Source organism: Methylobacterium sp. Leaf106 (genome assembly GCF_001422895.1).
GTDB classification, from domain to species: domain Bacteria; phylum Pseudomonadota; class Alphaproteobacteria; order Rhizobiales; family Beijerinckiaceae; genus Methylobacterium; species Methylobacterium bullatum.
Map to the genome: position 1 here is coordinate 55,942 of NZ_LMNB01000035.1, position 55,579 is coordinate 111,520.

Below are 55,579 nucleotides of genomic sequence, written 5' to 3' on the forward strand. Positions count from 1 at the left end.
TCGCCCAGCGTATGCAGGCTGGGCTCATGCTCCAGGAAGGCCCGCAGGACAGGCCCGAGCCCCGCTGGCTCGTCGACGATCAAAACCCCCACGGCCTGGTTCATGCCGCTTCCCCCTCTGTCCCATCGCGACACATCGCGATCGGGCTGGTGGAGAGCAGTTCAAATCCCGTTCCATCGGATTCTTCATCGAATCCGGGCCATGGCCCATGAATACACGGGGGTATTTTCCGAAAACAGGTCCGAAAACCGCGTCATCTCGGTTAACGCGGACGGATGCGCGCCCATGGCGCCAGGGTGCCTGTCCCTATCAGGAACAGCCCGGTTCGAAATGGGATTGGCTCATCCCGCCCGGGCGAGGACGAGGTCGGCGGCGGCCGAGATCACCCGGTTGCGGCCCGTGGTCTTGGCCTCGTAGAGGGCGATATCGGCCCGCTTGATCATGGCCTCGATCGTATCGCCCTCGCTCCACTGGCTCACGCCGAAGCTGCAGGTGAGGCGGATCGGGGTGCGGGCGCCGCGGATGCGCAGGGCCTCCACGAGGCGGCGCAGCCGCGACGCGAGCGCCTCCGCATCGGTCACCGGCCGGTGCGGAAGAACGATGCCGAACTCCTCGCCTCCGAGCCGCCCGACGATGCCCTCCTCCGCGATGGTCTTGCAGACGCTCTGGATCGCCGCATCGCCGACATCGTGGCCGTATTCGTCGTTGATGCGCTTGAAATGGTCGATATCCACCAGGATCGCCGACATGTCTCCGTGGTTGCCCACACGATCGGCGGCGTCCCGCACCCGCTGCAGGAAGGCGCGCCGGTTGAGGAGGCCGGTGAGCGGGTCGGTCTCGGCGAGGCGAATCAACTCGCTCTGCATGGTCGTCAGGCGGTCCGCCGCCCGCATGCGGGCATGCAGTTCCTCGGCGCCGGGGGGCTTCTCGATGAAATCGTCCGCCCCGCTGTCGAGCGCCTCGGCGAGATTGCGGGAATTGCGGGCCGAGGACATGGTGATGACGTAGAGCGGCCGGTTGGTTTCGGCGATGAGACGCGCCGACCAGCACAGTTCGAGGCCGCTCAAGGGGCGGACTTCGAGGCTCGTGATCAGGACTCGCACGGTCGGCGTGTAGGTGACGAAGTCGAGGGCGGCCTGCGAGTCGGTGAAGACATCGACGTTATGCCCCTGCGGCTCGAGCAGGCCGGCAACGACCTTCAGGACAACGCGGCTGGTATCGACGATGACGATATGCATGTCCTTGGTCGCCCGCCCCGAAATGTCATGTTGTTCGTCAGCATGGCGGTGACAGATTAACATGTTGCCAAGACGACCCGCCCACATGAGTCGATCCGGGGCCGGGCCGGAGGAGAGGAACGCCGGGCGGCCGGCCTCGTCGGACGACAGGGCGCCGACACCCCGTTCATCGACGGTTGAACGGCGCGCCCGCGGCTGGTAGCTAGCGCATCGGGCCGGATTAGCTCAGCGGTAGAGCAGCGGTTTTGTAAACCGAAGGTCGGGGGTTCAATCCCCTCATCCGGCACCATCCCCCCAATGGCGGAAGCCGGTCGGATCGGGGCCCGCGCCAACGGGCGGATTTCGTTAACGATAACGCGCCATGAAGAGGCCGTCGGGAGATTTCGGTCGTCCGGCCTTGTCGGCACGTCGGGAACGAGGGCGGAAAACCCATGCGGTTAGGTGTTGCGGCGGGTGTGCTCGCGGCGTTGAGCGTCGGGATGGCGGCTCATGCACAAGGTTACGCCCGCGGCACCGAGGACGGTGCCGAGCGCGGCGGCAACATTGCCGGCCCCCTCGGCGCGGCCGTCGGCAGCGTGATCGGAGGCGCGGTCGGGACCGCCAACGAGATCCTCGGCATCGATCGCCGGGAACGGTTCAGGATCTACACGCGGGGCGAGCGTCGCCCGTCCTTCGCCTATCGGGGCAAGGTGCATGTCGGCGCCGTGCTGCCCGAGGGCGGTGTCGTCTATTACGACGTGCCTCCCGAATTCGCCCTGAAAGGCTACAACTACACCGTCGTGAACGATATCCCGGTGCTGGTCGAGCCGGGCACCCGCCGGATCGTCGAGGTGATCGACTGAGGACGGAGCGCGTCCGCCACGGCCCTGCGCCTGCATCCCCATGACGACCCGCTTCACCATCGCCGCCGATGGCGACGGCCGTTCCGGCACAGGGCCTCCGCTGACCGGCTCCGAGGCCCCGCGCGACGGCGCTTGGGCGCCAGAACTTATCAATTGACAGTCACCCCGCATTGAAGCGGGAATGGAAATCCAGTCATCCTGTTGTGACAGGCGTGAGACTGTCTCCGACGTCCGGTCGAGGTATGGTCATGGAGCGTTGGGGCACCAGTCATCGGGTGGGTCAGCGAAGCGTCCGAAAGGCGACGCAGCCGACATCGTGTTGGGTATCGAGTAGGGTGGACCCATGGCTGACGATGTCTCCAATCGAGAACCCACCATCGGTCACGCCATGACGGCGGCGGATGCGGTCGAAGCCCTGGTCGTCGACGACGAGCGGTACCGCCTGCTGGTGGAGAGCATCGTCGATTACGCCATCTACATGCTCGATCCGCAGGGTCGGGTGGCGAGCTGGAACCGCGGCGCCCAGCGCTTCAAGGGCTATACCGACGCGGAGATCATCGGCGAGCACTTCTCGCGCTTCTACACCGACGACGACCGGGCCATCGGTCTGCCCGGCCGGGCCTTGAGGATCGCCGAGACCGAAGGGCGGTTCGAGCAGGAGGGATGGCGCGTCCGCAAGGACGGCAGCCTGATGTGGGCGCACGTGCTCATCGATCCGATCCGTGGCGAGGACGGCACCCTCGTCGGCTACGCCAAGGTCACCCGCGACCTCACCGAGCGACGGGCCGCCCTGGCCGCCCTCGAACGGAGCGAGCAGCAGTTCCGCCTGCTCGTCCAGGGCGTGCGGGACTACGCCATCTACATGCTCGACCCTCAGGGAAAGGTCACGAGCTGGAATCGCGGCGCCCAGCGCTTCAAGGGATACACGGACGACGAGATCATCGGCGAGCATTTCTCGCGCTTCTACACCGACGCGGACCGCGCCTCGGGCCTGCCCGCCCAGGCGCTCCGGACGGCGGCCACCGAAGGCCGTTTCGAAGCCGAAGGCCGGCGCGTCCGCAAGGACGGGACGTGTTTCTGGGCGCATGTGGTCATCGATCCGATCCGGGGCGAGCATGGCGAGCTGATCGGATTCGCCAAGATCACGCGGGACGTCACGGAGCGGCGGAACACCGAGCGGGCTCTGGAGGACGCGCGCGCACGCTTCGTCCAGTCGCAGAAGATGGAGGCGATCGGTCAGCTCACCGGGGGTGTCGCCCACGATTTCAACAACCTCCTCGCCGTCGTGCTCGGCAATCTGCATCTCGCCCGCAAGCGCCTCCCGCCGGATCGCAAGCTGCTGCAGCTGGTGGAGAACTCGATTCAGGCGGCCGAGCGGGGCGCCACGCTGACCAAGCGCATGCTCGCCTTCGCCCGCCAGCAGAAGCTGGAAACCGGCCCCGTGGACGTGCCGGAGCTCGTGCGGGGCATGACCGAGCTGCTGCAGGGCTCCATCGGTGCGGGCATCCCGGTCGCCACACGGTTCCCCCCGGAGCTGCCGCTCGCCAACGTCGATGCCAACCAGCTCGAACTGGCCCTGCTCAATCTCGCCGTCAACGCCCGCGATGCCATGCCGGAGGGCGGCAGGATCACCATCGCGGCGCGCGACGCGGTGGTCGCCCCCGACGAAATTCCCGGCCTCGCTCCGGGTCGCTACGTCTGCCTGTCGGTCACCGATACGGGGGACGGCATGGACGAGCAGACGCTGGCCCGCGCCACCGAGCCGTTCTTCACGACCAAGGGTGTCGGCAAGGGCACCGGGCTGGGGCTCTCCATGATCCACGGTTTCGCCGAGCAGTCGGGCGGCCGGCTGCGTCTCAGGAGCGTTCCGGGCCAGGGCACGACGGCCGAGCTGTGGCTGCCCGAGGCCGAGGCCGGCGACCCGGGAAAGGCGGTGCCGGAAACGGCCCTCTGCCCGTCGGCGACGAGGCCGTTGAGGGTGCTGGTGGTCGATGACGACCCGCTGGTCCTGATGAACACGGCGGCCATGCTGGAGGATCTCGGTCACGTGGTGAAGGAGGCGGCGTCGGGCGCGCAGGCCCTGCACGTCCTGCGCTGCGCCGAACCGTTCGATCTCGTGATCACGGACCAGTTGATGCCGGGCATGAACGGCACGCAGCTCATCGCGGCGATCGGCCGGGACCATCCCGGATTGCCGGCCATCCTCGCGACCGGCTACGCCGACCCGGCGGAGGGCGAGCACGCCGATGACGTGCGCCTGACCAAGCCGTTCGGTCAGGAGGAGCTGTCCCGCGCCATCCAGACGAGATTTCAGGTCGAACGCCGGATCCTGGCGTTCCGGCCGGCGGCGGACGAGACCGGCGGCTCCCCCGGCGCGATGACGGAAGTGGCCGGCTCCTGGCTCGGCTGATCGGACGGGCGCACCGGTTCGCCATCGACCGATCCGGGATCTGCAAAGCCGCAATCGCCGTGACGGCGCGCGAAAAGGCCCCGATGAGGCGAACTCATCGAGGCCTGGCACGACGTCTCGTATCGAAGGGGTCTCAGAACCCCATGGCGACCTTCAGCGAGCCGACGATCGTCGCGATGAGGCCGACGGCGAACACGCCGATCATCGCGTAGTTGAACGGTTTCAGCTTCATCGGCGAACCCTCGTCGACCGATCAGCAGCGGTTCCCGCCCGAGGTCTGGCCGTATTGCTGGACCGGGAAGTTCTGCTGGTTGGCGTTGCCTTCGGCGGCCGAACTCATCGGGCAGGTGGACGGGTTGCGCGAGACATCATCACCACGGGACTGGAGCGAACCCGTCGTCTCGACATCGTAAGGCGAGGACCCCGTGTAACGGGCGGGACGATCGTAAGCCATCGCCGAAGAAATCGAAGACACACCAAGAACGAGGGCAGTGGCGATGGCGGCAATACGGGTCTTCATGGGGGTGACGTGGCTCCTATAAGCTGCAGATCTGGAATGAGGTCTGCTTGTTGCTGTTGGAAATGAATATGGGGCGCCATCTCCATTCTTGGCGTGCTCGCGCGCACGCGGTGTCACGGATTACATCGCGCGCCGCGCTCAGACGACGAGGCGCGCCTCCACCAGATCGATCTCCCGGACGAGCCGCCGCAGCACCACGTCGTCGATCGCCTCCGAGCGGCGCAGGCGATAGAGGGCCTGGCGCTCGGCGTCGATGCCCGCGAGGCGCAGGCGCTTCTCGGTGAGGGCGAGCTGCTTGATGCGGCTGACATCCTTCCGCGGCTCCGCCGTCGCCGCTTCCAGGCCCTCGTAGCGGTCCATGGCGCGGGCGCTGGCTTCCACCGCGATGGAGGCGTCCTCCTGCTTCTCCACGAGCCGATGCTGCAGGGCCTCGATGGCCTTCACGGCGTCGTCGCGCGCGGCGGCGCGGGCCGCGTCCTCCTCGGCATCGTGGCTGGGCTCGGGGGGAAGGCGCAGGCCCCGCAGCAGCGGGGGCAGGACCGTGCTCGCCAGGAGGAGTGAGGTCAGGATCACCCCCATGGCCAGGAGGATGGAGAGGTCGCGCGCAGGGAACGGCGTGCCGTCCGCCAGGGTGAGCGGCAGGGTCAGGATACCCGCGAGGGTGATCGCGCCCTTGACGCCCGCCAGGGTCGTCGCGGCCACGAGGCGCAGGGTCGGCGTCTCCCGGCGGTCGCCGTTCCGGCGTGCCTTCATCAGCACGAACTGGAGCGAGATCCAGACCCAGACGAAGCGGATCGCCATCAAGCCGGCGGTGATGGCCAGGATCCAGGCGACGAGCCAGCCGGCCCCCTGGACGTCGGCCTGTTTGACGGCCTGCCGCAGCACCTCCGGCAGCTGCTCGCCGAGCAGGACGAAGATCGAGCCGTTGGCCGCGAGGGCCACCGTGTCCCAGACGGCGGTGCGCCGGACGCGGGTGGCCCCCAGGCTGCGGCCCTGGATCTCCACATAGGTCATGGCGATGCCGGCCGCGACGGCGGCGAGGATGCCGGAAGCGTGGACATGCTCGGCGGCGAGATAGGCGCCGAAGGGCGTGAGCAGGCTGAACAGGATCTGTAGGCCGGGATCCTCCCCCGTGCGCCGGCGCAGGAGGTCCTGCGCGCCCATGAGGAGGAAGGTGGTCGCGGCGCCGATGCCGATGCCGCCCAGCGCGAGCCAGACGAAGGTGGTCGCGGCCTGGGGCAGCGAGAAGGTGCCCGTGAGGGCGGCGGCGATGGCGAAGCGCAGGCAGACGAGGCCGGTGGCGTCGTTGAGGAGGGCCTCGCCTTCGAGGATGTGCATGAGGCGCCGCGGGACCGGAGCCTGCGCCGCCACGGACGAGACCGCGATGGGATCGGTCGGCGAGAGGACGGCCGCGAGGGCGAAGGCCACGGCGAGCGGCATCCCCGGGATCATGCCGTGGATCAGCGTTCCGATGCCGAGCACGGTCAGGACCACGAGGCCCAGCGCCAGGGCCAGCACGGTCTTGCCGTCACGGAACAGGTCGCGCTTCGGAATACGCCAGCCGTCCAGGAACAGGAGCGGCGGCAGGAAGACGAGGAAGAAGATTTCGGGGTCGAGGGACGTGCTCGGCAATGGTCCCAGGGCCAGGGCCACGCCGATGGCGATCTGGATCAGCGGCAACGGCAACGGAAGCAGGCGGCCGAGGGCGCCACTGACGAGGACGGACAGCAGCAGGGCCAGGACGACGGTAACGCTTTCCATGCGCCTCTTTCATGGTGGAGCCGGTGGCGGTGTCGATGCCTCGGCGGTGTGGCGTCATAGGGGCGCGATGGCCACAACCGCCATCGCCGTCCGAGCGAGCCGCAGGTCCGGAGAGGACCGCAGCGTGAGCGCCCTCGGATGAACCGCATCATCGATCACAGGACAGTGATCGGCAGGCAGGGCTTCACACCCGCATACTCGGCGGCGGCCAAAATTGTGAGCGATCGGAACGCGAAAGCGTCGTGCGACCATATCGGACGCCCGGATTGCCTCACCAAAAGGCAAAATGCCTATCGAGATTGCAAATCTCGATGCGGCCTGTAAAACTCCACCTGGTATACCAGAGCCGTGCGCCTGCGATGGCGGCGGTGATCGGCGGGGCGGGTGGTCGCACGGGGGAGAACGAGAGGATGTCCAACATCGCCGGTCCTGGACGTCGTCTCGGCGACCTGCTCGGATCTCGCCTGTTTCGGCCGATCCTGGCGGGTGCGACGCTGCGCGAGCGTCTCATCGCCTGCCTCGGTGCTCTCCTGGGCATCGCGCTGACCGGCCTCGTCAGCGGCTGGATCGTCGGAGAGGGGCCGCACATTCCCCTGATCGTCGCCCCGATGGGAGCGACCGCGGTGCTCCTCTTCGCCGTGCCGGCGAGCCCGCTCGCCCAGCCCTGGCCGATCATCGGCGGCAACACGATCTCGGCCCTGATCGGCGTCACGGCGGCCTATTTCATCCCCAATCCCGTGCTGGCCATCGGTGTCGGCGTCTCGCTCGCCATCGCGGCGATGTCGTTCACGCGCTGCCTGCATCCGCCGGGCGGTGCCGCCGCCCTGACGGCGCTCATCGGCGGGCCGGCCATCGCGTCCTCCGGCTTCCTGTTTCCCTTCGTCCCCGTCTGCCTGAACTCCCTCATCCTGGTCGGCCTCGGCATCGCCTTCCATCGGCTGTCGGGGCGTCACTATCCGCATGTTCCGCAGGCGGCGCCCGTCAACGTCCATGGGACGGCCGACCTGCCCGCTCCGCTCCGCGTCGGCTTCAATGCCCGCGACGTCGACGCGGCGCTCCAGTCCTTGAACGAAACCCTCGACATCGACCGGACCGACCTGGATCGGTTGCTCCGCGAAGTCGAGAGCCAGGCTATGTCCCGCGCCCATGGGGAGCTCGACTGCGGCACGGTCATGTCGCGGGACGTGGTCACGATCGGCGTGAACGACTCCGTCGCGAAGGCGCGCGACCTGCTGCTCAAGCACAACATCCGGACCCTGCCCGTGATCGACGGCGCGGGGCGGCTCGCCGGCACGCTGGGCCTGCGCGAACTGGCCTTGCGGGGCGACGGGGCCATCGCGCAGGTGATGTCGACGGCCAGGACCGCCATGGCGGGCGAGCCCGTGCTTTCCCTGGTCGAGACGCTGAGCGACGGATACACGCATGCGGTGGTGGTCACGGCCGAGGATCGCAGCGTCCTCGGGATCGTCACCCAGACCGACCTGCTGGCGGTCCTGATGCGCATGGTCTCCGCCAAGGCCCTCGAACCCGCCGGCCCGCAGACGTCGTGAACGGCCCGTCGGCGGGGAGGGCATGGCCCGGTTGTTGCCTGGGAGGTGCTTTCCTCCCACCGTACCAGCACGGGTTCGGGCCGATGCACGACACGCCGCTTCTTCTCAACCTTCTCTACGCGATCCTGATGGCGTCGAGCATGATGATCACGTGGCAGGTCCACCGACTTCTCGGCCGCGCCTGAAGGAGACGCGGCCAGCGTTGCGATCAGAGGTTCTTTTCCAGAACCTTCACCACGGCATCGACCCGGTCCTTGAAGTCGGCGACGTTGGAGAAGGGCCGCCAGTTCACGTCGAGGGTGCCGCCCTCGAAGGTCAGCCCGTTGGGGTAGTTCGAGGCCGGCGCGGTCTTCTCGTCGAACCGGATGCGGATCGCCTTGAGCTTCTGGGCAAGGGCGTCCCGGCCCATCTTGTCCTTGCCGACCTCCTTCAGCCCGGCGGCGATGGGCTCGAAGATCGTCTTCCCGAAATAGCCTTCGTCCGCATAGTACTTGGCATCGCCGGGGATCGTCAGCTGGTCCCAGGCGACCTCCACCGGCACGGGCATGCCCGCCGCGTCCTGGATCGCCTTCTCGTAGGCGGGATAGCGGTCCTGGCGGTAGGCGGCGATCGCCCGGCGCTCGGCGAGGCCCACCGTCGGCTCGGCCCATGCCGCCGATGCGGAGAGCAGAACGAGGGCGGTGGCTTCGAGAACGTGGCGGCGTGACATCATGCGGCGGTTCCTTCGTGGTGCGGCGGCCCCGGATCACGGGCCTGGGGTGACGGTTCGACGGCCGGAGCGAGGCGCCTTCAGGAGGCCGCGCGCCGGTTGCGGATCATCCCGGCGATGCCCAGCACGATGATTGCGGCCAGCGCCCCGGTGATCGCCAGGAAGGTGAGGGTGCGGTTCCACAGCCGGTCGAGGCCGAGATCGGTGGTGACGAGGTCGGGACGGCCCGCATCGGCCATCACCCGGATGCTGTAATCGCCCACATGTAGGCCGGTGAACACGTAGTTCACCCGGCGCGCCACGGTGCCGGTGGGCGTGCGCAGGTTCAGCGTCGCGTCGCAGATGTGAATCACGATCTTGGCGCTGCACTTGCCGTCCGTCACCCGCGCGTCGGCGACGGGATGGGCCGTGTCGCGGACCTGCCAATCCGAGAGCAGCGGCGGCGCCGTGTAGACGAGGCAGGCGCCGAGGAGTCCCGCGAGCGCCGCGAGGCCGAACAGCGTCCAGAAGATGTTGCCCCAGCCCTGGCGGGGAGGGGGGAGGCGCAAGGTGTCCGGGCTTTTCGCGGAAGCGGTCATGGGTGCGGGCCTCACGTGGCTCTGGCGTCGGGGGTGGAGCGGGCCGGGGATGAGCCGGCCTCGGCGAGGACGCGGCGCGCTTCCGCCGCGTGGCGGTAGCGGCCGATCAGGTCGGCGAAGTCCTGCAGCGTCATCTTCCGCGGCAGGCCGGCCCTGATCGTGACGATGCGGCGCTTGGGGTCGAGGCGGATCTTCCGGCCTCCCGGCACGAGCCGCGGGAACGGCGCTTCCGGCGGCAGGAGCAGGCGCGTGACGATTCCGGTCTGCTGCAGCGTCATGTCGAGATCGGCCATGTCGTCCCAGGGGATGGGCCGGTCGAGGCCGGGGATCGCCAGGGCTTCGGGCCGCAGGATCATCGTGGTCCGCTCACCCCGCCACAGCCTGAACAGGCCGAAACCCGCAAGCGCGGCCCCGCAGGCAAGGGCCACCCATGCCACGAGGCGTGCTTCCCAGGCCGACAATCCCGGAAAGCCGAGGGTCACCAGGCCGAGGGCGAAAGAGGCGAAGAGCAGTCCGGTGACCGCGAGGACGATGGCGCCGGGCCGGCTGTTCTCGCGCAGCACCCGCTCCTCGGTGCCGATCGCCGCCGCCGTCGCTTCGAGATGCGCCCGTACGGCCGCGTCATGCTCCTCCACGGCCCCCCGGAAATCCGCCGTGGCCGTCCGGCACAATCCGGCGGGGTCCGCGAAATAGGCGGCGAGCTGGCCCAGCGCGTGGGGCGGCGGCACGATGGCCGCGGCGGCCAGGAGTTCGGCGTCGAGGGTTCTGCCGAGGGCGGCGATGCGCTCGCGGGTCGGCGGATGGGTGTCGGTGGGGTGGGGCTGCTCGGCCTCCAGATGCGCGGCCGGGTCGTCGAGGCCGCGCGCGATCACGTGATCGAGGATGGCGGCGACGAGATCGGCGGGGGCCGATCCGGGCTTTTCGGCGGCGGCATCGAGCACCTCGGCGATGCGGGGCTGAACCGCGCCGGTGCGCAGCAGCGCTCGCGCGGCGGCATCCGCCGAGGTCGGTCCGGCGCCCGCGGCGTCGGCGGCGAATTCCCGCGCCCGGCTCCAGTGCCGCACGGCGAGGTGGAACCGCTCCATCACGAAGGCGCCGAGGCGCAAGGACGGGGTCAGCAGCCCGAAGGATCCGGCATGCCCTTCCGCCACCGCGTCGAGGGAGCGCCCGACTCCGGCATAGATCGGCAGGAAGCGCTGGCTGTAGGCGGTGTCGCCCCCGGCGTAATGGGCGAGTTCGTGGCCGATGATCGCCGCCACCTCGTCGCCGCGCATCAGGGCGAGGTAGGGCAGCGGGAGATAGAGGATGCGGCCCGTCAGCCGCTCGCCCCCCGGCTCCACAACGGCCGGCCCGGCGCTGACGAAGAAGCCTCCGGTGAGGCCCACCACCACGGCCTCGGGCTTGAGCGCTCCCAGCCGTTCGGCGAGCCCCTCGGTGAGACGCCACAGGCCGGGCGCTTCCGCCGGCGAGACGGTCCGGCCGAGGATCGGCAGCGGGTCGGGCTCGAAAGCGGCCAGCGCGCGGCGCAGGCCGAGGACGGTGGCGCCCGCCGTGACGAGGACGGCCCCGACGGCCACGGCGGCGATCATGAGCAGCTTGATCTCTCCGCTGCCGAGACCGGGCCTGGCGAGGATGCCGGCCTCGAAGATCACGGCGGCGACGAACCCTCCGGCGGTGAGGAGGACCTGGATGGCGAGGATGGGAGGCAGCAGCCGTCGCACCAGGGAGAAGCCGCCCACCAGCACGTCCCGCGAGGCCCGTCCCATCCATCCCAGGACGGCGCCGGCCAGGAGGACGAGGACGGACAGGGCCGCCGCGATGCCCCCGGCCGCGATGACGACGGGCGGCAGCGTCCGGCGCCAGTCCATCAGCAGGGTCAGGGTCGCGGTCTCGTCGCGCGCCGCCCGGGCCTGGACCAGGGCGAGGGGGCCGCCATAGCTTTGCCCGTTGCGGCGGAACTGCATGCGGTAATCGATGCGGCCGTCCCGTGGCTCCCGCGCCTCGAGATCCTGGACGATCCGCGTCAGGTGCAGGCGTTCCGCATCGAGATCGGCCCAGTCGGCGGCGGCGCGCTCCTGCTCCCAGACCCCGAGCAGCATGACAGCCAGGGGCAGCAGGACGGTGGCGGCCACGAGGCCGACCAGCGAGCGCAGACGCGATGGTGCGCGCGTAATCGTAGCGTCGGCGATGCCTGCCTCCCGAGATGTGTCTTCGCACAAACGGGCATGGGCATAGGCGACTTCCTAGGAAAAATCACCCTTCGAGGCGCACGCCCGATCCAGACGGCCTTCTGGAAACTCTCCCCATGGCGAGGTGGAGGGCGACGCCAGACCGCCCGCTGGCCAGAATGCCCCCTGGAATGAGGCATGAAACTTTTTTGTATGAAGCTCCGTAGGGGCGCGGATGAATCTCAACCTCTTTCCGGGTTTCTCCACCCCCGTGCTCGCCTCGACGGAGGCCGCCCTGATCGCCGCCGACGCGGCGTGGATCGCGGAATTGGCGAGCGTGTTCGGATCCGAGAGGATCGACGAGATGGCGGCGCAGCGCGCGGGCCGGGGCGAGGAGGGAAGTCGCCTCCGATCTCTCTACGATGCGCGCGAGCGTGCGTTGGCGGCATGGCGCGCCGCGCGCGGCATGGATTAGCCGCGCTGGCCGGTCCTATTGGGTTCAGAGACCATAGCTCCCCGTCATCCCCGATCCCGCAAGGCTGACGCCCTTCTTCGACGCGCGGTGTCCGTCGCCATAGGTGGGGGGCGCGTAGCCCTGTCGCGACTGCCGATGGATCGCGTCGCCGAGATCGCCGGCGACCTGCCGCAGGGTGGTCGCGTGGCAGGAGGCGGCGACCTTCGTTCCGAGTTCGCGGGTATGGCTCCGGGCATAGAGGAAGGCGGCGAGGCGGGCGCGGGTACGCTCGGGGATGGCGGCCATCAGCGCGGGGATGGCGTCGGCGTGGGCGCGGTAGATCTGTCCGAGCTCGTCGCCGGAAACAGGGCAGTCGTCGTTGAAGTCTTCGATGCCGATCGAACGGGCCTGGAACACTCGGATACCTGCAAGTTGGGTTGCCCCATCAGTGCGGCGCCGTGGTTAACGAATGGTGTCCATCCCCGCCGATCGGTGGGAAGTCGTTAACAGACGGTCGGTCGGCAGACCTTCACCGGCCCGGTGTCGATCGATCCCGTCGTGTCGGGGTCGCGGCTGAGCGAGGCGTGAGGACCGGGCTGAGGGGCGGTCTTGGGGATCTTCATCAGCTGGAAAGCGCACACGCAACAGAGGGCCAGCGAGGCCAGCCAGAGGGCACAGCGTGCGGTTTTGACGGTTTGTTTCGACATGGCCGCCAGGGTGGGCCCGATTGGTTAGCCAATGTTGAACGCCGGTCGGCGGCCGACCGAGGCGTCATTCCCGCCGCAATGCGGCGGCCAGACGCTCCGCGTCGCTGCGCATCAGGGCCAGGAAGTTCTGCGCCATCGGTCCCGAGCGCAGGTGATAGAGGGCGTGGACATCCGCCGACAGGATCGGCGAGACGACGGGCCTGTAGGTGACGTTCGCATGGGCGAGCTTCGCCACGAATTCCGGGATCAGGGCGACGCCGAATCCCGCCGCCACGAGGCTGGTGAGCGAGGCGGCCTCCACCGCCTGCTGCGAGATGGTCGGATAGAAGCCGGCGCCGATGCAGCATTGCAGGATGTGCCTGGCAAACAGCGAATCGCGCAGACGGAGGAAGACGAATTTCTCGTCCTTGAGTCGGCTCAGGGTCACCGACTCGCTCACGATCCCGTGGCCCTTGGGCAGGACCACGGCGATCCCCTCGCTCCAGGCCAGTTCGCTCAGGAGGTCCGGGTCCTGCGGCGGCGTGCGCAGGAAACTGATGTCCGTCTGGCCCGATTTCAGCGCGGCGATCTGCTTGTCCGGCGACATCTCGTGGATCTGGATGTCGACGCCGGCGAAGGTCTCCTGGAATTTATGGATCAGTCCGCCGAGCGGTCCGGCGAGCATCGAGCCCGTCAGGCCGACATTGAGTACGCCGACGCTGCCGCAGCCGATGGCATGCGCCCGCTCGGTGGCGTCCTGCGCGCTGTGGAGGATGGCCTTCGCCCGGACCAGGAAATCCTGGCCCGCCTGGGTGAGCGAGACGCGGCGGGTCGTCCGCTCCAGCAGGCAGGTTCCGATCTCCGTCTCCAGATCGCGGATCTGCTGGCTCAATGGCGGCTGCGCCACGCCGAGGGCCTCCGCGGCCGCCGTGAAACTCAGCTTTTCTGCGACGGCGACGAAGTAGCGGAGGTGGCGCAATTCCATGGCCGCCATTCATATGTGGAAGCTCTTAATGGCGACGAAAGAGATATTTGACGGCCGGCGCGGGTCGAACAATGCTGCACTCGGCGATTGGCGACGGCATGCCGCACCCGGGTGAGTCCCCCCGACGTGGCGCGGTCGCATCGACGACCCTTCCGATGCACCGGGGCCGGGCACGCGGAGCGACGAACGGCCTGAAGCAACGGTTGGAGGTTCGCATGCAGCGCTTCTTTGCGTCCCTGTTCGGTCAGGTGGTCGCGGCCCTCGTCCTCGGGATCGTCCTCGGCATCGTATGGCCGGATTTCGCCGTCGCCCTGAAGCCCCTCGGCGACGGGTTCATCAAGCTGATCAAGATGGCGATCGCGCCCCTGGTCTTCGGTGTCGTCGTGCATGGCATCGTCGGGGCGGGGGACCTGCGCAAGGTCGGCCGGGTCGGTCTCAAGGCGCTGATCTATTTCGAGGCGGTCACGACCGTGGCCCTCGTCCTCGGCATCGTCCTCGCCTACGCGTTCGCGCCGGGGGCCGGCATGAACATCGATCCCTCCACCCTCGATGCCAAGGCCATCGCCAGCTACACCGACCGGGTCGGGCAGGTGACGGGCACCGTCGACTTCCTGATGAAGATCATCCCGACCACGATCGTCGACGCCTTCGCCAAGGGCGACATCCTCCAGGTCCTCATCATCGCGATCCTGTTCGGTTCGGGACTGGCGCTGCTCGGCGAGCACGGGCAGCCCCTGGCGCAGAGCATCGAGCGGATCACCGCGGTCCTGTTCAAGATCATCGGCTTCATCGTGCGGCTGGCCCCCCTCGGCGTCCTCGGCGCCGTCGCCTTCACCGTCGGCAAGTACGGCATCGGCTCCCTGCGGCAGCTCGGGATGCTGGTGGCCCTGTTCTATGTGGGCGTCGCCTTCTTCGTCTTCGTCGTGCTCGGCGCGATCCTGCGCGCGGCCGGCTTCAGCATCCTGAAGCTCCTGGCCTATCTGCGCGAGGAACTCATGGTGGTGGCGGGCACGGCCTCCTCCGACAGCGTGCTGCCGCAGATCATGCGCAAGCTCGAACGGCTCGGCATCCGCGATTCCACCGTCGGCCTCGTGATCCCCACGGGCTACTCGTTCAACCTCGACGCCTTCTCCCTCTACCTCACCCTCGCCACCGTCTTCATCGCGCAGGCCACCAACACGCCCCTGTCCTTCGGGCACCTGATGCTGATCCTCGGCATCGCCCTCCTGACCTCCAAGGGCGCACACGGCGTCCCCGGATCGGCCATCGTCGTCCTGGCGGCGACTCTGTCGGCGGTGCCGGAAATCCCGGTGATCGGGCTGGTGCTGGTTCTGTCCATCGACTGGTTCGTCGGCATCGCCCGGGCCCTCGGCAACCTCATCGGCAATTGCGTGGCGACGGTGGTCATCGCCGCCTGGGAGGGCGATATCGACCGGGCGCAGGCCCACCGCGTCCTGAACGGAGAGGTCGCCACCGACACGGCGGCGGTGCTCGATAGCCCCCTCGCCAAGGCGTAGGCTCAGGGGGCGCATCCGGCGCTGCGCCCGCGACGACGATGGTCCGGACGGGCCGCATGACCTGTTGGAGACGAGCCCATGACCGCCTCTTCCTACAACCCGCCCTGCGGGGGGCTGCCGCCCCAGACCGCGCTGATGACCGGCCGGGCCGTGTTCACGGAGGCCTATGCGGTCATCCCGAAGGGCGTGATGAGTGACATCGTCACCAGCGTGCTGCCGTTCTGGGACGACACCCGCGCGTGGATCCTGTCCCGGCCGCTCTCCGGCTTCTCCGAGACCTTCGCCCAGTACCTGATGGAGGTCGCCCCCGGCGGCGGCAGCGAGCGCCCGGAACTCGATGCCCGCGCCGAGGGCGTGCTGTTCCTGGTCGGCGGTCATGCCAGCCTCGTCCTCGACGGGGCAACGCATGCCCTGCGGCCGGGCAGCTACGTCTATCTGCCGCCGGGCGCCGCCTGGACGCTGCGCAATGGCGGCGACGAGCCGACCCGCTTCCACTGGATCCGCAAGGCCTACGAGCCCGTGCCGGGCATCGACGTGCCCCCCGCCTTCATCCGCCACGATTCCAAGATCGAGCCCCGGGGCATGACCGGCACGAACGGCGTCTGGGCCACGACCCGCTTCGTCTCCCCCGACGACGTGCGCCACGACATGCACGTGAACATCGTGACGCTCCAGCCCGGCGCCTCGATCCCCTTCGAGGAGACCCATGTGATGGAGCACGGGCTCTTCGTGCTCGAAGGCAAGGCGGTCTACCGGCTCAACCGCGACTGGGTCGAAGTGGAGGCCGGCGATTTCATGTGGCTGCGCGCCTTCTGCCCCCAGGCCTGCTACGCGGGCGGCCCCGGCCCCTTCCGCTACCTGCTCTACAAGGACGTCAACCGCCACCCGGCCCTGACGCCGCGCAGGATCGGGTGATGGGCGCCCGCCACATCGTCGCCCGCCCGCTCACGCCCGAGGCCTTCGCCCCGTTCGGGACGGTCATCGACAAGGCGGCCGTCGATCCGCGCCCCATGAATGCGGGCATGGCCCGCCGCTTCCACGATCTGGCGGAGGTCCGCGCCATCGGCGAGGGCGCGCGGGTGGTGATCGGCCTCGTGGAGGCCCAACCCTATCCCCTGCCGCTGAGCGTCGGCCTCGTCGAGCGCCATCCCCTCGGCGCGCAGGCCTTCGTGCCGCTGAATGCCGCGCCGTTCCTCGTCGTGGTCTGCCCCGACGAGGACGGGCGGCCCGGCCCGCCGCAGGCCTTCGTCACGGCGCCGGGCCAGGGGATCTGCTACGACGTCGGCACCTGGCACGGCGTGCTGACCCCCTTCGGCGCCCCTCAGGAGTTCCTGGTGGTCGATCGCGGCGGGACGGGCATCAATCTCGAAGAGGTCCGGCTCGACGAGCCCTGGACGGTCGCTCTGCCGACAGCGTCGGAAGGATAAGCCGCCGCGATGTCCCTGAGGGCATCGCGAGCCGGACTTCCCGAGACCTCAGGAGCCGAACTTGTAGTTCAGCCCGACCCGGACGACGCTTCCCTCCGACCGGAAGCGTGAGGTGGCCTCCACGAGGGACTGGCCGAGTCCGCTGGAGCCTATCAGCGGGACGCTGCGCTTGCCGAGATCGTAATGCAGGTATTCCACCTTCAGCGTCACCGCGGAGGAGCGGAAGACGTTGAGGAAACTCTCGGTCGGCAGGGCGTATTCGATGCCCCCGCCATAGGCGAAGCCGGTCTCGAGACGGTCGATCCCGCCGGCGAAGAGGTCGAGGGTCGGAACTCCCGCCAATCGAAAGCTCGTCGCGCTCTGGTAGTTCACGTTGCCGTAGGCGAGACCGCCGGTGCCGTAGACCAGGACGCGGTCGAACGCGTAACCGAGCCGGCCGCGCACGGTGCCGAGGAAATCGAGGCTTTGCCGCGTGGTGGTGACCACGGCCGAATCGCTGCCCGAACCGAAGAGGCCACGCGACCTGCGCTTGGTCTCGTCGAGATCGGTATAGGCGATATCGGTCTCGACGCCGAGGACGAGGCCCGCGCCGGGGGTGAGCTGGTAATTGTACCCGGCCTGACCGCCGGCCACGAAGCCTTCCTGCCGGGAGGACAGCGAGGCGATGCCGGCGCGCTCGATGAAGAAATCGGTGCCGCTGCCATTCACCGAGGTCGCCGCCGTGCGGACGGTCTGCCGGTCGGTGAAACCGTATCCGGCCTGCACGCCTGCATAGAAGCCGGTCCAGCTGAAAGCCGGGACAGGCACGACGACGGGCGGCGGTGCGGAACGACGGGGCAGGTCCGCCGCAGCCACGGTTCCGGTCATCAGCCCGATCATCGCGCCGACACCCAACACAATCTTCGCCATCGTCCCCTCACCGCCTCCATTGAGGCAGCGACGTGAATCATAGGCGTGATCCTGGGATAGTGCCGGGAAGACACAATTTCGGAACGACCGTCCGAAATTCTTAACCAAGACGCGACGTGGCTGACTCTCCCTCGTGACGGTGCAAAAATGTCACTGTCATGTGCCCGCCGTCCGGTTTCCACAGCCCGTTAGAGCCGCTCCTCCACGAAGGCGCGCATGAGCAGATGCGCGATCGCCATGGGCGGCGGCACGGTCAAACCCTCGCCATGGGTGCCGGCGATCATCGCCGCTACCTCGTCGCGGGTGAACCAGCGGGCGTCGGCGAGTTCGGCCGGATCGATGGTGATCGCCTCGTCCAGGGCTTCCGCCGCGCAACCGATCATCAGCGACGACGGGAACGGCCAGGGTTGTGAGGCATGGTAGGTCACCGCGCCGATCCTAAGCCCCGCCTCTTCGAGGGTCTCGCGGCGGACCGCGTCTTCGATGGTCTCGCCGGGCTCCAGGAAGCCGGCGAGGCAGGAATACATCCCCTCCTTGAAGCGCGGCGAGCGCCCGAGCAGGCAGGAGTCTCCCCGCCGGATCAGCATGATCACCACGGGATCGACGCGGGGGAAGTGATGGGTCTCGCAGGTCGGGCATTCGCGGCGGAAACCACCGGCGGCAAAACGGGTGGCGGTTCCGCAATTGGCGCAGAAGCCGTGGCGGGCATGCCAGGCCAGGATCGATTTCGCCGTGGCGAGAAGGCCGAGCTCGTGCGGCGCCACCGCGTTCTCGGCGGCGAGGCTGCGCAGGTCGGTGGTGCGGAAACCGGGATCGGACTCGTACCCGTCGGCGGCCTCCGGGGAGACCGCGCAGGCGAAGACTGGAGCCCCGTCGAGGCGGCCGAGGAACAGCGTGAGATCGGCGTGGCAGGCGCTCGCCGCCTGCCCGGAGGGGAGGAGCGCCGTGTCGCCGGCAAGGACGATGCGGTCCCCCGCCACGAGCACGATCCGAGCCTCCGGCGCGTCCGGCTTCGGCACGAGGTCGCTGCTCTCGGCCGAATGGCGGACGAGCCGGCTCTCCGCATAGCCGAGTTGGTCGAGGCGCGCGCTCATCAGGCGGCCGCGAACAGGGCGCCGATGCGCTCGATCATCTGGGCGCGGGCGTGGTGCGGATAGGGCTGGCCCGTGCCGACGCCCCAGACCGGCGAGGGCCAGGCCGGATCGGACAAGAAGCGCCCGATCACGTGGACATGGAGCTGCGGCACGACGTTGCCCAAGGCGGCGACGTTGACCTTGTCGGGCTTGGCGAGGGTCAGCATCACGCCGGTGGCGATCCGGATCTCGTCCATGAGGTCGCGCGCATCCTCCGCCGACAGGTCGGTGAGTTCGCTGGCACCCGTCCGGCGCGGCACCAGGATCAGCCAGGGAAACCGGGCATCGTCCATCAGCAGGACGCTGCACAAGGCGAGGTCGCCCACCGGCACGGTGTCGGCGACGAGGCGCGGGTCGAGGGTGAATTCGTCTGTCATCGCCGCTCAAGCTGGGATGCGTCGGGAATGCGGAGTTCTCGCCGGTTCGGCGTCGTAAGTCACGCGGGCGCGGGCCGCTCGGTGTCGAGGAAGCGGAACAGGGCCGGCGCGTTGGCATGCGCCACGTTGAAGCGCAGCCACGGGGTCGGCTCCTGATCGGCGCGGAACAGGTGCCCGGGAGCGAGCATGATGCCCTTGGCGGCGGCCCTCTGCGCCAGGCCGGCCGTGTCCGGATCGCCGCCGAAGCCGGCCCAGAGGAAGAGCCCGTTGGCGGGGCGGTGGAACAGCGACAGGCCCACCGAGAGCAGGGCGTCGGCCACAATCTTCTGCTCGGCGGCGAGCTTTTCGCGGAGCCGCGCGATGTGGAGGCGATACTGGCCTTCCGTCAGGATCGAGTGGACGATGCTCTCGGAAATCTCCGAGCTCGTCAGGCTCGCCGCCATCTTCATGCGCAGGAGCCGCTGCGCATTCTCGGGGTTGCAGGCGAGATAGCCGACCCGCAGGGCGGGCGAGATGGTCTTCGAGAAGCTGCTGATGTGGATGACGCGCGCGAGCTGGTCGAGGCTGGCGATGCTGGGCGCCGTCTCCTCGACGAAGCTCGCATAGATGTCGTCCTCGACGATCTGGAAGTCGTGTTTCTCGGCGATGCGGAGGATCTGGTAGGCGGTGGCCGGCGAGCAGGACGTGCCGGTGGGGTTGTGGAAGCTCGTATTGGTGAAGAACAGCTTCGGCTTGTGGCGCTCCGCCAGTGCCTGGAGCGCGGGGATCGACGGTCCCTGGAGGGTCCGCTCGACGCCGACGATGGTCACCCCCATGGCGTTGAGCGAGGGGTAGAGGTTGCAATAGCCGGGATCGTCCACGAAGGCGACGTCGCCCGGCTGCAGGAAGGTCCGCATGGTCAAATCGAGGGCCTGGCTCGCCCCATGCGTCAGCAGGATCTGGTCCGGCTCGCACTCGATGTTGCGCTGGGCGAGGAGCAGCTGGATCGCCCGGCGCAAGGGGGCGTGGCCGAGGGGATGCCCATAGCGCGAGACCAGCCGGTCGGGGCGCCGCGCCAGGGCCGCCAGGGCCTGCTTGATCCCGTCGGCGAACAGGTGGCTGTCGGGCAGCCAGCCGCATCCGGCTTTGACGGTGAAGGCGTCCTCCTCGTAGACCCGCTGGAGCAGCCAGCCGGAATCCACCGAGATCTGCACGGGCTTGCGCCGGGGTACGCTGGCCTTGCGGTCGAGCAGCCGGGCCGAGACGAAGTATCCGCTCGCGCGCCGGGCCTCGAGCAGGCCGTCCGCCACCAACCGGTTATAGGCGTTCGACACGGTCAGCGTGCTCACGCCGCACTGAACGGCCAGCTTGCGCACCGAGGGCAGGCGGGCGCCCGGCGCCACGCTCCCGCTGCGGATGCGCTCGGACACAGCCTCCACCAGCTGGGCGACGAGGGGAGCGGTGCTGGCGGGGTCGAGGCTGATCATGGGCCGTCTTTTCAGGGCTGGACCGGTCTCGGCGATCCGACTGTATGGGCGGGTGAACAGATACAGCTGCGCGTGCCAACCCGCCAACTGTCTATAGTCGGTGAGCTTGGGCCGGGCGATAACGCAGTGCGGCGAGGGTCGGGTTCTTGCATCGCGGATCGGCGGAGAGACACATGGATCATGCGATCATCGACCAGGCGGCGGACCGGCAGCTCAATGTCGAGCCCTACTGGATGCCGTTCACGCCCAATCGCCACGTGAAGGCCGACCCGACGCCGCGCATCGTCACCTCGGCCAAGGGCGCCTATTACCGCACCGCCGACGGGCGCGAACTGTTCGACAGCCTGTCGGGCCTGTGGTGCTGCCCCCTCGGCCATGCCCAGCCGCGGATCGTCGAGGCCCTGCGCCGGCAGGCCGAGACGCTCGATTACTGTCCCGCCTTCCAGATGACCAACCCGGTGACGCTGCGGCTGGCCGAGCGCATCGCCGACATGGCGCCGGACGGGCTGGACCGAGTGTTCTTCACCAATTCCGGCTCGGAGGCCGTCGATACCGCCCTCAAGATCGCGCTTGGTTATCACCGCCTGCGCGGCGAGGCCGGCCGCTTCCGCATGATCGGCCGTGAGAAGGGCTATCACGGCGTCGGCTTCGGCGGCATGTCGGTGGGCGGCATGGTGGCCAACCGCAAGATGTTCGCCACCGCCATGATCCAGGGCGTCGACCACCTGCGCCATACCCACGATTACGCCGAGATGGCCTTCTCCAAGGGCCAGCCCGCCTGGGGCGCGCATCTCGCCGACGACCTCGAGCGGATGGTGGCGCTGCACGATGCGGGCACCATCGCCTGCGTCATCGTCGAGCCGCTGCAGGGCTCGGCGGGGGTCATCGTGCCGCCGCTGGGCTATCTCCAGCGCCTGCGCGAAATCTGTACGCGGCATGGCATCCTGCTGATCTTCGACGAGGTGATTACCGGCTTCGGGCGGCTCGGCGCGCCCTTCGGCGCTGACCGCCTCGGCGTGATCCCCGACATGATCACCTTCGCCAAGGGCATCACCAACGGCATCGTTCCGATGGGCGGCGTGATCGTGCGGAAGGAGATCTACGACACGTTCATGACCGGGCCGGCCGCGGCGGTGGAGCTGTTCCACGGCTACACCTATTCGGGCCATCCCCTGGCGGCGGCCGTCGCTCATGCCTCCCTCGACCTCATGGAGGAGGGCGACCTCTTCGCCCGCGTGCGCGAGTTGGAGCCGATCCTCGAGGGGGCCGTCCACACGCTGCGCGACGAGCCGGGCATCAAGGACATCCGCAATTTCGGCCTGACGGCGGCGGTGGACCTCGAACCGACACCGGGCCAGCCCGGCGCGCGCGCGCTGCGGATCTTCGAGCGCGGCCTGCGCGAGGGCATCCTCCTGCGCTTCACCGGCGACACCATCGCCATGGGGCCGCCCTTCATCTCGACCCAAGCCCAGATCACCGGCATGATCGAGATGCTGCGCGGCCTCATCCGCGCCGAAGCCTAATCGGCGGCGGCGCTCACCCGATAGACGGCCCGTGACCCGTTCCATTCTCTTCGAAGGTTGAACCGACATGCCCCTGATGCGCTTCGATATCCTGGAAGGCCGCACCGATTCCGAACTGAAGACGCTCCTCGACGCCGCGCACGAGGCGATGCTGGAGGCGTTCAACGTCCCGCCGGGCGACCGCTACCAGATCGTCACCGAGCACAAGCCCTCGCGGATGATCGTCGAGGATACCGGGCTCGACATCCCGCGCACCAAGGACGTGGTGGTGGTCCAGATGATCACCCGGCCGCGCGGCAAGGAGAAGAAGCAGCTGTTCTACAAGCTGCTGACCGAGAAGCTCGAAGCCGCCTGCGGCATCGCCCCGGCCGACGTCATGGTCTCGACGGTGGAGAACACCGACGAGGATTGGTCCTTCGGTCACGGCCGGGCGCAGTTCCTCACCGGCGAGCTCTGACAATCGGTTTATCGGATTTCTCAGCGGTTGCTCAAACCAAAGTCGATCATCCTATCCGACCCCCTCATCCTGAGGTGCCCTTTGCACGAGCAAAGGGCTTTGAGGGAGCCCTCCAGTCATCGCGCGATCCCTGGAGGGCTCCTTCGAGGCCGCTACGCGGCACCTCACGATGAGGTAAAGCCTTGGAAAAACAACTCAAACAGTCCCTGGGCGGGGCTCGCGACGAGGGTCGCCGCTTCTGCGGCCTGAAACCTGCGACACGCCATCAGGACTGAGCGAGGTGACGTGTCGGCCCGCCGATGCGAACCCGCTCGGGGCGTCGAGCCCAGTCCGGACCCTACCCCGACCCTCTACGGAACGCCGGCCATGCATGTCCTGATCCTCGGTGGCGGTGTCGTCGGCGTCACCTCGGCCTATTACCTGGCCAAAGCCGGCCACCGGGTCACCGTGCTGGAGCGCCAGCCGGCGGCGGGGCTCGAGACGAGTTTCGCCAATGCCGGCCAGGTCTCGCCGGGATATTCGGCGCCCTGGGCCGCTCCGGGCATCCCGCTGAAAGCCATGAAGTGGCTGATGATGCGTCACCGGCCCCTCGTGGTCTGGCCGAGCTTCGAGCCGCGTTTCTACGGATGGCTCGCCCGCATGCTGGCGAATTGCACGGAGGAGGCCTACCAGCGCAACAAGGGCCGGATGGTGCGCCTGGCCGAGTACAGCCGCGACGTGCTGCGCGACCTGCGCGCCGAGACCGGCATCAGTTACGACCATCGCGAGCAGGGCACGCTCCAGCTGTTCCGGACACAGAAGCAGCTCGACCATGTCGGGGACGACACCCGCGTCCTCGACGCCTATGGCGTTCCCTACGCGGTGCTGGACCCCGCCGGCTGCATCATGGCCGAGCCGGCCCTGGCGCGGGTGGCCGGGACCTTCGTCGGAGGCCTGCGGCTCCCCGGCGACGAGACCGGCGACGCCCACCTCTTCACCCAGCGCCTCGCCGCACTCTGCGAAGACCTCGGCGTGGTCTTCCGCTACGGCACGGCCATCACCGGTCTACGCAGCGAAGGCGACCGGATCGGCGGCGTGGCGACGGCAGGCGGCGAAATCCTGACAGCCGACGCCTATGTGGCGGCCATGGGCAGCTACACCCCGGCTCTGCTCCGGCCCTTCGGCATCGACCTGCCGATCTATCCGGTGAAGGGCTATTCCCTCACCCTGCCGGTCACCGATGCGGAGGCGGCGCCGGTCTCGACGGTGATGGACGAGACCTACAAGGTCGCGATCACCCGGCTCGGCGACCGCATCCGGGTCGGCGGCACCGCCGAGCTCGCCGGTTTCAGCGCGGTCCTGCGCGGACCGCGCCGGGAAACCCTGCTCCGCTCCGTGGGCGACCTGTTCCCCGCCGGTGGCGACCTTGCTCAGGCCAAGTTCTGGACCGGCCTGCGGCCGATGACGCCGGATGGCACGCCCATCGTCGGCGGAACGCGCCTGTCGAACCTCTATACCAATACCGGCCATGGCACCCTGGGCTGGACTATGGCCTGCGGCTCGGGCCGGGTGCTGGCCGACCTCATCTCCGGCCGCACGCCGGATATCGCCACGCCGGACCTAGCCGTCAGCCGCTACGCAAGCGGTGCCTGACGATGGGGCGATGCCCCCTCGCGCCGGGGCGCGAGGGGGTGGGGCGAGGCGGCCTATTCGGCCGCGTCGACGTAGAGCTTGCCGCCCTCGGCCTGGAACTCGGCGGATTTCGCCGCCATTCCCGCCTCGCGCTCGGCCTGGCTCATGGGGGTCGCCTCGCCCAGCACCTGTCCGGCCGCCTCCATGGCGAGCACCTCGGCGCGCAGATCCTGCGTGATCTTCATCGAGCAGAATTTCGGGCCGCACATGGAGCAGAAATGCGCGACCTTATGGGCGTCCTTCGGCAGGGTCTCGTCGTGATAAGCGCGCGCCGTGTCGGGATCGAGGGACAGGTTGAACTGGTCCTCCCAGCGGAAGTCGAACCGGGCGCGTGACAGGGCGTCGTCGCGCAGCTGCGCCGCCGGATGGCCCTTGGCGAGATCGGCGGCATGGGCCGCGATCTTGTAGGTGATCACGCCTTCCTTCACGTCGTCGCGGTTGGGCAGGCCGAGATGCTCCTTCGGGGTGACGTAGCAGAGCATGGCGCAGCCGAACCAGCCGATCATGGCGGCGCCGATGCCCGAGGTGATGTGGTCGTAGCCCGGTGCGATGTCGGTGGTCAGCGGGCCGAGGGTGTAGAACGGCGCCTCGCCGCACTCTTCCAGCTGCTTTTCCATGTTCACCTTGATCTTGTGCATCGGCACGTGGCCGGGGCCCTCGATCATGGTCTGGCAGCCCTTGTCCCAAGCGATCTTGGTGAGTTCGCCGAGGGTCTCGAGTTCCGCGAACTGGGCCGCGTCGTTGGCATCCGCGATGGAGCCGGGGCGCAGGCCGTCGCCCAGCGAGAACGAGACGTCGTAGGCCCGCATGATGTCGCAGATCTCGTCGAACCGCTCGTAGAGGAACGATTCCCGGTGACCGGCGAGGCACCAACGCGCCATGATCGAGCCGCCGCGCGAGACGATGCCGGTGACGCGGCGAGCGGTGAGCGGCACATGGGCGAGGCGCACGCCCGCATGGATGGTGAAATAGTCGATGCCCTGCTCGGCCTGCTCGATGAGGGTGTCCTTGAAGACCTCCCAGTCGAGCTTCAGCGGATCGCCGCCGACTTTCTCGAGCGCCTGATAGATCGGCACGGTGCCGATCGGGACGGGCGAGTTGCGCACGATCCACGAGCGGATGTTGTGGATGTTGCGGCCGGTGGAGAGGTCCATCACCGTGTCGGCGCCCCAGCGGGTCGCCCAGACCAGTTTCTCCACCTCTTCGGCGGCGGACGACGTCACGGCCGAATTGCCGATATTGGCGTTGATCTTGACGAGGAAGTTGCGGCCGATCGCCATCGGCTCCACCTCGGGGTGGTTGATGTTGGCCGGGATGATGGCGCGGCCGCGCGCCACCTCGTCGCGCACGAATTCCGGGGTGATGAAGGCGGGGAGCGACGCGCCGAAGCTGTTGCCGTCGGCCAGTGCGGTCTGCGCGCCTTCCAGCATCGTCTCGCGGGCGAGGTTCTCGCGGTGGGCGACGTAGATCATCTCCTCGGTGATGATCCCGGCTTTGGCGAACTCGTACTGCGTCACCATCTGGCCGGGGCCGGCCTTGCGGATCTGGCGCGTCGCCGGACAGGGGGCGACGAGCTTGTCCTCCGGCACGAAACCGTTGTCCTCGGGCTTGACCGCGCGCGGCGTGATCGTGGCGTAGCCGCGCTTGGCGATCCACGGGTCGCGCAGCAGGGGCAGACCGGCATTCAGGTCGATCCGGGCATCGGTCTCGGTATAGGGACCCGACGGATCGTAGACCCGCACCGGGGCCTCCTTCGGATCGCTCAACGTGACCTCGCGGAACGGCACCCGGATGTCGTCACGGCCGGCCACGCTCGCATAGACTTTGCGCGAGCCCATGATCGGGCCGGTGGTCACCGCTTGCGGCTGCCCCTTGGCGGGTTCTTGTCCGGAAAGGTCTTTGGGGAGGACGGGTGCGTTCATTTCGGATTCGCTCCTGGCGTGGGAGGCGATCCGGTTCGCAACGGTACGTCAGGACGACGGGCACCCGCTCGTCTGGAGCAGACAACCCAAGCGTAGTTCCCGTCCCTCCGCCGGTATGAGCCGGATCAGGTTCAAGGGTCAGGGCTGCGGCCCTATCTCAGCCCCCTGAACGGGGCCCCCCTCGGAACGATTCGAAAGTCTGCGCTCGCCGCGCCTTTGTCAATCGCCCCGAGAAACATACTCGCCGGAGTGAATGGCCGTCCGTCTCGAAGCGACCCTCGCGCCGGCCGGATCGCGGCTCTTCCGGTTCAGGCGGTTATTCCACCATCGACCGTAGTCTCGATTTTGATCCGCAAGGACTGTTCTTTATTGGCGTGACTTTCGCGGGACGTGAAAACAGTCATGGACAATGGAGCCTTCCCGGCCGGCGGCGCGTTATCGATCCTAATGTCCCCTCCACGGTCAGGCTGGTGTTTCATGAACAAGCTTATTCTCGCATCCGCCGCTCTGCTCGGCGCGGTCGCATTCCTTCCGGCCACGGCCGAAGCGCGGAGAGGCGGCGGAGGCGGAGGTATGAGCCACGGCGGCGGCCATGGCGGCCACGGTCACAGCGGCGGAGGCTTCGCACGCGGCGGAGGTGGCAGTCTCGGTGCTTTCGGCGGCCCTGGAATGGGCGGCGGACGCGGACATGGCGGAATTGCCCACGGGCCGAATGTCGGCGGTGGTGGCTTCGGCGGCGGCGGCCACCACCATCACTACGGCCATGGCTACAATCGCGGATATGGGCGGGGCTATGGCGGCCTTGGCCTCGGGCTGGGCCTCGGGCTGGCGGGCGCCGGGATCGGCTATGGCTATGGCAGCGGGTACTACGGCAACGGCTACGACAACGGATATTACGGCGGCGGCTATGCGCCGGCCTATTACGGTGGCGCCGTGGAGGTCCAGCAGGATGTCGGCGGATCCGACCAGGACGTGGCCTACTGCATCCAGCGCTTCCGCTCCTACGATCAGCGGTCGGGCACCTATCTCGGCAATGACGGCCTGCGTCATCGCTGCCCGCAGTAACGCTCGTCGTCCGGGCGCGATCGCCTGAACCTCATCAATTCGAGAAGCCCCGCGGCCCCCGCCGCGGGGCTTCGTTGCATCCGGGGGCGGCCGTTCGCTCGGCCGAGGAGGGACGACGTCGAAGCCCAAGGCCCTGTCACCGGCATCCAGAACCCGTGTCCACCTCCGAAACGGCGCATCTTCCGGTGCCGGGCGGCATGGCGTAACGCCCTATCATGATGGCTTCCGGTCCACTCCTCGCTCCCGACGACATCGCGCATGTCATTCAGATCGCGCTCGCGCCCGCCTTCCTGCTGACGGCGCTGGCGACGCTGCTAAACGTCTTCTCCACGCGCCTGGGGCGGGTGGCCGACCGGGTGGATGACGCCGCCGACCGGCTGCAGAAGGCGGATGCGGACGAGGCCGCCCACCTGTCGTACCAGTTGGCCTATCTGCGCCGGCGCTCCTTCATGCTCGACGTGGCGGTGGTCCTCGCCTCGCTCGGCAGCATCATGACCGGCATCGCGGTGCTGACGCTGTTCGTGGGGGCCTTGCGCGATGCCGCCACGGCCTCCGTCCTGTTCGGCTGCTTCGGAATCGCCCTGGTCTGCACGGTGGCGGCCATCGTCGCCTTCCTCATCGAGATCCTGATGGCGGGCCGCCGAGTCCGGGACGAAGTCGACCGCCAGACGGTGGAGGCCTCTGACCGTGAAGCGGGCGGACCAGAGATCCCCCACCGCTCGCCTCGACCGGGGCGGTCTTGACTGGGGCCGGCGACCTCACGTCCGGGCGGGCGTGTCGCCATGCGTGTCGAGCCAGCGCACGGCGCCGCTGAGGTCGAAGCCCCGCTCCCGGCCATAGGCCAGGAGGTCATCGCGGCGCAGACGCCCCGCCAGCACTTCGGACAAAGCCCACAGGGTCAGCGAGCGCGTGCCGCTGCGGCAATGGGCGAGGACCGGGCCGGGTGCGCTCTCCACGGCCTCGCGGAAACGCGCGATGTCCTCATGGGTGATGCCGGGGCCGGTGACGGGGAGATGGAGATAGGCGAGCCCCGCCGCCTCGGCCGCCGCCGCTTCGGCAGCGCTGCCCAACTGGTCCGGCTCCTCGCCTTCGGGACGGTTGTTGATGAGCAGGGCAAAGCCCTTCGTGGACAGGTCCGCGATCTCCGCCTCGTTCGGCTGGCCGGCGACCGACAGGCGGGGCTCGATGGGCGTGATCGTCATGGGGCCTCTCTCGTTGGCTGCCTTCGCGCCGTGCGGCTTCCGTTTGCCGGGGGAGGGCGCTCCGCCGGGGACGAACGGGGCATGCTCATTCCACCGCACCGCCCATCGTGAACCCGCGACGGGGCTCGTCCGTTTCCAATCCGATCCCTCAACCCGCCTTCAGGACGACCACCATGGCCGATGCAAGACAGATCGTCGATGCGCTCGTACGCTCACGCAAGGGCGGGATCGCCGCCACGGCCGCCCTCGGCGGCCTCGCCCTCGTCGCGGGTCTGGCGCTGCGCGCACTCCGTCCCTCCGCGGCGTCCGAGACCCCCGATCTGAGCCAGGTCGGTGAGGACGAGGCGCGCGTCATGCTGCGCGCCATGGTGGCCGCGACCCTGGCCGACGGCATCGTCGACCAGCAGGAGCGCCGGCGCCTCGACGCGGCGGTGGAGGCGGCCGGCATCGACCGGGATGGCCGCGCATGGCTGGAGAAGGAGCTCACCGACCCGGCCGAGATCGACGAACTCGCCGAGCGCGTGGAGTCGCCGGAGCAGGGCGCACGCCTCTATGCGGCGGCGCGTCTGGCCATCGATGCCGATACGCTGCAGGAGCGGGAGTTCCTGAAGCGCCTCGCCGAGGCCCTCGACGTCCCGCAGGACGTGGCCGCGCGGGTCGATGCCGGGCTGGAGGCGGCCTGAGACCGCAGCCGGATCACTTCCCCACCCATTCGTGCCCGGCCACCAGCGCCTCCACCGAGCGCGTCCAGGTGCCGGGCTGGTCGGTGGAGCCGGTGCCGAGCGCCCGCTGGACCATGACGCTGTCGCTCCAGCGGCCGTACTTGTAGCCCACCGCCGGCAGCAGGCCGACGCGGACGAAGCCGCAGGCCTCGTGGAGCCGCAGGGACGCCTCGTTCTGCGCGTCGATATAGCCGATCATCTGGCGGTAGCCGCCGGCGGCGCAGGCCTCGATCAAAGCCGGCAGCAGGCGCCGGCCGATGCCGGCGTTCAGGTGCTCGTGATGGACGTAGATCGAGTGCTTGAGCGTGTAGCGGTAGGCCGGCCGTTTGCGGAACGGTACGGCATAGGCATAGCCCGCCACCACCCCGTCGCGATCGGCGACGAGGTGGGGCAGACGCTTCTTGCGCATGGCCTTGCGGCGGCGCTTGAGGTCGTCGGGATGGAGCGGATCCTCCTCGAAATCGCCGACATCCCCCACGCCCCGCCGGATATGGTGAGCGTAGATCGCCACCATGGCCGGCACGTCCGGATCCGAGGACGGCCGGATGATCACTTCGGGATCGGAGGCGGTGGGCGGCCCGTCCGGACTCACGGGCGGTTCTCGCGCATGACGTAGGTGTAGAACCTGATCGTCCCGTCGGGATCGACGTTGCGGAACACGCCCTGGATCTCGGCCTCGAAGCCCGGGAACAGGTTCGCCGAGCGTTCGAACATCTTGAAGTAATCCAGCATGGGTTTCGCCCGCTCGTCCAGTCGCTCGCCCGGCAGCACCGTGCCGATGCCCGGCGGGTAGACCAGAAGCAAGGTCGTCGCCACACGGCCCTCGGCTTCCGCGATCGGCACGTAATCGACGTTGTTGCGGGTGAGCTGCTGCACCGCCTCCTTCGGGGTCATCACCATCTCGGGCAGGTGCCCCGGCTCGAACTGCTTGCGCTGGAGCGTGCTGGTGCCGTGCTCGCGGTGGAAGGCGTGGAAATCCGCGCAGAGGTCGCGCAGGCGCACGCCCTTGTAGCGGTTCGGCCGGCGCCGGACGAATTCCGGCATGGCATCCTCGAGCGGCACGTTCTCGTCATGCAGGCGCTTGAACGCCACGAGGCCGGAGATGAGCGTGCCGGCCTTGGAGGATTCGACGCCCGGCGTCAGCAGGAAGAGGAGCGAGTTGAGGTCGTTCTTCTCCGGCACGATGCGGTTTTCACGCAGATACTGAGCGACGATCGGGGCCGGTACGCCATGATCGGCATATTGCCCCGTGCGGCGGTCGAAGCCGGGGGTGAGCACGGTGAGCTTGTTCGGGTCGGTCATGGCGTAGTTCGGCGCCACATGGGTGAAGCCGTGCCAGGCGGCACCGGGGGTCAGCTCCCAGTATTTGGCGTCGCTGGCGAGCTCGTCCGTCGAGACGCTCTCCCACGGCACCTTGCCCTCCGGGCCCTTCACCGTGTCCGGCACGAAGGGGTCGAAGAACCAGCGGCGCAGGGGATCGCCCTCCTTCTCCTCGAATTCGCGGCGGATGGCGCGGACCTTCTTGCGCCATTCGATGCCGAGCCGGATCGTGTCGTCCCACAGGACGACGCCCGAGCGGCCCTTCATCATCTGCGCGCCGACATCCAGCGACGCGAAGAGCGGGTAGAACGGCGAGGTCGAGGCGTGGACGAGGAAGGTCTCGTTGAAGCGCCGGTGCTCGATGCGGCGGGTCTGGCCGCGGATATGGCTGTCCTTGGTGTGGATCTGCGAGGCCTGGGAGAAGCTCGCCAGCTGCTTGTGGGTGGATTGGGTGGCGATGATGCCCGGCGAGGTCTCGTCGAGGCCCTTCAGCCCCATGGCGAAGCGGCCGGCGAAGAGCGGGTGGAACTTCATGAAGCCCGCCCAGGCCTCGTCGAACAGGATGTAGTCGCAGAGATGCCCGATCTTCTCGAGGATCATCTGCGCGTTGTAGATCGTGCCGTCATAGGTGCACTGCTCCACCACCGCGACGCGGAACGGGCGCTCGCGCTTCCAGGCCTCCTTGTCGGTGACGAGGGGGTTGGTGCGGATCTTCTCGCGGATGGCCGCCTCGTCGAGGGCCTCGTGATACATCGGGCCGATCAGGCCGAAGCAGTTGCGGTCGGTCTCCAGGAAGACCGGAACCGCGCCGCCGAGGAACAGGGCGCCGTGATGGGCCGCCTTGTGGTTGTTGCGGTCGAACAGGACGAGATCGCCCTCGGCCACCAGGGCCGAGAGCACGATCTTGTTGGAGGCCGAGGTGCCGTTGAGGACGAAATAGGTTTTTTCCGCACCGAAGATGACGGCGGCTTCCTTCTGCGCCTTGAGGGCGGGGCCCTCGTGGACGAGGAGATCGCCGAGATCGAGCACGGAATTGTCGAGGTCGTCGCGGAACACCGCCTCGCCGAGATGCTCCACGAAGATGCGCCCGATGGGGGAGCGGTTGTAGAAGATGCCGCCGTTATGGCCGGGGCAGGTCCAGAGCTGGTTGCCCTGCTCTGCGTAATCGACCAGCGCGCCGAAGAAGGGCGTCTTCAGGGTCTCGGCATATTGCTTGACCCGGCTCACGAGGCCGCGGGCGATGTAGTCCGGGGTCTCTTCCGCGAGGAAGATGTAGCCGTCGATGAAGTCGAGCACTTCGACGGGGATGTCCTCCAGGCGCTTGCGCCGGACCATGATGACGATGGGCATTTCCAGCCCGCGCTTCCGCATCAGGTTGATGAGGGCGGCGGCCTTGCCGTCGAGTCCGCGCTTGCCCCAATCCACCACCATGCAGCCGATGGCGGCATCGGTCTGGACCGCGATGGCCGCGTCCTCCACGCGGCGGGCGCGGACGACCTCGAAGCCGAGCTTTTCCACCGAGCCTATGATCTGCTGGACGCGCACGCCCTCGAGATCGTCCGGGTCGAAGTTCGGCGCGCACATGAGCACGGTGAAGCGGCGAAAGAAGTCCATGCGGGGGAAGGCTCCGGTGGTCGGATGAATCGAGGGGGGTGTGGGCGCGTTCGCGTTCCGGATCAACCAGGCCGGCCGGCGAGACTGAGCCGGCGGATGACGAGGTAGACGGCGAGCGCCGCGAGCGCGCCGATTCCCAGCGCGAGCAGTGACCCATTGTCGGATTCCGAAAAGAACAGGCCCTTGGTGTTCATGCCGAACACGCCCGTCACCAGGGTGGGCGGCAGGAACAGGGCCGTGAGGATCGACAGGGTGAAGAGCTGGCGGTTGGTGAGGGCGGTGGTGCGGGCGGCGATCTCGTCCTGCAGCAGGCGGCTACGTTCGGACAGGACATGCATGTCGCGGTGGAGGGAATCGAGGCGTTGGACCACCCGCGCGGCCATGGCGCCCACCGCTTCGGGCAATTGATCTCCCTCCGTGCCGGCTTCGTCCTCGAGCCGGTGGAACACCGCCCGCAACCCGGCAAGCTGCCGGTGGGAGCGCACGGATTGGCGGCGGATCGGTCCCAGGGGCCTCGGATCGTCCGCCTTGGCCTCGTCGAGCATGTCGTCCTCGATGGCGTCGAGGGAGGAGGACAGGCGCTCGGCCGTGGCGGTCAGCGCCTCGACGGTGCTTCCGACGAAGCGCTCGAGCAGCTTGGCCGGGCCGGGGACGATGGCGCCGGACAGGACCGCGTCGCGGGCGGCCACCGCGCAGGCCGTGGCGTGGCGGCGGCCGCTGACGAGGAAGCGCGGGCCGAGGATGCAATGGAGACGGCCGTTCGGCTCCTCGCTCGACGAACCGTCGAAGGCGCGTTCCCGGTCGGCGATGACGAAACCGGCATGGGGGCCGTCCACGACGACGCGCTGATGCTCGTCGCGGGCGAAGGTCGCAGCGGCGAGCCGGGCCGGGCCGAGGCGTCCTTCGAGGATGAGCGCCTCGGTCCGCGCATCGACGAGGTCGACATGGAGCCAAACGAAGCCGTGATCCGGGTCGTCCAGCGAGGGAATTCCGTCCCCCGGTCCGACCTGGCGTCCCCGTCCCTCCGCGTCGAAGGTGAGGGCGAAGATCAGCCCCGGGAGGGGGGATTCCTCGATGAGAAGGTGCTGCATGGTGCGGTCGCGGCGATCATGGCCAGCAAAATGCCGGCTCACTATCGCGCTGGATCGCAACGCTGGGCGACACTGTGATGACGGAGGGACACCTCCGCCGATCGATGCTCGGCCTGCGGGTCATGCGATCCGCAAGAGGGGGCGACGACGATTGGCTATCCTCAGCGGGTCACGACGCCCTTGTCGGCTTCCTTGACGCTGCCGTCGGCTTCCTTGCGGTTCAGGCCCTTGTCCGCTTCCTTGCGAAGCACCTCAGCGAAGGCGGTGGCCTGATGTCCGACGAGAACCTTCATGTCGGCCGGAGCGACGGTCCAGATGACGGCACCGATGAACACCGTCGCGGCCATGCCATAGGCGAAGGTTTCCATGATGCCGAGCCAGCCAAGCAACAACGGGATGCTGCTCACGATCAATCCGATGAAGGAACTTCCGGTCAGAAAATAAACGGAGAAGAAGGTGATGACAGCCAGGCATATGGGCTTGACGAAACGGACGATAAAGCGTTCCATTGCATTTTATCTCCTATTGCAGAGTTATTTCAAGAACTTTTCTAAGTTGCGATCAGTTGTTTGTTACGTATCGACAATGGGATGCGCCTTATAATTCGGTCTATTTCGTTTTCTGACCGCTCAAGTATCTACAAAAATCGTATCGATTAAATAAACGCCGCATACCAGAAGCTGAGGGAGAGTCCAGCGATTCTCGGGCTTTCGGCGTCGGATGCTGAATTCTACGAATCGAATAAGGAATGTGGTGCCGTTGCCGACGGGGGTCGCCATACTGTCATGCAGCTGTGATTCAAGCGTTCGGATGATTCCCATTCATCAGGAAGGCAATATCATGGACGGCACGCGCGCCGGGACTCGTCCTTTCGATATCGAGGCTATTCGCCGAGAGATGGCGGACGATTTCGATGAAGAGCTCGAGATGGAGCTCGAAGACGAGCGCCTCGAGCAACTCGTTAGCGAAATCGATGCCAGGCCTCGTCTGCCCACCATGGACCGGAAGATCTATTTCCGGGAGCTATTCCGACTGCAACACGAGCTGGTTCGTCTTCAGGATTGGGTGCAGGCCCAGAAACTACGCGTGGTTGTGATCTTCGAGGGGCGGGATTCGGCCGGCAAGGGCGGCGCGATCAAGCGCATCACCCAGCGTCTCAATCCCCGCGTCTGTCGCGTGGCTGCGCTCCCGGCTCCTAACGAGCGCGAGCGTACGCAATGGTACTTCCAGCGCTACGTGGCGCATCTGCCGGCGGGCGGCGAGATCGTGCTGTTCGACCGCTCCTGGTACAATCGGGCCGGCGTCGAGCGCGTGATGGGCTTCTGCACCCCGGACCAGTACGAGGAATTCTTCCAGTCCGCGCCGGAATTCGAGCGCATGCTGGTGCGGTCCGGCATCATCGTGCTGAAATACTGGTTCTCGATCACCGACGAGGAGCAGGAGCTGCGCTTCAACATGCGCATCCACGATCCCCTGAAGCAGTGGAAGCTCTCGCCGATGGACGTCGAGTCCCGCCGCCGCTGGGAGGATTACACCAAGGCGAAGGAAGTGATGCTCGCCCGCACGCATATTCCCGAGGCGCCCTGGTGGGTGGTCGAGGCCGTGGACAAGAAGAAGGCCCGCCTTAACTGCATCAGCCATCTCCTCACCCAAATCCCCTATGGCGACGTGGAGCACCCGCCGGTGCATCTGCCCGAGCGCATGCGCCACGAGGATTATGCCCGCCAGCCGGTGCCGCAGGAGATGTTCGTCCCCGCCCTGTTCTGACCATGCCGGGGGCGCCGCTCGGCCGGACGCGGTTGCCCAAAGCGGCCGGGATGGGCAAGACCCGTGTCGGACGGGCCGATTCTCGGCCGGTCCGGCATGGGACCCCCGCATGAGCGCCACCGACGAGATCCTGTTCGACACCGATGAGGCGGGCATCGCCCGCATCGTTCTCAACCGGCCGCAGGCGCGCAACGCGCTGACCTTCGCGATGTATCAGGGCCTTATCGACCTCTGCGACAGGATCGAGGCGGACGAGCGGATCAAGGTCCTCGTCATCACCGGCGCCGGCGAGAAAGCCTTCGCCGCCGGCACCGACATCGCCCAGTTCCGTGATTTCTCCAGTCCCGAGGATGCCCTCGGCTACGAGCGCTTCATGGACAGGGTCCTGGGCGCGCTCGAGCGTCTACGCGTGCCCGTCATCGCCGCCGTCGCCGGCGCCTGTACCGGCGGCGGGGCCGCCATCGCCGCCTCCTGCGACCTGCGCATTGCCACCCGTGACGCCCGGTTCGGCTTTCCCATCGCGCGGACCCTGGGCAATTGCCTGTCGATGTCCAACCTGCGGCGCCTGTCCGGCCTCATCGGTCCCGCGCGGGTGAAGGACATGATTTTCACGGCCCGCCTGTTCGGCGCGGAGGAGGCGCTCGCGGCCGGCCTCGTCGGCGAAGTGGTGGAGGATGCCGCCGCCCTCGCCGCCAGGGCGACGGAACTCGCGGCACAACTCGCCGGCCATGCACCGCTGACCCTGCGGGCCACCAAGGAAGGCCTGCGCCGGCTCGACGCCGAGGCGGAGGCGGAGGGTGAGCGCCCCGGCGATGACCTCATCCTGATGTGCTACACCAGCGCCGATTTCCGCGAGGGCATGGAGGCCTTCCTGGCCAAGCGCCCGCCGAACTGGACCGGCCGGTAAAGCGCTGTTTCGAGCGCCGTCCCGATGCGGATGTGGGCAGCGTGACACACCGGACGGGGAAAGCCGCTGGTCGCCCCGCTGCCTCGGCTCGGTTGCAGCCCTGTCATGCTCGCCGTGATAGAGCACGAGCGGGGACGGTCGCCCTGGGACATGCTTTTTTCCGAGGGATGATGCTCCGCTCGTTTCCTCTCGCGGCCGCCGCAGCCCTGTTGTCGGGCCTTGCCGCGTCGGGCGCCCACGCCCAGACCGCCGCCGAGATCGCGGCGCGGCAGGCGCGCCTGGCCCTGGAGGGGCTCGACATCGGCTCGCCGCGCGGCGCCGGCGGCGATCCGCAGACTTCGGTGGCGCAGTCGGTGACCTCGGCCAAGCCTTCGGCCAACCTCAACACCTCGATCCAGGACCAGCTCGGCCCCTATGGCGATCCCTACGGCCTGCGCTCGTTCCTGAAGACCAAGGGCATCGAATACAGCCTCACGTATATCGGCGAGAGCTTCGGCAATGCGACGGGCGGCGCGCGGCGCGGTGCCATCGTCGAGGGACGCCTCGACGTCCAGTTCGATGCCGACCTCGAAAAGCTGGTGGGCTGGCACGGGGCGGCCTTCCACACCAACCTCTACCTCATCCACGGCACCGGCCTGTCGCGCTACTACGTCAACAATTTCATCACCGTGAGCGCCATCGAGGCGCTGCCCTCCTCCCGGCTCTACGAGCTCTGGTTGGAGCAGAAACTGTTCGACGGCCAGTTCAGCCTCAAGGTCGGTCAGATCGCGGCCGATACCGAGTTCGCCGTGAGCCAGACCGGCACGTTGTTCATCAACTCCACCTTCGGCTGGCCCAACATCATGGCCGAGGTGCTGCCGAGCGGCGGGCCGATCTATCCCCTGGCGGTGCCGGCGATCCGCGCGAAATACGTGCCCAACCAGAACTTTTCCCTTCAGGTCGGCCTCTTCGACGGCGATCCGGCAGGGGCCTACCCCAGCGATCTCGATCCGCAGCGCCGCAACCGCACCGGCACGAACTTCCGCACCGGCGATCCCGCTCTGGTCATCGCGGAGGTCGCCTACGCCTACAACATCGCGCAGGGCGATGTCGGCGATCCCGGCACGGTGACGCTGGGGGGGTGGCACCATTTCGGCCGGTTCGACAGCCAGCGCTTCGACACGGCCGGGCGCTCGCTGGCCGATCCGTCCACCACCGGCATCGCCCGACGCTTCCGGGGCGACAGCGGCCTCTACGGTATCATCGACCAGACCATCTACCGCGAACCCGACGATCCGAACGACGGCGCCAGCGTGTTCCTGCGCGTGTCCGGGGCGCCCTCCGACCGCAACATCGTGGATTTCTACGCCGATGCCGGCATCGCCTATAAGGGTCTCTTCAAGGGACGTTCCGACGACACGATCGGGGTCGCCTTCGCCATCGCGCGGATCTCCGACGCGGCGCGCGGTCTGGACACCGACACGATCCTGCTGGCCGGGACGAACATGCCCCGGCGCAGCAGCGAGGCGGTTATCGAGGCGACCTATCAGGCCGTGCTCGGACCGGGCGTGACCGTGCAGCCGGACGTTCAGTACGTGTTCCGTCCCAGCGGCGGTGTGCCCAACCCGCGCGACCCCAACGGCACCCGCATCAAGAACGCCGCCGTGTTCGGCGTGCGGGCGACGGTGCGTTACTGAGAGGCATCGACAGGGCCGGTGTGCTCCGGCCGTCCGAAGCGTCCCTCGGCACGAGGCGAGGAGGGGATGACCGACGTCGTCTAACGAAGCGCGTGCTCGTCATCGGCATTGACGCCGTCGATATCGGCTATCGACACCATCTGTTTGATGAATGGTGCGCCGCAAAATATATCCCTCTCATGCAACGGGGCATCGGCCCCGGAACACCTGAGGGATCCTCGTCATGACCGTTCGTAGCCTTGTCCTCGCCGCTCTCGCCTCCGCCACCCTGGTCGGTACCGCGACCGCCGACGAGCGCATCACCGTCACCCCCACGCTCTATCGGGAGCAGGCCCGCGTCACGGCCGCCGTGCGTCCGGCCTCCGAGCTGACCACCACGCCGTCCCTGACCCCGCGTGCTCCCGCGACCCGGCGCATCGTCGCCGAGATCGTCGACCCCGCGACCCGCTAAGGCGGTTCCCGTGAGCGGGGCCGGAGCAAAGGCGTGCATCAACGCTCCATGGGGTCTGCCCCATGGAGCGTTTTGCTTGTCGAGCCTACCGAATTCGGGTGTTCAGGCGCTGGCCTGGCTCACGAACTTCGTCGTCAGATAGGCCTCGATCGCCTCCGAGCCGCCCTCGCTGCCGTAGCCGGAATCCTTGATGCCGCCGAAGGGGGTTTCGGGGAAGGCGAGGCCGTGATGGTTGATGCCGAGCATGCCGCTCTCGACCCGGGCGGCGATCTCCGTCGCGCGGGTGGCCGAGCGGGTGTAGGCGTAGGCGGCGAGACCATAGGGCAGCCGGTTGGCCTCGGCGAAGGCGGCCTCGTCGTCGGAAAAGCGCTGGACCAGGGCCACGGGGCCGAACGGCTCCTCGTTCATGATCCGCGCGGTGAGCGGGGTCTCGGCGAGCACGGTGGGCTCGAAGAAATGGCCGCGGTTGCCGATGCGCTTGCCGCCGGTGCGGAGTTCCGCGCCCTGCGCCACGGCGTCGGCCACGAGGGATTCCATCGCCTCGCGCCGGCGGGCATGGATCAACGGTCCCATCTGGGTCTCGGGATCGAGCCCGTCGCCGACCCTGATGCCCTCTGCTTGCGCCACGAACCCCTCGACGAAGCGGTCGTAGACGGAATCGTGGATAAGGAAGCGGGTCGGCGCGACGCAGACCTGCCCGGCATTACGGAATTTGTTGGCGCCGAGCACCGAGACGGCCTTCTCCACATCCGCATCGGCGAAGACCAGGGCGGGGGCGTGGCCACCGAGCTCCATGGTGATGCGCTTCATGTGGCGCCCGGCCAAAGCCGCGAGCTCCTTGCCCACCGGAGTGGAGCCGGTGAACGAGATCTTGGCGATGACCGGATGCGGGATGAGGTAGGACGAGATCTCGGCCGGATCGCCGAAGACCAGGGAGAGCACGTCACCCGGCACCCCGGCATCGAGGAAGGCGCGGACGAGTTCGGCGCAGCTCGCCGGTGTATCCTCCGGCCCTTTCAGGATCACCGAGCAGCCGGTGCAGAGCGCCGCCGACAGCTTGCGGACGGCCTGGTTGATCGGGAAGTTCCAGGGCGTGAAGGCGGCGACAGGCCCCACCGGCTCGCGCAGAACCATCTGGGTCACGCCCGGCACGCGGGCGGGGATGACGCGGCCGTAGGCGCGTTTCCCTTCCTCGGCGAACCAGTCGATCACGTCGGCGGCGGCAAGCGTCTCCACCCGCGCCTCGGCCAGCGGCTTGCCCTGTTCCAGCGTCATCGTCCGGGCGATGTCGTCGACGCGCGAACGGAGCAGATCGGCGGCCCGCCGCATCACCTTGGCGCGATCGAAGGCCGCGACCCTGCGCCATTCGGCGAATCCGCGACGGGCGGCCTCCAGGGCACGGTCGAGATCGGTGCGCGTCGCCACCGCCACGGTGCCGATGGCGTCGCCGGTGGCGGGGTTGAGGACGGGGATCGTCTGCGCGTCGGAACCGGGCGTCCAGGCTCCTGCGATGTGAAGGGTCACGTCCGTGTCGGTCATCGGCGGCTCACGCTCTCGAAGGAGCATGGGTTGTCCGCCCTTCGCGCCAGCGCCGCAACCCTTTGTGCCGCAACCCTCGGGAGCGGTCTCAGGCGGCGATGCGGACCCGCGCCTCGTCGGCGCCCTTCACCGTCACCGTGCCGCCGCGCGTCGCCTGCAGCGTGCCGCCGCGCGGGATCACGATCCAGCCTTCCTTGCAATCGTCGATGGGCTCGGAGACCACCACGAGGCCGGTCTCGGTCTGGCGGTAATAGAGGCTCGGCGGGCGGCCGTCGCAGGCCCAGCGATAAGCCGTCAGGGTCTCGCCGTCCGTGACGACGGAGGTGAAGCGCAGGGCCTCGGTGATTCCGGCCGCCTGCATCAGGTCGCGGACCGTGGAGAGGGTTTCGGCCATGGCGCCGATCGGGTCTTCGGCGAGGCCGTTGGCCAGGGCCAGGAGGAAGATCGCCTCGGAATCGGTGGTGCCGCGCCGTGCTTCGTAGAGCGCGTCCGGGATCAAGGCCTCGATCCGCCGCTTGATGCGATGGTAGCCGCCGATCTGGCCGTTATGCATGAACAGGTGTCGCCCATGGGCGAAGGGGTGACAGTTCGCCCGCGTGGTGGCCGTGCCGGTGGAAGCGCGGACATGGGCGAAGAACATCCGCGCGCGGACCTGCTGGCAGAGGTTGACGAGGTTCTCGTCCGACCAGGCCGGGCAGACGTCGCGATACTGGCCCGGATCGGCCCGCTCGCCGTACCAGCCGATGCCGAAACCGTCGCCGTTGGTCTCCGTCTTCGCCTCGGTGGCGTGCAGCGACTGATGCACCAGCGAGTGCGTCGGGGCGCAGACGAGATCGGTCAGGAAGACCGGATCACCGCTATAGGCGAGAAAGCGGCACATGACTGAGCAACAACCCCCTGTTTCGGCACCCCTCCCCGGATCGGGAAACAGAAACCGTTCCATGATCCAGCTTGACGGTCGTTGAACTGTAACATTCGATCTTTTGCGGTGAACAGATCGTTAATGCATCGCAGCATGCCTGAACCTTGTGCGTCTGCGCGGACGATGCGCAACCGTGCCCGATTTCGTGCATGCCGGTATCGTAGACGGCCACCATGCCCGCTTTGAGGCGGTTCCCGATCTTTCATTGCGGGAGGCGCATGGCCGTGGCGGCGCATCGTACCCTTGCCGATCCCGGCCCGGCGGCGCAGCCTCGGCATCATCGAATCATCGACCGGGCGCAGGACGCCCCGCAAGGCCGGCATCGTGCCTGGCCTCATTCCTTGGAAAGTGACCTCATGGATCGCACAACCCGCTCGACCGACGGCGCTGCATCACGAGCTCAGATCGATGGCCCCGTCGCCCTGGTGGTGGAGGACGATGCGGCGGTCCGCGACCTCGCCACCGCCATCCTCGAAGAAACCGATCTCGACGTCATCGCCTGTGACAGCGCCGAGGCGGCCATCGGCGTCCTGGAGCGCAAGGGACTGAACGTCGCCCTGCTCTTCGCCGATGTGCGCCTCGGCGGGGCCATGGACGGCATCGCCCTGGCGCGGACGGTGGAGCGGCGCTGGCCCGACGTGCGGATGGTCCTGACCTCGGGCTACGACGAGCGCGGTACCGGCCGCCTGCCCGAACAGGCGGTCTATATGCAGAAGCCCTGGCGCGCCCTCGACGTGCTGGTGGAGGCGGAGCACGCATCCGCTGCCGTGGGCATCGCCTGAAACGACACGACGCCCGCGCCGCTTCCGCGGCCGGGCGTCGTGTGAGATCGAAGGAGGGCCGGTGCGAGACCGGCCGCTCGGCCTTACGAGGCGACGTTGGTCGAGGGAGCGGCGCTCGGAGCGAACGGCGAACCACCCGGACGACGCGGCGCACCGGCGCCGAAACGGGGCTTCGGCTTCGGAGCGGCGATCAGGCCCTCACGGATGGCGGTCTTGCGGGCCTGCTTGCGGGCGCGGCGGACGGCCTCGGCCTTCTCGCGTGCCTTGCGCACGGAGGGCTTCTCGTAGGCCTTGCGCTGCTTCATCTCGCGGAAGATGCCCTCGCGCTGCATCTTCTTCTTGAGAACACGGAGTGCCTGGTCGACGTTGTTATCGCGAACGAGTACCTGCAACGGACTTGATCCTTTAGAGACGTATGTTTGTCGGACGGCGCCCTCTCCGAACGCCCCCGCCTGTCCGACGAGGGCAAACCGCCAATAGCCCCATACCCTGGATCGCTCCAGGGAGGGACCTGTGTGTGACGGTCTCGAATCGACGCTGAAAACTCACTTGGGGCAGGCTCATACACCAAGCGGACACGAGTTCCAACCGCTCTCGGTTAAATCCTGAGCCGGACCCGCATCCTCATGCGTGCGACTGGATGAAGTTGCGCACGAGCGGGTAGGTCTGCCCCTCCCACTTGCGGCCGGTGAAGACGCCGTAATGGCCGACGCCCGCCTGGAGGTGGTGGCTCTTCATGTGCGGGGGCAGGCTGCTGCAGAGATCGTGGGCCGCCATGGTCTGGCCGACGGCGCAGATGTCGTCGCGCTCGCCCTCCACGGTCATCAGCGCGGTCCTGCGGATGGAGCGCATGTCGATGGGGTTGCCGCGGTAGGTCAGCTCGTTCTTGGCGAGGGTGTAATCCTGGAACACCGTCTGGACCGTCTCGATGTAGAACTCGGCCGCGAGGTCGAGGACGGCGAAATACTCGTCGTAGAAGGTCTCGATCTGGTTGGCCTTGTCGGTCTCGCCGTTGGCGAAGTGCCAGAACAGGTCGGCATGGCTCTGCTGATGGCGCTTGGCATTCATCGAGACGAAGGCCGAGACCTGCATGAAGCCGGGATAGACCCGTCGGCCCGCCCCCGCATGGCGCTTGGGTACGGTGGCGATGAGATTCTTCTCGAACCATGCGATCGGCTTCGAGGTGGCCAGCTTGTTCACCGAGGTGGGGCTGATCCGGCAATCCACCGGCCCGGCCATGAGCGTCATGCTGCGCGGCGGCGCGATGTCCTTCGACTGGGCCATGACGGCGGCGGCGGCGAGCGCCTGGACGGCCGGCTGGCAGACCGCAACGACATGCGAGCCCTCGCCCATCGCGCCGAGGAACTGCACCAGGTGATCCACGTAATCGTCGAACCCGAACGGGCCGTCGGCCAAGGGCACGTCGCGGGCATTGTGCCAGTCGGTGATGTAGACGTCGTGGTCGGCTAGCAGGGTGCGCACCGTGCCGCGCAGCAGGGTGGCGAAATGGCCCGAGAGCGGCGCCACCACGAGCACCTTGGGCTGCTCGGTATCGATGTCCTTCCTGAAGCGCAGCAGCGTCCCGAACGGCGTCGAGAACGTCGCCTCCTCGATGACCGGAACCTCGCGGTTGCCGACCCGGATGCTGTCGATGCCGAAAGCGGGGCGGGCGAAGGTCAGCCCGGCGCGCATCATCATCCGGGCGCCGGCCGACCACCAGTTCATCGGAGCCGCGTTCCCCGAACCGACCCAGGGCGATACGGCATCGTGGACGAGCTTGCCCCAGGAGCGGGTGCGCTGGGCGAGGTCGGACTGCACTTCGAAGGCATCGTAGAGCATGACGCTCGAACTCCTGCGCGAACGATCGGATAGCGAACCATTCGCTGTGTCGTGCACGGCCGCCGGATCGTCTCAGGACGGTCGTTCACGGCCCGCTAGGCTGAGCCACGGTTGCGCACAACGCAATCGGCCCACAATACGATCTGTAATAAATGTTGTGAGAATGCACCACTGTCCCATCCTCGTAACAGGAAAGGATTATCTCCTGGGGCGGGTGGTGGCTCGGCGCGGCACGAGACTTGGATATCCCCAGCCATCCCGGGCCGAGAACTCCATGGACATTCGGGGATAACGACAACAGGGGATGGACATGCCGGTCGCTACGCTCACGATCTCGAGCCGGAACTACTCCTCGTGGTCGCTGCGGGGATGGCTGGTCTGCCGCATGGCCGGGCTCGACTTCGAGACCGAAGTCCTGTCCGGCGACGACGCATCCACGCGGGCCGAGCTCCTGCATCTGTCGCCGTCCTTCCTCGTGCCCCGCCTCGTCCATGGCGAGATCGAGGTCTGGGACACCCTGGCCCTCTCCCAGTATCTCAACGAGACCTATCCGGATGCGGGCTTCCTGCCGAAGGATCCCGTGGCCCGGGCGCGCTGCCGCTCGATCTCGGGCGAGATGCATGGCGGGTTCATCAACCTGCGCTCGGCGCTGCCGATGAACCTCCGGGCCCGTCACACCGATTTCAAGATCTTCAACGGAGCCCGGGGCGATATCGAGCGGATCATCACGATCGTCGAGGATTGCCTGTCGCGCTACGACGGCCCGTTCCTGTTCGGCACGAGCCCGAGCCTGGCCGATGCCATGTTCGCGCCGGTCTGCACCCGGTTCCAGACCTATGACGTCCCGCTGCCGCGCAAGGTCGCCGCCTATCGCGACACCATCCTCGCCTGGCCGCTGATGGTGGAGTGGACCGAGGCCGCCGCCGCCGAGCCCGACGAGATCGAAGAACTCGACATGGAGTTCTGAGGGGCCGGCCCCCCCGGCCGACAATCCGAAATGCCCGGATGCGAAAATCATGGGGCGACCGGTGCTGCGGCCCCGTGGTTCGGCATCGGGGCCGCGCGCGGCGGCGTTGCTTGAGCGACGGCGAGGGGCAGGTCGATGCGGGCCACGAGGCCGCGGGGCGCCTTGTTCGACAGGCTGAGTCGTCCGCCATGCCCCTCCACGATGGCGAGCACGATCGAGAGGCCGAGGCCGAAACCGCTAGCCTCGTCGAGATTCCGAGTCCGGTCCCCGCGCACGAAGGGCTGCACCATGGCGTCGCGCTCGGCCTCGGGGATGCCGGGGCCGTCGTCGGAGACTTCCAGCGCCACGCCCTGTTCGGATGGATGCATCGTCAAGCGCGCCGAGCCGCCATACTTCACCGCATTGTCGACGAGGTTGACGATGGCCCGCTGCAGATCGTCCGCCCGGCCGCGCACAAGGACGTGGCGCGTCTGTTCCAGGCACACGTCGGCGCCCACATCGGTGAAGCCGTCGCACACGGTCTGGACCAGAGAGGCGAGGTCGACGAGGCTGTGTGCGCCGCCCGCCTGGCCGTCCCGGATGAAGGACAGGGCGGCTTCCACCAATCCGTTCATCTGGTCGAGGTCGCGCAGTGTCATGGTGCGAGCGTGGTCGTCCTCGATGAACTCGGCCCGCAGGCGCAGTCGGGTGATCGGGGTCCGCAGGTCGTGGCTGATCGCCGCCAGCATCTGGGTCCGGTCGTCGATCAGGCGGCGGACGCGCCCGCGCATGGTGTCGAGGGCGCGCGAGACCGCCGCCACCTCCTTCGGCCCGTTCCGGGGCAGGGCCACGAGGTTCATGCCCGTGCCGAAGGCGTCGGCGGCCTCGGCGAGCTTCGCCAGCGGCGCGGTCAGGGCCCGCGTCGCCCAGATCGACATGAGGGACAGGGTGATGCCGAGGAGGACGAAGGTGAAGACGATCGGGCCGGGGCCGAAAGGCGGTCGGTCGTCGTCCGGCAGGGTGGCCCGCAGGCTCGCCCCCGAGGGCGTCACGATGCCGATGCGGGTGCCGCCCCCCGGCTCCTTCCGGCCCGGCGGGGACAGATCGGTGATGGTGAGCGGCCGGCCGAACCCCTCGCGCATGCGCTTGACCATGGGATGGTCGGGCCGCTCGCTCCGCGTGCTGGCGGACGGAGGTTCCGGCGAGGCCGGGGCCGTTTCGATCTGCAGCGAGGGCAGGCTGCGTGCCGCGTCCTGCAGCAAGCGCAGCCGATCCCCCGGCGGAGCGGCATCGAGCAGGCGGACAATGGTGGCCAGCCGGGTCGCGGCCACGCCCGGATGATTGTCCGGGTTCCAAGGTTCGCGCAGCAGGAAGAAGGCGAGGGTCGCCACCGCATGGCTGACGACGATGGCGGCCACGCTGAGGACCGCGATCTGGCCGGCGATGCTGCGCGGCGGGGTGCCGACGAGGCGGCGCCAGCGGCCCTTCGTGGCCGCGCTCATGATCGCGTCACCGCCGGCGTGAACAGGTAGCCGCCCGAGCGGATGGTGCGGATGATCTCGGGATTGCGCGGATCGGCCTCGATCTTCTGCCGGATGCGGCTGATGAGGACGTCGATGCTGCGCTCGAACGGGCCGGCGGCGCGCCCCTGCGTCAGGTCGAGGAGCTGATCGCGCGAGAGCACCCGGCCGGGCCTGAGGCAGAGCGCGTGGAGCAGGTCGAACTCCGCGCCCGTGATGGTGATGCGGGCCTCCTCCGGACTGAGGAGCTGGCGCAGGGAGACGTCGAGGGTCCAGTCGAGGAAGCACAGCCGGCGGGCGCCGTCGTCGCCGGCGGCCTCCGTGGTCGCGCCTCGCCGCAGGATCGCGCGGATGCGGGCGAGGAGCTCGCGCGGGTTGAAGGGCTTGGCGAGGTAGTCGTCCGCGCCGATCTCGAGGCCGACGATCCGGTCGATCTCCTCGGCCTTGGCGGTGAGCATCAGGATCGGGATCGAGGACCCGGCCCGCAGGCGCCGGCACAGGCTCAACCCGTCCTCGCCCGGCAGCATCAGGTCGAGGACGATGAGGTCGACGCGCGCATCCGCCAGTGCCTTGTCCATCTCGCGCCCGTCCCCGGCGAGACTCACCCGGCACTCGTTGGCGCGAAGATAGCGCGCCACGAGGGCGCTGATCTCGCGGTCGTCCTCGACCACGAGGATATGGGGCGTGGCGGAATTCGTCTGCGTCATGTCTCGTCCATCCGGTGGCCGTTTATGACGCCTCGGCGGAGGGATTCGAAGGGGATCGCAAGAGCAGAATTGTAAACGTCTGTTTCGGGCTGGTCTCCGAGATACGTCTGGCACATGTTGTCGGCCGCAAGAGTGCGTCCGCGCGGCCTCTACCGCCTGCGAAACCCGAAATACCCGCCATCGGCGTCGTAGATCACGTCGAAACCGTTGAGGAAGCGCAGGCCGGTATTTACGAAGGGCTCCGGGCGACGGGTGTTGAGGGTCACCTTGCCCGGCGAGAGCGGGGTATTGTCACCCACGACGATGTCGTAGGCCGCCGCTGGTGCGGAGCCTCGTCCGGGGAAGGTGAAGCCGAGGCGGGTGCCGGGCAGGAACTGGTTCCGGCCGTCGTCATCGGTGGCGACGGAGCCGTCCACGGCCTCTCCCGGCAAGGTCAGGTACATCACCGACACGCCTGTATCGACGAGCGCCCGGCCGCAGGCGCCCGGAGCCTGCCCGTTCACCGCGATACAGACGGGCACGCCCTGCCATTCACCGGGAATGTCGGGGTGCGGATCGAGCTTCACGAAGCGGATGTCGCCGCGCGTATTGGCTCCGGTGAGGCCCGCGTGGATTCCCGCCCGCGTCACCACGTAGCCGCGCCGTGCGGGGCTCCTGCCCTCGGGCGCGAGGTTGAGGAGGGCGTTGGTGTCGGGCGTGCTCTGGCTCTGCGAGTCCCCCTCCCGTCCGAAGCCGACGCCCAACATCGCCACGTGGCCGGGCATCGTTTCCGGCGTGCAGGCACGGGCAGTGTCCGTGCACGCGATCTCGGTGACCGCCAGGACGGGGAGAGGCGTGGTGGTGACGCTGGCCCCGTTGCGGCCGACTAGGGTGACGGGCAGCGTTACCCAGCGCCCGATCATGATCCGCCCGGAACTGCTGTAGGTCAGTCGTCCGGGCCGCGAAGGCATCGAGTCGAAGCCGGGGATGCGGCTCGCCGAGACGACGATGCCGGTGGAGCCGGTATCCATGAGCACGGGGCGCACCTCTCCCCCGAAGGACAGGCCGAGATGCGGCGAGCGCGTCAACTCGGCGCCATCCTCCGGCGCGTCGAGATAGGAGAGATAGGTGCCCTGGCGGAAGCCGTCGTAATCCGGCCTGTCGGCGGCATGGGTCGGGTACGCGGTGAGGCTCAAGGCGGCGATCCCGAATGCGAGTGCGACAGGCGAGGCGATCCTCGATTCCCCGGCCCTCTTATGCGCGATGCCGACGCGATCTCCGCGGCCCCTGTTCATCATCCGCCCCTCCCGGGCGACGAAGATGCGGCAGCGGGGCCGACCGGATCATCGTCACTCCATCCGTTCCTCTGTCGAGCTTGGCAGATCGGCGCTTAAGGCACTCTTACGCGGAGGCGGCGACGGCCCGGGCCACCGACGCGATGGTGGCGCTGCGGGCCTCCGACGACGTCCTCGCCCCGGTCAGGTAGACCGTCAGAACGAGGGGAGGCCGGCGCGGCGGCCAGATCACGGCGACGTCGTTGGCGGTGTCGTTCTCCCCCGATCCGGTCTTGTCGCCGATGCGCCAGTCTTGCGGCAGGCCGGCGCGCAACCGCGCATCGCCGGTGCGGCAGCCGACGAGCCAGGCGGTGAGCAGGGCGCGGGAGGCAGGCGACAGCGCGTCCGCCAGGACGAGGCGCCGGAGCGTTTCCGCCATGGCGAGCGGCGTGGTGGTGTCGCGGGCATCGCCGGGGGCGGCCTCGTTGAGGTCCGGCTCGGTACGGTCGAGCCGGGTCGTCGAATCGCCGAAACCACGGATATGACCGGTGAGCCCGGCCGGGCCATCCATCGTCCCGAGGAGGAGGTTCGCGGCGGTGTTGTCGCTGAGCGTGACGGCCGCTTCGCAGAGTTCGGCGATGGTCATGCCCTCGCCCCCCGCCCTCGGCCCGCTCACGGGCGAATACGGCACGACCTCGCGCGGTTCGTAGCGCAGGCGCCGGTCGAGGCCGTCCTCGCCGCGGTCCACCCGCGCCAGCACCGCACCGGCGGCGAGGACCTTGAACGTGCTGCACAGGGGGAAACGCTCGTCCCCGCGATGCGCCGCATGGGCGCCGCTGCCGGTATCGAGAAGGCCGATCCCGAGCCGCCCGCCGCTCGCCTCCTCGATCCGTGCGAACCGGTCGGCGAGATCCCGGCGGAACGCCCCCTCAGCCAGCGCGGGGCCTCCCGCGCCGAACCAGTTCCCCACGGCCCCGGCGGCCGCGCCGAGGGTGAGTTCGCGTCGCCTGATCATGCTCGTCCTCGCCGGGGATCGGTCTTCGATTGAAGCGGAGCGTCGCCGAGCAAGGCGGCGACTTTGCGGTGTCATCCTGGCCGGCGGAATGGGGCTCCGGCTCGTCCGGCCGTCGATTCCTCGCTTCCGGGGCGAGGGATCGGATTGCCTCGCGGGCCGTCGATTCTTATTTCAACCTCTCAGGTGCCGGCGCGATGTCCGACGCGGGCCTCGATCTCGGGAGACGACGATGCAAGGCTCTAAGGACGGCGCGGGCCGCGGTTCGAACCGGTTGTTCGACGATTTCGCCCGGTTGATGACCGATGCCGCCGGAGCGGCGCAGGGGGTGAAGCGCGAGGCGGAGACGGTGTTCAAGGCGCAGGTGGAGCGCCTGATCCGCGACATGGACATCGCGTCGCGCGAGGAGGTGGACGTCCTGCGCGATCTCGTCTCGGCACTGCGCAGCCAGAACGATGCCCTCGCCGCCCGCGTCTCTGTGCTGGAAGGCCGTCAGGGCGCGCAGGATACGCCGCCTGCGCCCGCCACGCCGGTCTGATTCGGGCGCGCCGCTCGGGTTCAAGCTTGTGCACAGGAAGGAATGGTGGAAATCCGCTTTCCTGTTCACCGCTTCTCCCGAGCGCTTTGAAACGCGAGTCCGCCACGGTTTATAGTGAGTGAAGCACTGATTCGCTTCGCCCCCGGACCCGACCTTCGACCCTTAAACTTCTTGCCGAACAAGCTCTGCCTTGCCTATGCGGGGATTCAGCTTGGGAACGGCGACTCGTGAGCGGGATCGATTGTCGTTCACCATTATCGGCGCCCCTCCCGGGACGCCAACCTGGACCGCTATGACCCAACTCCACATCGAAGGCCTCGACCGGAACGAGCACCCCCTCGACATCGTCGAGCGGCTCGCCTCCCTTCGTGACTGGATCTTCGACCGGGCCGAGACCGACGAGATGTCGGTGGCCGTGGCCGGCCGCTGGTCCGACTACCATGTCGCCTTCACCTGGATCGAGGACGTGGAGGCCCTGCACGTGGCCAGCGCCTTCGATCTGAAGGTTCCGGCGCATCGCCGCACCGAGATCCTCACCCTCATTTCCCTCGTCAACGAGCAGCTCTGGGTCGGCCATTTCGACCTGTGGTCCACCGACAGCGTGGTGATGTTCCGGCACTCGCTGCTGCTCACGGACGGCGCTGCGCCGACCCAGAGCCAGTGCGCGATGATGCTGAAATCCGCTGTCGATGCCTGCGAGCGCTACTATCAGGCGTTCCAGTTCGTGCTCTGGGCGGGCAAGTCCGCCCGCGAATCCCTGGATGCGGTCCTGTTCGAGACCGAAGGCGAGGCGTGAGCGTTCCGTCTTCCTCGGCCTTGCCCGCGTCCCTCACCCTGGTGGGGGCGGGCAAGATGGGCGGCGCGATGCTGGCGGGCTGGCTCGCAGGGGGGCTCGATGCCGCCAGAACCTGCGTCGTCGATCCGCAGGCCTCGCCCGAGATGGTGCGGCTCTGCGAGAGCCACGGCATAGCCCTGAACCCGAGCGACGTGCCGGCCAACGATGCGCTGATCCTCGCGATCAAGCCGCAGGGGCTGGAGGGCGCCGCCGGCCTCCTCGACGGGTTGATCGCACCCCACACGCTCGTCGTCTCGATCCTGGCGGGCAAGACCATCGCCGACCTGAGCCGCCGCCTGCCCTCCGCCCGCGCCATCGTCCGGGCGATGCCGAACCTTCCGGCGAGCATCGGGCGGGGCGTCACCGGAGCGGTGGCGAGTGCCGAGGTTTCCCCCGGTCAGCGTGACCAGGCCGATGCGCTGCTGAAGGGCGTCGGCGCGGTGGAATGGCTCGACGACGAGGCGCTCATCGACGCTCTCACGGCTTTGTCCGGTTCCGGCCCGGCCTACGTCTTCCTCCTGGCCGAGGCCATGGCGGAGGCGGGCGTGGCCGCCGGCTTGCCCGCCGACATGGCCGCCCGGCTCGCCCGTGCCACGGTGGCGGGGGCAGGGGCGCTTCTGTCCGCCAGTCCCTACGAGGCGGGGCAGTTGCGGCGCGACGTGACCTCGCCCGGCGGCACCACGGCGGCGGCGCTGGCCGTGCTCATGCGCGAAGGCGGCGTGCCGGACCTGATGCGCGAAGCGGTCGCCGCGGCGGCGGTGCGGGCCGGCGAGCTCTCCGGCTGAGCCGCCCCTAACCGATCCGCCTGCGCAACCTACATGGTAGGGAACAGACACGAGGATCGAACGACCATGGCAAACACCACAGGTGCGAAGCCCGAGGGCGGTGACGAGACCGCTGGGACCGACATCGCCGTCGCCGCGCCGCGGCAATCCCCGCGCGAGGCCGCCGTCGAGGCCCTGATGCGGCTCGCCGCCGTGCAGCCCTGGAACGACATCGAGATCGGCGACATCGCCCGTGAGGCCGGCCTGTCGCTGGCCGAGTTCCGAGAGCTGTTCCCCTCCAAGGGGGCCGTGCTCGGCGGCCTGTCGCGGATCATCGACCGCAAGGTGTTGGAGGGCGATTCCTCCGACCTCGCCGAGGAGCCCACCCGCGAGCGTCTGTTCGACGTGCTCATGCGCCGGCTCGATGCGATGACCCCGTACAAGGACGCCCTGCGCCGGATTTCCTATGCGTTGCGCGGCGATCCGCTGTCCCTCGTGGCCCTGAACGGCGTGGCGCTGAACTCCCACCGCTTCATGCTGGCGGCCGCCGGCATCGATACCGAGGGGCCGCTCGGCCGGATCAAGCTCCAGGGCGTGGTCATCGCCTTCGCCCGCACGGTGGAGGTCTGGCTCGACGACGACGATCCGGCCCTCGCCCGCACCATGGCCCGGCTCGACAAGGAGATCCGCAACGGCGAGCGCTTCATGGAGCGCGCCGAAGACGCCCGCCGCCTCACCGCGCCGTTCCGCGCCCTGGGCCGCTCGCTCCTCGATCGCGGCGCCCGCCAGCGCCGGGGCACGCGTCCCGAGGACGAGGTCGACCAGCAGACGGTGTGACAGAACACTTTCCCTCTCCCGCAGAGGGGAGAGGGTGGATTGGGTCCAAACGAAAAGGGCCGCCCCATCGGGCGGCCCTTTCCATGTCAGGCTAGTCGATCACCCGCCGATGCGGTTGGCCAGGACCGCCGAGTGGCCGTGCTGGTTGGCGATGTAGGGGAGCGCCTGGTTGGCAAACTCGCGGCCCTGGGCGTTGTCGCCGTTGCGCGAGTAGGACTCGTAGAGGCCGAGGGTGCGGGCATCCGAACGGGCCTGCTGCTGCACGAAGGTGCGGTCGAACTCACGGCCGGTGCGGGCATTCTTCAGGCGGTCGATCCGGGCCTGACCGTCAGGGCCGATGGCGACGCGGCGGCCGGGCTCGCCGGGGGTGTTGTCGATGATACCGACGCCGCCGAGAACGCCGCCGACGATCCGCGAGGCAATGGTGGCCGAGATCGTCACCGGGGCGAGGACGACGCCGACCGGATTGTCGAAGCGGGTCTCGAAGGGCTGGCTGTCGGAGACGACGGTGCCGCCGGCGGTCAGCGAGGTGCCCTCGGGTAGCAGCGCCTTGGTGGTGGCCTCACGCTCGACCAGCACGTTCTTGGCGTAGTTGCGGACGTTCGGGTTGCGCGAGCGCTCCAGGGCGATGCGGCTCGACTCGATGCTCACGGCATCCGAGCGCAGCGCGGCGGCGCGGAACGAGGAGGTGTCGCGGGCCTCGGGAGCGTTGGCGTCGAACTGGGGAGCGACGCGGATGCCGAGGGGCTCCTGCGCGAGGGCCGGGGTCGTGATCGCCGCGACGGTGAAGCCGAGGGCGGCGAGAAGCTTGCTGTTGATCATGGCGGAGGTTGTCCTCACACGCCTTTACGGCGTTTGGTTGAACGAACGTTTCGTCCGGCATGAACGTTTCGTTAACGTGGCGGTTCCTGCTTGGAGGGCATGGCTGTGGTGCGATGCGGCATGCTTCACCTATTTGTGACATGGCGCTCGTTCGCCCTCCTACCCCATCACCTCATCCTGAGGCACCTCGAAGCGGCCTGGAAGAAGGGCTCCAGAATCCACCGCACGAACTGGAGGGCTCCGCCTTGGGATAAGGTGAGAGAGCAGCACGACGCTCAATGCGCCTCCTCCCAGTTCCCTGCCGCCTGCGCCTCCACCACCAGCGGCACGCGTAGGGTCAGCGCCGGGGAGGGCGCTTCGACCATCACCCGGCGGATGACCGGCAGGGCCTTCTCCACCTCGTCCTCGGGGGCCTCGAACACCAGTTCGTCGTGCACCTGCAGCAGCATGGTCACGTTGAGCCTTTCCGCCCGCAAAGCTGCCTCCATCTGGGTCATGGCCCGGCGGATGATGTCGGCGGCCGAGCCCTGGATCGGGGCGTTGATGGCTTGGCGCTCCACGCTAGCCCGCTCGTTCGGGTTGTTGGAGCGGATCTGCGGATAGTGGCAGACGCGGCCGAACAGGGTGGTGACGTAGCCGAGATCCCGGCAGAGCTTCTTGGTGTCGTCGATATAGGCGCGGATGCCGGGGAAGCGCTCGAAATACTGCTTGATGAAGGCGGAGGCCTCCTCGCGGCCGATGCCGAGGCGGTCGGCCAACCCAAAAGCCGAGATGCCGTAGATGATGCCGAAATTGATGGTCTTGGCGCGCCGGCGCAGGTCCGAGGTCATGTCCTTCAAGGGCACGCCGAACATGGCGCTGGCGGTGGCCGCGTGGATGTCCACGCCGTCCTCGAAAGCTTGGCGCAGCTGCGGGATGTCGGCGATGTGAGCCAGGATGCGCAGCTCGATCTGGCTGTAATCGGCCGAGATGAGCTTCCTGCCTTCCGGCGCCACGAAGGCACGGCGGATGCGCCGGCCCTCCTCGGTGCGGATCGGGATGTTCTGCAGGTTCGGCTCGGAGGAGGAGAGCCGGCCGGTGGTAGTGGCGGCGAGCGAGAACGAGGTGTGGACCCGGTCGGTCTCCCGGTCGGCGTGCTGCTGCAACGAATCCGTGTAGGTGGATTTCAGCTTGGCGAGCTGACGCCATTCCAAAATCTTCTTCGGCAGTTCGTGGCCGGCCTGGGCCAGTTCCTCCAGCAGGGTGGCGGGCGTGGCCCACTGGCCGGACGGCGTCTTCTTGGCGCCGGGCAGGCCCATCTTGCCGAACAGGATGTCGCCAATCTGTTTTGGCGAGGAGACCTGGAACGTCTCCTGGGCATCGTCTTGAATTTCCTGCTCTAATCGCAAAAGAATTTGCGAGAAATCGCCGGAGAGCCGGCTCAGCATGTTGCGGTCGACGCGGATACCCGCCGCTTCCATCCGGGCGATGACCGGGATGAGGGGGCGCTCCAGGGTCTCGTAGACCGTCACCCGGCGCTCGGCGACGAGGCGCGGCTTCATCATCCGCCACAGGCGCAGCGTCACGTCCGCATCCTCGGCGGCGTAGGCGGTGGCCTTGTCGAGCGGCACTTTGTCGAAGGTGATCTTGCCCTTGCCGGTGCCGGCCACGTCCGAGAAGCTGATTGGCTGGTGGCCGAGATGGCGGCGGGCGAGTTCGTCCATGCCGTGCCCGCCCTTGCCGGCATCGAGCACGTAGGAGATCAGCATCGTGTCGTCGAAGGGGGCGATCTCGATGGCGACGCTCTGGCGTCGGAACACCAGCCAGTCGTACTTGATGTTCTGGCCGACCTTCAGGACGCCCGGATCCTCGAGGAGCGGCCTCAAGGCCGTCAGGGCGGCATCGATCGGGATCTGGCCCGTGACCGGGCTGAACTGCCCCGTGGCCGCCTTGGCATCGCCGAACAGGTCGCTCGCCTCGGACGCCGCCACCGGCTCCAGATGGGCGAGGGGGATGTAGGCCGCCCGCCCCGGCGCCACCGCCAGGGAGACGCCGACGAGGGCGGCGTTGTTGGCGTCGAGCGAGTCGGTCTCGGTATCCACCGCCACCACCCCGGCCTCGCGCGCCTCGGCGATCCAGGCCTCCAATTGAGCGAGGCTGGTGATCGTCTCGTAACCCGTGGTGTCGATGGGGTTCGTCCCCTCCGCCGCACGGGTGGCGACGAGGGAGGAGGGCGTCGCCTCGGCAGGGCCGCGCGGCTTCGGCCCGCCCTCCGGCAGGTTCAGATTGGCGAAGGGGTCGACCTCCCCGCCTTGTGCCGCGGCCTCGAACGGGGGGGCGTCGGCTCCGTCCGACCCCGGCAGCAGGGCCGGGTCGGGCTTCACCGTCTCCGGGTCCACATGCAGCATCGAGGCGATGCGGCGGGTGAGGGTGTTGAATTCCATCGCCTTGAGGAAGCCGACGAGTTTTTGCGGGTCGGGCGCCGGCAGGCGCAGGTCGTCGAGGGAAACAGGGAGCGGCACGTCTTCGACGAGCGCCACCAGCCGGCGCGAGAGCTTCGCCTGGTCGATACTGGCCAGAAGCGTCTCGCGGCGCTTGGGCTGCTTGATCTCGCCCGCCCGTTCCAGCAGCGCGTCGAGGCTGCCGTATTCCTTGATGAGCGCGGCGGCCGTCTTGAGGCCGATGCCGGGGACGCCGGGCACGTTGTCGGACGTGTCGCCGATGAGTGCCAGGGCATCGCCGATCTGGTTCGGCTGCAGGCCTTCCCACTTGGCGATGATGGCGTCGAGGTCGAGGTTGCGCTCGGGCCGGTGGCCGGGCTTGCCCTTCACGCCGGATTCGAAATCGTAGAACCGCACCAGCGGCCCGACGAGCTGCATCAGGTCCTTGTCGGAGGACACGATGATGACGCCGGCGCCCCGCGCTTCGGCCTGGCGCGAATAGGTGGCGATGAGGTCGTCGGCCTCGTAGCGCTCCAACTCGATGGGTTGGAGGCCGAAGGCGCGCACCGCCTCGCGCATCAGCGGCATCTGGCGCTTGAGGTCGTCGGGCGCGTCGGGGCGGTGGCCCTTGTAGTCGGGGAAGAGCTCTTTGCGGAACGACCCCTCCGACTTGTCGAACACGATGGCCAGATGCGTCGGCTTGATCCCCGCCGCCCCGTCCTGAA

At 68.2% G+C, this 55,579-nt stretch carries 52 protein-coding genes, 1 tRNA gene and 1 riboswitch (2 of these 54 running past the window's edge); of the genes, 24 read left to right on the top strand and 29 right to left on the bottom strand.

Going from position 1 to position 55,579, the window contains the following annotated elements:
• Both ASF34_RS20515 and ASF34_RS20520 read right to left on the bottom strand, forming a co-directional pair.
• On the bottom strand, positions 1–104 hold the 5' end (the start) of the coding sequence (locus tag ASF34_RS20515) for a response regulator transcription factor (protein WP_056164111.1). Its footprint begins 580 nt before the window's first position; the window shows 104 of its 684 coding nt (coding positions 1–104); the start codon lies at positions 102–104; its stop codon lies beyond the left edge, outside the window.
• A 237-nt stretch (positions 105–341) separates the two neighbouring features.
• Complete coding sequence (locus ASF34_RS20520) at positions 342–1,238, bottom strand: GGDEF domain-containing response regulator (RefSeq protein ID WP_056164114.1); 897 nt, start codon at positions 1,236–1,238, stop codon at positions 342–344.
• A 214-nt stretch (positions 1,239–1,452) separates the two neighbouring features.
• On the opposite strand from ASF34_RS20520, the gene ASF34_RS20525 reads away from it, so the two are divergent.
• The 3 genes from ASF34_RS20525 (at position 1,453) to ASF34_RS20535 (ending at position 4,490) form a co-directional block, all read left to right on the top strand.
• Positions 1,453–1,527 (top strand) — tRNA-Thr (locus ASF34_RS20525).
• A gap of 142 nt (positions 1,528–1,669) precedes the next feature.
• Positions 1,670–2,080: a DUF1236 domain-containing protein gene (locus ASF34_RS20530; RefSeq protein WP_026176243.1), complete on the top strand. Its 411-nt coding sequence runs from the start codon at positions 1,670–1,672 to the stop codon at positions 2,078–2,080.
• 388 nt (positions 2,081–2,468) lie between these two features.
• Positions 2,469–4,490 (top strand): hybrid sensor histidine kinase/response regulator, encoded by a 2,022-nt coding sequence (locus ASF34_RS20535; RefSeq protein ID WP_056164117.1) that lies wholly within the window; start codon positions 2,469–2,471, stop codon positions 4,488–4,490.
• 253 nt (positions 4,491–4,743) lie between these two features.
• Here ASF34_RS20535 and ASF34_RS20540 read toward each other — a convergent pair whose 3' ends face one another.
• Together ASF34_RS20540 and ASF34_RS20545 are read right to left on the bottom strand one after the other, a co-directional pair.
• On the bottom strand, positions 4,744–5,010 hold the full coding sequence (locus tag ASF34_RS20540; RefSeq protein WP_026176242.1) for a hypothetical protein: 267 nt from the start codon (positions 5,008–5,010) through the stop codon (positions 4,744–4,746).
• 138 nt (positions 5,011–5,148) lie between these two features.
• On the bottom strand, positions 5,149–6,771 hold the full coding sequence (locus tag ASF34_RS20545; protein WP_056164119.1) for a Na+/H+ antiporter: 1,623 nt from the start codon (positions 6,769–6,771) through the stop codon (positions 5,149–5,151).
• Between the two features lie 410 nt (positions 6,772–7,181).
• On the opposite strand from ASF34_RS20545, the gene ASF34_RS20550 reads away from it, so the two are divergent.
• Positions 7,182–8,321 carry an HPP family protein gene (locus tag ASF34_RS20550; protein ID WP_018045556.1) on the top strand — a complete coding sequence of 380 codons (1,140 nt, stop codon included), beginning with the start codon at positions 7,182–7,184 and terminating at the stop codon, positions 8,319–8,321.
• A gap of 208 nt (positions 8,322–8,529) precedes the next feature.
• On the opposite strand, the gene ASF34_RS20555 is transcribed toward ASF34_RS20550, so the two are convergent.
• The 3 genes from ASF34_RS20555 to ASF34_RS20565 form a co-directional block, all read right to left on the bottom strand.
• The gene (locus ASF34_RS20555; RefSeq protein WP_018045554.1) at positions 8,530–9,033 is read right to left on the bottom strand and encodes a hypothetical protein; all 504 of its coding nucleotides are present in this window, start codon (positions 9,031–9,033) and stop codon (positions 8,530–8,532) included.
• A 77-nt stretch (positions 9,034–9,110) separates the two neighbouring features.
• Positions 9,111–9,608 carry a hypothetical protein gene (locus ASF34_RS20560; RefSeq protein ID WP_018045553.1) on the bottom strand — a complete coding sequence of 166 codons (498 nt, stop codon included), beginning with the start codon at positions 9,606–9,608 and terminating at the stop codon, positions 9,111–9,113.
• Between the two features lie 11 nt (positions 9,609–9,619).
• The gene (locus ASF34_RS20565) at positions 9,620–11,707 is read right to left on the bottom strand and encodes a M48 family metalloprotease (RefSeq protein ID WP_043764950.1); all 2,088 of its coding nucleotides are present in this window, start codon (positions 11,705–11,707) and stop codon (positions 9,620–9,622) included.
• Positions 11,708–12,011: 304 nt separating this feature from the next.
• Between ASF34_RS20565 and ASF34_RS20570 the strand changes: the two genes are divergently transcribed.
• The gene (locus ASF34_RS20570) at positions 12,012–12,251 is read left to right on the top strand and encodes a hypothetical protein (RefSeq protein WP_018045551.1); all 240 of its coding nucleotides are present in this window, start codon (positions 12,012–12,014) and stop codon (positions 12,249–12,251) included.
• Positions 12,252–12,275: 24 nt separating this feature from the next.
• On the opposite strand, the gene ASF34_RS20575 is transcribed toward ASF34_RS20570, so the two are convergent.
• Both ASF34_RS20575 and ASF34_RS20580 read right to left on the bottom strand, forming a co-directional pair.
• On the bottom strand, positions 12,276–12,647 hold the full coding sequence (locus ASF34_RS20575) for a hypothetical protein (protein WP_056164121.1): 372 nt from the start codon (positions 12,645–12,647) through the stop codon (positions 12,276–12,278).
• Between the two features lie 354 nt (positions 12,648–13,001).
• Entirely contained in the window at positions 13,002–13,901 is a 900-nt protein-coding gene (locus ASF34_RS20580) for a LysR family transcriptional regulator (protein WP_056164124.1), read from the bottom strand.
• A gap of 215 nt (positions 13,902–14,116) precedes the next feature.
• Here ASF34_RS20580 and ASF34_RS20585 point away from each other — a divergent pair, with 215 nt between their 5' ends.
• The 3 genes from ASF34_RS20585 (at position 14,117) to ASF34_RS20595 (ending at position 16,845) form a co-directional block, all read left to right on the top strand.
• Positions 14,117–15,418, top strand: coding sequence for a dicarboxylate/amino acid:cation symporter (locus ASF34_RS20585; protein ID WP_056164127.1), 1,302 nt, complete (start codon positions 14,117–14,119; stop codon positions 15,416–15,418).
• 78 nt (positions 15,419–15,496) lie between these two features.
• Positions 15,497–16,333, top strand: a complete 837-nt coding sequence (locus ASF34_RS20590) for a bifunctional allantoicase/(S)-ureidoglycine aminohydrolase (RefSeq protein WP_018045546.1) — start codon at positions 15,497–15,499, stop codon at positions 16,331–16,333.
• Positions 16,333–16,845 (top strand): ureidoglycolate lyase, encoded by a 513-nt coding sequence (locus ASF34_RS20595; protein ID WP_018045545.1) that lies wholly within the window; start codon positions 16,333–16,335, stop codon positions 16,843–16,845. Before ASF34_RS20590 ends, ASF34_RS20595 begins: the two co-directional genes overlap by 1 nt.
• A 48-nt stretch (positions 16,846–16,893) precedes the next feature.
• Here the strand turns inward: ASF34_RS20595 and ASF34_RS20600 are convergent, their stop codons facing one another.
• From ASF34_RS20600 to ASF34_RS20615, 4 genes are all read right to left on the bottom strand, one after another.
• Entirely contained in the window at positions 16,894–17,754 is an 861-nt protein-coding gene (locus tag ASF34_RS20600; RefSeq protein ID WP_056164131.1) for an outer membrane protein, read from the bottom strand.
• Positions 17,755–17,942: 188 nt separating this feature from the next.
• Complete coding sequence (nudC, locus tag ASF34_RS20605) at positions 17,943–18,848, bottom strand: NAD(+) diphosphatase (protein ID WP_056164134.1); 906 nt, start codon at positions 18,846–18,848, stop codon at positions 17,943–17,945.
• The gene (locus ASF34_RS20610) at positions 18,848–19,264 is read right to left on the bottom strand and encodes an HIT domain-containing protein (RefSeq protein WP_056141116.1); all 417 of its coding nucleotides are present in this window, start codon (positions 19,262–19,264) and stop codon (positions 18,848–18,850) included. The genes nudC and ASF34_RS20610 overlap by 1 nt, the downstream gene beginning before the upstream one ends.
• A 59-nt stretch (positions 19,265–19,323) precedes the next feature.
• Positions 19,324–20,730, bottom strand: a complete 1,407-nt coding sequence (locus ASF34_RS20615; protein ID WP_056164137.1) for an aminotransferase-like domain-containing protein — start codon at positions 20,728–20,730, stop codon at positions 19,324–19,326.
• Between the two features lie 173 nt (positions 20,731–20,903).
• Between ASF34_RS20615 and ASF34_RS20620 the strand changes: the two genes are divergently transcribed.
• The 3 genes from ASF34_RS20620 (at position 20,904) to ASF34_RS20630 (ending at position 24,342) form a co-directional block, all read left to right on the top strand.
• The gene (locus ASF34_RS20620; protein WP_018045540.1) at positions 20,904–22,253 is read left to right on the top strand and encodes an aspartate aminotransferase family protein; all 1,350 of its coding nucleotides are present in this window, start codon (positions 20,904–20,906) and stop codon (positions 22,251–22,253) included.
• Positions 22,254–22,320: 67 nt separating this feature from the next.
• Complete coding sequence (locus ASF34_RS20625) at positions 22,321–22,710, top strand: tautomerase family protein (RefSeq protein WP_056141108.1); 390 nt, start codon at positions 22,321–22,323, stop codon at positions 22,708–22,710.
• Between the two features lie 366 nt (positions 22,711–23,076).
• Complete coding sequence (locus tag ASF34_RS20630; RefSeq protein WP_056164140.1) at positions 23,077–24,342, top strand: D-amino acid dehydrogenase; 1,266 nt, start codon at positions 23,077–23,079, stop codon at positions 24,340–24,342.
• A gap of 53 nt (positions 24,343–24,395) precedes the next feature.
• Here ASF34_RS20630 and thiC read toward each other — a convergent pair whose 3' ends face one another.
• Entirely contained in the window at positions 24,396–26,303 is a 1,908-nt protein-coding gene (gene thiC, locus ASF34_RS20635; protein WP_056141096.1) for a phosphomethylpyrimidine synthase ThiC, read from the bottom strand.
• A gap of 85 nt (positions 26,304–26,388) precedes the next feature.
• Positions 26,389–26,495: riboswitch (TPP riboswitch) on the bottom strand.
• A 381-nt stretch (positions 26,496–26,876) separates the two neighbouring features.
• On the opposite strand from thiC, the gene ASF34_RS20640 reads away from it, so the two are divergent.
• Together ASF34_RS20640 and ASF34_RS20645 are read left to right on the top strand one after the other, a co-directional pair.
• Positions 26,877–27,368, top strand: coding sequence for a BA14K family protein (locus ASF34_RS20640; RefSeq protein ID WP_338011541.1), 492 nt, complete (start codon positions 26,877–26,879; stop codon positions 27,366–27,368).
• Between the two features lie 215 nt (positions 27,369–27,583).
• On the top strand, positions 27,584–28,111 hold the full coding sequence (locus ASF34_RS20645; protein WP_056164146.1) for a DUF2721 domain-containing protein: 528 nt from the start codon (positions 27,584–27,586) through the stop codon (positions 28,109–28,111).
• A gap of 15 nt (positions 28,112–28,126) precedes the next feature.
• Here ASF34_RS20645 and ASF34_RS20650 read toward each other — a convergent pair whose 3' ends face one another.
• A complete protein-coding gene (locus tag ASF34_RS20650; protein WP_056164149.1) occupies positions 28,127–28,570 on the bottom strand; it encodes a TIGR01244 family sulfur transferase in 444 nt (147 codons plus the stop codon).
• 173 nt (positions 28,571–28,743) lie between these two features.
• Between ASF34_RS20650 and ASF34_RS20655 the strand changes: the two genes are divergently transcribed.
• Positions 28,744–29,253 carry a DUF533 domain-containing protein gene (locus tag ASF34_RS20655; protein ID WP_018045532.1) on the top strand — a complete coding sequence of 170 codons (510 nt, stop codon included), beginning with the start codon at positions 28,744–28,746 and terminating at the stop codon, positions 29,251–29,253.
• 13 nt (positions 29,254–29,266) lie between these two features.
• Here ASF34_RS20655 and ASF34_RS20660 read toward each other — a convergent pair whose 3' ends face one another.
• From ASF34_RS20660 to ASF34_RS20675, 4 genes are all read right to left on the bottom strand, one after another.
• Complete coding sequence (locus ASF34_RS20660) at positions 29,267–29,884, bottom strand: GNAT family N-acetyltransferase (protein ID WP_018045531.1); 618 nt, start codon at positions 29,882–29,884, stop codon at positions 29,267–29,269.
• Entirely contained in the window at positions 29,881–32,226 is a 2,346-nt protein-coding gene (locus ASF34_RS20665; protein ID WP_018045530.1) for an Orn/Lys/Arg decarboxylase N-terminal domain-containing protein, read from the bottom strand. The genes ASF34_RS20660 and ASF34_RS20665 overlap by 4 nt, the downstream gene beginning before the upstream one ends.
• A 62-nt stretch (positions 32,227–32,288) precedes the next feature.
• On the bottom strand, positions 32,289–33,317 hold the full coding sequence (locus tag ASF34_RS20670) for a CorA family divalent cation transporter (RefSeq protein ID WP_056164154.1): 1,029 nt from the start codon (positions 33,315–33,317) through the stop codon (positions 32,289–32,291).
• A 161-nt stretch (positions 33,318–33,478) separates the two neighbouring features.
• Positions 33,479–33,826 (bottom strand): hypothetical protein, encoded by a 348-nt coding sequence (locus tag ASF34_RS20675; protein ID WP_056164158.1) that lies wholly within the window; start codon positions 33,824–33,826, stop codon positions 33,479–33,481.
• 331 nt (positions 33,827–34,157) lie between these two features.
• Between ASF34_RS20675 and ppk2 the strand changes: the two genes are divergently transcribed.
• The 4 genes from ppk2 to ASF34_RS20695 all read left to right on the top strand — a co-directional run bounded on the left by ppk2 (position 34,158) and on the right by ASF34_RS20695 (position 38,118).
• Complete coding sequence (gene ppk2 / locus ASF34_RS20680) at positions 34,158–35,084, top strand: polyphosphate kinase 2 (RefSeq protein WP_026176236.1); 927 nt, start codon at positions 34,158–34,160, stop codon at positions 35,082–35,084.
• A 109-nt stretch (positions 35,085–35,193) separates the two neighbouring features.
• Entirely contained in the window at positions 35,194–35,991 is a 798-nt protein-coding gene (locus tag ASF34_RS20685; RefSeq protein WP_056164160.1) for an enoyl-CoA hydratase/isomerase family protein, read from the top strand.
• 167 nt (positions 35,992–36,158) lie between these two features.
• Positions 36,159–37,667, top strand: a complete 1,509-nt coding sequence (locus tag ASF34_RS20690) for a carbohydrate porin (protein WP_156465795.1) — start codon at positions 36,159–36,161, stop codon at positions 37,665–37,667.
• A gap of 223 nt (positions 37,668–37,890) precedes the next feature.
• Positions 37,891–38,118 carry a hypothetical protein gene (locus ASF34_RS20695; protein WP_056164163.1) on the top strand — a complete coding sequence of 76 codons (228 nt, stop codon included), beginning with the start codon at positions 37,891–37,893 and terminating at the stop codon, positions 38,116–38,118.
• A gap of 102 nt (positions 38,119–38,220) precedes the next feature.
• On the opposite strand, the gene ASF34_RS20700 is transcribed toward ASF34_RS20695, so the two are convergent.
• Positions 38,221–39,657, bottom strand: coding sequence for an NAD-dependent succinate-semialdehyde dehydrogenase (locus ASF34_RS20700; RefSeq protein WP_056164167.1), 1,437 nt, complete (start codon positions 39,655–39,657; stop codon positions 38,221–38,223).
• A gap of 88 nt (positions 39,658–39,745) precedes the next feature.
• Positions 39,746–40,537, bottom strand: coding sequence for a class II glutamine amidotransferase (locus ASF34_RS20705; RefSeq protein ID WP_056164170.1), 792 nt, complete (start codon positions 40,535–40,537; stop codon positions 39,746–39,748).
• Between the two features lie 398 nt (positions 40,538–40,935).
• Here ASF34_RS20705 and ASF34_RS20710 point away from each other — a divergent pair, with 398 nt between their 5' ends.
• Positions 40,936–41,361, top strand: a complete 426-nt coding sequence (locus ASF34_RS20710; protein WP_056141340.1) for a response regulator — start codon at positions 40,936–40,938, stop codon at positions 41,359–41,361.
• Between the two features lie 83 nt (positions 41,362–41,444).
• On the opposite strand, the gene rpsU is transcribed toward ASF34_RS20710, so the two are convergent.
• Positions 41,445–41,753: a 30S ribosomal protein S21 gene (rpsU, locus tag ASF34_RS20715; RefSeq protein ID WP_018045519.1), complete on the bottom strand. Its 309-nt coding sequence runs from the start codon at positions 41,751–41,753 to the stop codon at positions 41,445–41,447.
• A 232-nt stretch (positions 41,754–41,985) separates the two neighbouring features.
• A complete protein-coding gene (locus tag ASF34_RS20720) occupies positions 41,986–43,200 on the bottom strand; it encodes a polyhydroxyalkanoate depolymerase (RefSeq protein WP_056164172.1) in 1,215 nt (404 codons plus the stop codon).
• Between the two features lie 310 nt (positions 43,201–43,510).
• Between ASF34_RS20720 and ASF34_RS20725 the strand changes: the two genes are divergently transcribed.
• On the top strand, positions 43,511–44,167 hold the full coding sequence (locus ASF34_RS20725) for a glutathione S-transferase family protein (RefSeq protein ID WP_056164226.1): 657 nt from the start codon (positions 43,511–43,513) through the stop codon (positions 44,165–44,167).
• A 47-nt stretch (positions 44,168–44,214) separates the two neighbouring features.
• On the opposite strand, the gene ASF34_RS20730 is transcribed toward ASF34_RS20725, so the two are convergent.
• The 4 genes from ASF34_RS20730 to bla form a co-directional block, all read right to left on the bottom strand.
• Entirely contained in the window at positions 44,215–45,648 is a 1,434-nt protein-coding gene (locus ASF34_RS20730) for an ATP-binding protein (protein WP_056164175.1), read from the bottom strand.
• A complete protein-coding gene (locus ASF34_RS20735) occupies positions 45,645–46,373 on the bottom strand; it encodes a response regulator (protein ID WP_018045515.1) in 729 nt (242 codons plus the stop codon). The genes ASF34_RS20730 and ASF34_RS20735 overlap by 4 nt, the downstream gene beginning before the upstream one ends.
• Before the next feature lie 149 nt (positions 46,374–46,522).
• Positions 46,523–47,548: a hypothetical protein gene (locus ASF34_RS20740; RefSeq protein ID WP_338011542.1), complete on the bottom strand. Its 1,026-nt coding sequence runs from the start codon at positions 47,546–47,548 to the stop codon at positions 46,523–46,525.
• Positions 47,549–47,753: 205 nt separating this feature from the next.
• Complete coding sequence (gene bla / locus ASF34_RS20745; RefSeq protein WP_156465796.1) at positions 47,754–48,641, bottom strand: class A beta-lactamase; 888 nt, start codon at positions 48,639–48,641, stop codon at positions 47,754–47,756.
• Positions 48,642–48,870: 229 nt separating this feature from the next.
• Between bla and ASF34_RS20750 the strand changes: the two genes are divergently transcribed.
• The 4 genes from ASF34_RS20750 (at position 48,871) to ASF34_RS20765 (ending at position 51,612) form a co-directional block, all read left to right on the top strand.
• A complete protein-coding gene (locus tag ASF34_RS20750; RefSeq protein WP_018045512.1) occupies positions 48,871–49,176 on the top strand; it encodes an accessory factor UbiK family protein in 306 nt (101 codons plus the stop codon).
• Positions 49,177–49,468: 292 nt separating this feature from the next.
• Positions 49,469–49,972, top strand: a complete 504-nt coding sequence (locus tag ASF34_RS20755) for a YbjN domain-containing protein (protein WP_018045511.1) — start codon at positions 49,469–49,471, stop codon at positions 49,970–49,972.
• Complete coding sequence (gene proC / locus ASF34_RS20760) at positions 49,969–50,796, top strand: pyrroline-5-carboxylate reductase (RefSeq protein WP_056164179.1); 828 nt, start codon at positions 49,969–49,971, stop codon at positions 50,794–50,796. The genes ASF34_RS20755 and proC overlap by 4 nt, the downstream gene beginning before the upstream one ends.
• A gap of 66 nt (positions 50,797–50,862) precedes the next feature.
• Complete coding sequence (locus ASF34_RS20765) at positions 50,863–51,612, top strand: hypothetical protein (RefSeq protein ID WP_056164181.1); 750 nt, start codon at positions 50,863–50,865, stop codon at positions 51,610–51,612.
• A 99-nt stretch (positions 51,613–51,711) separates the two neighbouring features.
• Here ASF34_RS20765 and ASF34_RS20770 read toward each other — a convergent pair whose 3' ends face one another.
• Together ASF34_RS20770 and polA are read right to left on the bottom strand one after the other, a co-directional pair.
• Positions 51,712–52,434 (bottom strand): DUF4142 domain-containing protein, encoded by a 723-nt coding sequence (locus ASF34_RS20770; RefSeq protein WP_056164184.1) that lies wholly within the window; start codon positions 52,432–52,434, stop codon positions 51,712–51,714.
• 275 nt (positions 52,435–52,709) lie between these two features.
• Positions 52,710–55,579 carry the 3' portion of a DNA polymerase I gene (gene polA, locus ASF34_RS20775; RefSeq protein ID WP_056164188.1) on the bottom strand. 193 nt of this gene lie beyond the right edge of the window, so only the last 2,870 of its 3,063 coding nucleotides appear in the window; its start codon lies off the right edge, out of view — the gene reads right to left on this strand; it ends in the stop codon at positions 52,710–52,712.

Bases quoted from the DNA above. Each gene is read 5' to 3' on its own strand.
- ASF34_RS20520 (WP_056164114.1), bottom strand. From the start codon at position 1,238: ATGCATATCGTCATCGTCGATACCAGCCGCGTTGTCCTGAAGGTCGTT.
- ASF34_RS20530 (WP_026176243.1), top strand. From the start codon at position 1,670: ATGCGGTTAGGTGTTGCGGCGGGTGTGCTCGCGGCGTTGAGCGTCGGG.
- ASF34_RS20535 (WP_056164117.1), top strand. From the start codon at position 2,469: ATGACGGCGGCGGATGCGGTCGAAGCCCTGGTCGTCGACGACGAGCGG.
- ASF34_RS20540 (WP_026176242.1), bottom strand. From the start codon at position 5,010: ATGAAGACCCGTATTGCCGCCATCGCCACTGCCCTCGTTCTTGGTGTG.
- ASF34_RS20545 (WP_056164119.1), bottom strand. From the start codon at position 6,771: ATGGAAAGCGTTACCGTCGTCCTGGCCCTGCTGCTGTCCGTCCTCGTC.
- ASF34_RS20550 (WP_018045556.1), top strand. From the start codon at position 7,182: ATGTCCAACATCGCCGGTCCTGGACGTCGTCTCGGCGACCTGCTCGGA.
- ASF34_RS20555 (WP_018045554.1), bottom strand. From the start codon at position 9,033: ATGATGTCACGCCGCCACGTTCTCGAAGCCACCGCCCTCGTTCTGCTC.
- ASF34_RS20560 (WP_018045553.1), bottom strand. From the start codon at position 9,608: ATGACCGCTTCCGCGAAAAGCCCGGACACCTTGCGCCTCCCCCCTCCC.
- ASF34_RS20565 (WP_043764950.1), bottom strand. From the start codon at position 11,707: ATGCTGCTCGGGGTCTGGGAGCAGGAGCGCGCCGCCGCCGACTGGGCC.
- ASF34_RS20570 (WP_018045551.1), top strand. From the start codon at position 12,012: ATGAATCTCAACCTCTTTCCGGGTTTCTCCACCCCCGTGCTCGCCTCG.
- ASF34_RS20580 (WP_056164124.1), bottom strand. From the start codon at position 13,901: ATGGAATTGCGCCACCTCCGCTACTTCGTCGCCGTCGCAGAAAAGCTG.
- ASF34_RS20585 (WP_056164127.1), top strand. From the start codon at position 14,117: ATGCAGCGCTTCTTTGCGTCCCTGTTCGGTCAGGTGGTCGCGGCCCTC.
- ASF34_RS20590 (WP_018045546.1), top strand. From the start codon at position 15,497: ATGACCGCCTCTTCCTACAACCCGCCCTGCGGGGGGCTGCCGCCCCAG.
- ASF34_RS20595 (WP_018045545.1), top strand. From the start codon at position 16,333: ATGGGCGCCCGCCACATCGTCGCCCGCCCGCTCACGCCCGAGGCCTTC.
- ASF34_RS20600 (WP_056164131.1), bottom strand. From the start codon at position 17,754: ATGGCGAAGATTGTGTTGGGTGTCGGCGCGATGATCGGGCTGATGACC.
- nudC (WP_056164134.1), bottom strand. From the start codon at position 18,848: ATGAGCGCGCGCCTCGACCAACTCGGCTATGCGGAGAGCCGGCTCGTC.
- ASF34_RS20610 (WP_056141116.1), bottom strand. From the start codon at position 19,264: ATGACAGACGAATTCACCCTCGACCCGCGCCTCGTCGCCGACACCGTG.
- ASF34_RS20615 (WP_056164137.1), bottom strand. From the start codon at position 20,730: ATGATCAGCCTCGACCCCGCCAGCACCGCTCCCCTCGTCGCCCAGCTG.
- ASF34_RS20620 (WP_018045540.1), top strand. From the start codon at position 20,904: ATGGATCATGCGATCATCGACCAGGCGGCGGACCGGCAGCTCAATGTC.
- ASF34_RS20625 (WP_056141108.1), top strand. From the start codon at position 22,321: ATGCCCCTGATGCGCTTCGATATCCTGGAAGGCCGCACCGATTCCGAA.
- ASF34_RS20630 (WP_056164140.1), top strand. From the start codon at position 23,077: ATGCATGTCCTGATCCTCGGTGGCGGTGTCGTCGGCGTCACCTCGGCC.
- thiC (WP_056141096.1), bottom strand. From the start codon at position 26,303: ATGAACGCACCCGTCCTCCCCAAAGACCTTTCCGGACAAGAACCCGCC.
- ASF34_RS20640 (WP_338011541.1), top strand. From the start codon at position 26,877: ATGAGCCACGGCGGCGGCCATGGCGGCCACGGTCACAGCGGCGGAGGC.
- ASF34_RS20645 (WP_056164146.1), top strand. From the start codon at position 27,584: ATGATGGCTTCCGGTCCACTCCTCGCTCCCGACGACATCGCGCATGTC.
- ASF34_RS20650 (WP_056164149.1), bottom strand. From the start codon at position 28,570: ATGACGATCACGCCCATCGAGCCCCGCCTGTCGGTCGCCGGCCAGCCG.
- ASF34_RS20655 (WP_018045532.1), top strand. From the start codon at position 28,744: ATGGCCGATGCAAGACAGATCGTCGATGCGCTCGTACGCTCACGCAAG.
- ASF34_RS20665 (WP_018045530.1), bottom strand. From the start codon at position 32,226: ATGGACTTCTTTCGCCGCTTCACCGTGCTCATGTGCGCGCCGAACTTC.
- ASF34_RS20670 (WP_056164154.1), bottom strand. From the start codon at position 33,317: ATGCAGCACCTTCTCATCGAGGAATCCCCCCTCCCGGGGCTGATCTTC.
- ASF34_RS20675 (WP_056164158.1), bottom strand. From the start codon at position 33,826: ATGGAACGCTTTATCGTCCGTTTCGTCAAGCCCATATGCCTGGCTGTC.
- ppk2 (WP_026176236.1), top strand. From the start codon at position 34,158: ATGGACGGCACGCGCGCCGGGACTCGTCCTTTCGATATCGAGGCTATT.
- ASF34_RS20685 (WP_056164160.1), top strand. From the start codon at position 35,194: ATGAGCGCCACCGACGAGATCCTGTTCGACACCGATGAGGCGGGCATC.
- ASF34_RS20690 (WP_156465795.1), top strand. From the start codon at position 36,159: ATGATGCTCCGCTCGTTTCCTCTCGCGGCCGCCGCAGCCCTGTTGTCG.
- ASF34_RS20695 (WP_056164163.1), top strand. From the start codon at position 37,891: ATGACCGTTCGTAGCCTTGTCCTCGCCGCTCTCGCCTCCGCCACCCTG.
- ASF34_RS20700 (WP_056164167.1), bottom strand. From the start codon at position 39,657: ATGACCGACACGGACGTGACCCTTCACATCGCAGGAGCCTGGACGCCC.
- ASF34_RS20705 (WP_056164170.1), bottom strand. From the start codon at position 40,537: ATGTGCCGCTTTCTCGCCTATAGCGGTGATCCGGTCTTCCTGACCGAT.
- ASF34_RS20710 (WP_056141340.1), top strand. From the start codon at position 40,936: ATGGATCGCACAACCCGCTCGACCGACGGCGCTGCATCACGAGCTCAG.
- ASF34_RS20720 (WP_056164172.1), bottom strand. From the start codon at position 43,200: ATGCTCTACGATGCCTTCGAAGTGCAGTCCGACCTCGCCCAGCGCACC.
- ASF34_RS20725 (WP_056164226.1), top strand. From the start codon at position 43,511: ATGCCGGTCGCTACGCTCACGATCTCGAGCCGGAACTACTCCTCGTGG.
- ASF34_RS20730 (WP_056164175.1), bottom strand. From the start codon at position 45,648: ATGAGCGCGGCCACGAAGGGCCGCTGGCGCCGCCTCGTCGGCACCCCG.
- ASF34_RS20735 (WP_018045515.1), bottom strand. From the start codon at position 46,373: ATGACGCAGACGAATTCCGCCACGCCCCATATCCTCGTGGTCGAGGAC.
- bla (WP_156465796.1), bottom strand. From the start codon at position 48,641: ATGATCAGGCGACGCGAACTCACCCTCGGCGCGGCCGCCGGGGCCGTG.
- ASF34_RS20750 (WP_018045512.1), top strand. From the start codon at position 48,871: ATGCAAGGCTCTAAGGACGGCGCGGGCCGCGGTTCGAACCGGTTGTTC.
- ASF34_RS20755 (WP_018045511.1), top strand. From the start codon at position 49,469: ATGACCCAACTCCACATCGAAGGCCTCGACCGGAACGAGCACCCCCTC.
- ASF34_RS20765 (WP_056164181.1), top strand. From the start codon at position 50,863: ATGGCAAACACCACAGGTGCGAAGCCCGAGGGCGGTGACGAGACCGCT.
- ASF34_RS20770 (WP_056164184.1), bottom strand. From the start codon at position 52,434: ATGATCAACAGCAAGCTTCTCGCCGCCCTCGGCTTCACCGTCGCGGCG.